This is a genomic window from Psychrobacter sp. TAE2020 (genome assembly GCF_018919485.1).
In the GTDB taxonomy this organism is placed as follows: Bacteria; Pseudomonadota; Gammaproteobacteria; order Pseudomonadales; family Moraxellaceae; genus Psychrobacter.
Genome location: NZ_JAHLMU010000001.1, coordinates 38655 through 96325, shown reverse-complemented (window position 1 = coordinate 96325; position 57671 = coordinate 38655). Strand labels below are relative to the sequence as shown.

Sequence of the window (57671 nt, the reverse complement as noted above, 5' to 3'; positions counted from 1 at the left end):
TAAAAGAAGGCGAAAAAGAGCAGCAAATTATCAGAGCGCAATTATTGGAAGATGGCTATACCGCTCATGACTTAACCGATGATGATATCGCTAAATCTCATATTCGCCATCTGATTGGTGGCCATGCTCATGTAGAGAATGAACAACTATTAAAGATTTCTTTCCCTGAGCGTCCGGGCGCTTTGCTTAGCTTTTTAGAAAAGCTGGGCAATGATTTTAATATTACTTTATTCCACTATCGCAATCATGGGGCTGCCGAAGGTCGAGTGTTAGTAGGCTTGCAAGCTTCAGAGAGTAACTCACGCCAGCTACAAGATGCCCTTCTTGATATCGGCTATGACTGTACTTTACTTAATGATAACATTGGCTATCGATTATTCTTGAAATAGTCTTTGAAAACAGCTATTTATATAAATATTTTAGGTTTGAATAAGTCTAGTGGATATAATTTTTATAAATTCGCTAGGCTTATTTTTAAGTTATTAATGCTAAGAGTTTAGATTAGTAATAATTCATCATTATTTTTAATAAAATGGATTTTTGAAAAGCAGCCCCTCTTTTAATTGCTAAATAAAACACCATTATGAATATAGTTTATTGATATCAGTGAGGTTTTGATGAAAAAACATAATAAAAATCATGATCAGCCTAGTCATAGTCAACCTAATGAAGTACGCATGCGTATCGATAAGTGGCTATGGGCAGCGCGTTTTTATCGTACTCGTAACCTTGCTAAAGAAGCTATCGAAAGCGGGCGCGTACATTATGCAGGCAGCCGAGTCAAAACCAGTAAAGAGATTGCTGTTGGTGATGAGCTGCAGATTCGTCAAGGCTCTGCGACAGCTATGACTGAGAAGACGATAATAGTCGAAGCCTTAACTGTGCAACGTGGCAATGCAACTGCGGCGCAAGTGTTATATTCAGAAACTGAAGAGAGTGAAGAACGCCGAGCCTACTATGCCGAACAGCGTAAGCTTGCTAACCTTGCTCGCCCTGACAATAAGCCCAACAAAAAGCAACGTCGTGATTTGCAGCGCTTCAGAAATGATCAAGACTAGCTTAATGTCTGTTATTGGCAATTTGTCTAGTTAATCCTCTATATTTTTAATACCCTGTCTATTAGAACCAACTGTTTTAATGGACATCATTTTTTAACCGATAGACTTTTTTAATTAACAATATTAACTATCTAAGTAGTTTAGGCCGTTCATCATTCAATACTATGGACTATTAAACCGGTAATTTTGCGCTCTCAACAAGCGCTATAAGTGACGCAATTGATTGCTAGCTATCCTTGCCATTGTTAGTATTAACCGTTACGCTAGGCATTCAATTTTAGGCTGGCAAGCCGCCTTATAGAACTCGGTTATTTGCCGTCTATTTTTTATAATGATTAGGGCTTGTTAAACATGCCTAAGTCTCAATAGGTTACTTTATGCTGATTAAAGCTTCTGCCCCCTCTTCTGTACTATTGGTTTGTTTAGGGAACATTTGCCGCTCGCCTACCGCCGAAGAGATATTTCGTCAGCAGACGGCGATTGCTGGACTGGATATGAAAGTTGATTCTGCTGGTACAGGCGATTGGCATATAGGTCACTCACCTGACATACGTGCGCAGCGTCATGCTAAGTCTAATGGCTATAACATTAGCAAGCTAATAGCACGTCAAGTGACTAATGATGACTTTACTAACTTTGATCTTATCTTAGCTATGGATGCGCAAAACTTAACAGATTTGCAGCTGATAAAAGATAGCATTGAAGCCAGTAATGGCGCATTAAAAAAACCACTGGCACGGCTAGCCTTATTCAGTGAAGAAGACCCTACTTATAGTGGCGATGATGTCCCAGATCCCTATCAAGGTAACGCCGATGACTTTGAAGAAGTTATCAGACGTATTGAGTCGAGTTCTCAAGCTTGGATTGAGAGTTGGAAAACCAGTTAAATTCAATCCTGTTCAGCACTTCTGCATTGATCCTTACTGAGTCAGCGCTTATTGTCATCACTGCATTTAATACTAGAGTGCTATAGTTGTTCTATCAGCGCTCTATTTTTTGCAGGGTATATACGCCACAATAAGCTGCAAAACTCACCTCGATAGCGCAGAGTTATGAAGGGCGCTATTTTATTTTACACCGTCTATATAACAATCGACGTTAGCATTTTTACTTATCGAACAGGTCGCCTTATGATCACTGCTTTGTGCTCTGACTCTACTGCTCAAAACATCAGCACTGATGCTGATTTGTCACAGCTCAATACTATGGCATTAGCTTGTGTGGCTGATACTGCAGTGCTTCTCCATACTGAAACTCAACTCGACGAATTTATGGCCAGCTATGCTATAGGTAACCAGGCGGCGCAGTCGTTATTAGTGTTGTCTGGTGGCAGCAACGTGCTGTTGCCTGATCGACTAAAAGCTATTGTATTACGGCCTTTAATGACTGGTATTACTGTACTACATAGTAGCGCAGAATATGTCGATATCGAAGTAATGGCTGGTGAGAACTGGCATGACTTAGTCGTTTATACTGTCAATAAAGGCTGGTATGGACTGGAGAATTTAGCCTTAATACCAGGCTTAACTGGTGCAGCCCCAGTACAGAATATTGGCGCTTATGGCGTACAGCTAGAAGACTGTATGCTGTCTGTACGCGCGTATCATCTACCCACTCACACTTGGCATGACTTGTCAGCGGCTGACTGCCAGTTTGGCTATCGCGACAGCATATTTAAACGCACTCCCAACACTTGGCTTATCAGTCGGGTAAGCTTTCGACTGCATACTGATGCCACTAAGGTTTCTGCTAGCTATGGCGATGTAAAAACCGTCGCACAAGATTATGCTCAGCAGCAAGGACGCCTGCATCCTTCGCCACTAGATGTTATGAAGGCTATCATTGATATTCGTCAGTTAAAACTTCCAGACCCTAAACAGCTACCCAATTGTGGTAGCTTTTTTCAGAATCCAGTCATTGGGCAAGCACAATTTACTGAGCTAAAAGCTAGCTATCCTACTATCATCGGCTACTTATTACCTGATAACAAAGTTAAAGTAGCTGCCGGTTGGTTGATTGAGCAAGCAGGACTGAAAGGTGGCGGTATCGAGCCTATCCTTACTCATCAGAAGCAAGCCTTAGTGCTAACCAATCACCGCCCCTATCTAGCTACTCAAACTGAGGTAGCTCGAGCTCAGGCCTATATTGCCGACTCTATTTATCAGAAATTTGCCATAACTTTAGCGCGTGAGCCTGTATGGGTTGATGCCGATGGGTCAATTGGATCCAGCGACCATGAAGTCTAAATCCCTTTGGTCGCTGCGTTTATGGCGCTATTATCTGCGTTCAGCTGAGCGTACCATCAAGATATTTCGTATTATTAATATTACCTTTGTGCTCGGCTCTACTATTATTATCATTGTCCTAATCAGCTTATTTACTCCTTTGTTCTCAAGAGCAGTGGTTTATCTATTGCAGCATTTGCCGCTGCCTACTATGAGGGGGGCAGCGATGAGCTCACCTCCGACTGCCTATGTAATACTTGGTGGTGGCCTGACCAACGATGCTGATAACGACATTATATTGAATCGTTATAGTCTTAGTCGGGTACGTACATTAGCTAGCGCTTATCATGACTTGCCTCTGCCTGTGGTGCTTAGTGGTGCTGAATCACCTTGGATGGGACAGTGGCTTATGGAACATGGTATAGATGGTTTAATCAGTGAAAATGCTAGTATGAATACTTGCGAAAATGCCCGATTTACCGCCAAACGCATCCCGCTACATCATATTTATTTGATCACCGATAGCTATCATATGGCACGTGCACGACGTCAGTTTGCGCTCAACAATATAAATAGCACGCCGATCAATGCGCCCCTACCTTTGCCTCGTGATTGGATGCAACCGGCACAGAACTTAAGTCATTCAAGACGTGCTGTTTATGAAATTGCCGCTTATTTACGTGATGTATTACGTCCACAGTCTAACTGCCGTAGCGCTGAAGAAGTCAGTATTCAGCAGCTACTAACCCCTAGAGGCAAGGCTGCCAAACCTCTGTCTGAAACTCTACTCTAGGCAAGAGACTTCTTTTACTTAGCTCATTTCATCAATCAGTAGATAATAGGCGTATAATACAGATTATCACTTATAGCTGAACGGCTATCCAAAAGGACTACTATGCTCAGTATATTCTTGTTAATACCTTTGAGCTTGATGCTATTTGTAGTGGCTATTTGGGCGGTGCGCTATGCGGTCAAATCCAATCAGTTCGAGGATTTAGACAATGCCTCGCAGCGTATTATCCTAGATGATCGCCAAGAGCGTCGCCAGACTATGCAAATGCATACAGCAGCTACTGATAAAGATGTTGACTCTAATACTCAACAATCCACTTTGCAAAACAACGCTATTCAGCCAAAAAAAGCTGATACTGATAACGATTAGCTGCAATATTGCTCCTACCACACTAGTTTATGATAAGAGATATGCTCTATGACTACTGCTTTACTGATCGCGGCATTATTTATGGGGTTTTTTGGTTCGCCCCATTGTTTAGGTATGTGCGGCGGACTAGTAGCTGCTTTTAGTTTATCCATGAAAGACGTCAGCCCTGCCAAGCGCCGAGCTTTGATTGCCACTTATCATATTGGTCGTCTGCTCAGTTATGCCTCTTTAGGATTGATTGCTGGTCTTCTAGGTACTGCCGTATTAGCGCCGTTAATGGTAGGTAATAATATTCCACGGATTCTACTAGGGTTAGTCTTAGTTTTCGTTGGCATGACTATGCTTGGCTTGCCCTTCTTGACTAAGCTTGAACGCTTTGGCATGCGCTTTTGGCAGGCGCTAGCCCCTCTACGCAAAAAGGTCTTCCCTCTGACTACTTTCCCACGAGCTTTGACTGCTGGTCTATTGTGGGGGTTCTTACCTTGTGGTTTAGTATATGGTGCCCTACTCATCGCGGTTGTCGGTCATGATCCCTTGACTGGTGCTGTATTGATGTTTGTCTTTGGTTTAGGTACCGTCCCTATGTTGGTGGCTACTCACAAAACTGTAGGCTGGATGCGCAACCAAATTGGTCGTTTGCGCTTGCGTCAGTTGAATGGTGCTATCATGGTAATATCAGGATTGGCAGTCGTCGTCGTACCTTTGGCTATGACTACTATGCATGGAGGCCATGATATGTCTTCTATGTCTGACTCACAAATGGCAGATATGCCTATGCATCAGGGCATGGATGCAACTATGGATCATAGTAACCATAATATGCCAGCCGCTGCTGATGCTAAGCAAGATATGGACCCGAATATGGATCACAGCATGCACGATATGACTGATGGCAGTATGACTAAAGACCATATAAATAATGAAAAATAAATACTTTAACTTCTATTACTCCTCTCATAAACAATAGCTGCAAAAAGTAATATCTCGCAAAACAACAAATTTAAAAAATAATTTTAAAAAGCCCTCAACGTCATCAGCAACGTTGAGGGCTTTTTATTAGGTTAGCGACTGGATTTAGTTTTCAATACCCATAGATTACTATTCTTGCCACTGCTCAAGAGTGAACTTAGTATCCAAGTGCTTCTCAAGGGCTGGTATATTAAAGGCATCATCCTCACTAACGAAACTAATACTAATACCTGTCTGCCCAGCTCGACCAGTACGACCAATACGATGGACATAATCGTCTGGCTGATCAGGTAAAGTATAGTTCACTACATGACTAACATCATCAACGTGGATACCACGTCCAGCTACGTCGGTAGCTACTAAGACTGTGGCGTGACCATCCTTAAAACGCTGTAAATATTTTTCACGTTTTTGTTGGATCACATCCCCTGATAACATGACTATATTATACGCTTGACGTAGCTTGTGATATAAGCGCTTAACTTGATCCTTACGATTGGCAAAAACGATTACTTTTTCTACATCCTTGTCATTAATAATACGTTCCAAGGCGGCCAATTTCTGACTCTCTGTTAGTAAATAAAAGCGCTGATCGACTAGCTCGCTAGTCTTATGCTCAGGCTCAATCTCCACGAACTGGGGTTCGTGTAACCAGCGATAAGCCAAGTTCATAACATCTTGATTAAAAGTGGCAGAAAACAATAAGCTTTGACGCTCAGTATTGGCAGGCATACGCCCTACTAAACGCTTGATATCAGGAATAAAGCCCATATCGAGCATACGATCTGCTTCATCAAGCACTAGAACTTCGACTCGATCAAGGTAGACCATACCTTTATTCATAAGATCAATTAGGCGTCCAGGAGTGGCGATTAAGATATCAACATAGTGACGCTCTAGCTCGTGCTGTTGAGTCTCATAGTTAGTGCCACCCATAATACAAACACTGTGTAGAGAGGTATATTTGGTTAGCTGCACACAGTCATCAAAGATTTGCTGAGCCAGCTCACGCGTAGGAGCCATAACTACAGCACGCGGCTCGCCTAGATAGCGTTGCTCATCACTAGTAAATGGGCGATTAAGCAGCGCTTCCATGATAGTAATCAAGAACGTGGCTGTCTTACCAGTACCTGTTTGCGCTTGTCCAATGGCATCTTGATGAGCCAGTGTGTGTGGCAATATTTGCGCTTGAATAGACGTCAGTTCAGTAAAGCCCAAATCACTAACAGCACGTAATGTTGCATTTGAGAGTGGCAAATCGGTGAATGTGGTAAAATTACTCAAAAGTTTTCCTTATTTATTCAATAGGCTCGTTAAGCCCTCGTAGCACTTATCTAACGTAGCGCTTACTTAAAACCAAAAAAAGCCGAGCCCAACTGTCTGTAGATCATTAAAAAGGCAGCAATCATTGCTACCTTTCTAAACTAAGACAGGCTCGACACAGTAGTATAGCAGTAGTTTAGGCCAATATTAGGGCAAAACGGCTATAACCACTAAATAGATTATTCTTCTACTTTTCTAACTTCTTCAGCTTGTAAGCCTTTTTGACCTTCGACTACATTGAACTCAACTTTTTCGCCATCTTTTAAAGAGCGATAACCATCACCTTGAATAGCGCGGAAATGGACAAAGATATCTTCACCGCTATTGCGCTGAATGAAACCAAAACCTTTTGAATCATTAAACCACTTGACGATACCTTGTTCGCGATCTGACATAATATTACTTCCTAAAACAGTGCTTAGCCCCAAATTCCTTTGCAACATTGCATATAAACGGGGTCCAAGATCATAAAATAAAAACTTAGTAATGCTTACTTAAAAATAACTGACTTTAAATAAACACCTCAAAAGTTATAGTGACATCTGCTTTTATCATTAATAAATTAATATAAACAGCTTCTCAATAATGAGACGATATGTCCTACCGCATTTATTATTGACCGCTTGGCCCTTTAAATACTGGCCCACATCTTGTCAGTAACAAACTTGCAATATTTATCGCATAAAAAATATCATAGCACGGGTTTTTAGTAACATAAAGCCTTTTAACATGATTTAAGATGAGTTAGTAAATTTTCCTGTAATTTTTTTATGCTTGGCTAATTGAGCTGTTATCATAAGCAGTCACAAAGGCAAATGGCCCTTACACTGCTCTCTGGCCCGTTTATTTATTTAATGACTGATAATAATAACAATTATCCCTTACTGCTCTGTTTTGAGACTCTAATGATCGTCTTTAACGCAACTGAAGCATTAATAGACGCTTTCAAATAGCAAACTTACTTATAACCCACTCGATAGCACTGTATGGATACTGATATGCCCAAACTAAACCAAAAATTACTGTTAATCAACGGCGTCAACCTCAACCTATTGGGCAAACGTGAGCCTGAAATTTATGGTCATACTACTTTGACGCAGATTGAGACCGGTTTAACGACTCTTGCCGCGGAGCATAATATTGAGCTGATTTGTATTCAGTCTAATCATGAAGGCAAGCTAGTCGATGATATCCAGAATTATGGCTTACTTACTGGTGCTAAGATGCAAGTGGATGCCATTATTATCAATCCTGCTGCCTTTACTCATACTTCAGTTGCTATACGAGATGCGTTATTGGCAACTCAGAAGCCATTTATTGAAGTGCACTTATCTAACGTCCATGCTCGTGAGAGTTTTCGCCAACATTCTTATTTGAGTGATGTGGCTGTGGGAGTTATCAGCGGTCTCGGCTCACTAGGTTATCAGATGGCCTTAGAGTACTGGCTAACTAACTTATACCAGCTAAACTTAAAGCCCTAATTAACTTGATAACTTACTACTGTACTGATGCTGCATTGGTCCTGTACTAGTTCCGCAGTGAACTTGCACTGAACTCTACTAGTCAATTGGCTAAAGGCTGACTAAACTAGCTGAGCAATTGAATAATGGCTAACTAAAAAATATCTTAGTTTGTCCTTGCAATGATCTTGCTAGGTCTGCACTTATATAAAGCGCAACCCTTAAAACCAATGGCTTAAAATTAGCTCTATCAAACCTAGGTATTGCAATGAGTTTAGCGCTACTAAATAAACGGTATGCTGCAAGCTAGCAACTCTATAATTAACAAACCTCTATATGGTGATATGAATGGCAAAGTCGTCTGGAAAACGCTTTATGAAACTCGCTGGTATGACTGCAAGTATCGCAGGTAAAGCGGCGAAAAACTCATTAAAGCACCTCTCTAGTGACGAAGAGAAGCGCTTGCAAGCACGCTCAGAATTGATGCAGGATGTAGGTATTCAGATCGCTGAAACCCTCGGCGAGATGAAAGGTGCGGTAATGAAAGTGGGTCAAATCGCATCGCAGTATAAAGATGTGTTTCCACCTGAAGTGGCAACAGCACTGGAAAAACTGCAAAAAGATGCGCCCCCTATGCCTTATTCACAGATCAAAGCACAAGTTGAGCGTGAGCTAAAAGCACCTATCAGTGATCTATTTATCAATTTTGAACAGCAGCCTTTTGCCGCAGCTTCCATTGGCCAAGTGCATAAAGCCACCTTACCTTCTGGTCAAAAGGTAGTCGTAAAGGTTCAATACCCTGATGTCGATGAAAACTGTGATAGTGATCTAAAACAAGTACGTATGGCGTTAAAGATAGCCGGCGTCCTTAATATGAGTCGTGAATTACAAGATAAGCTGTTCAATGAAATTCGACAAAGTCTACATGATGAGCTTGACTACACTAAAGAAGCTCATAACCTACAAGTATTTGGGGCTTTTCATGCCAATGATGATGGTCTTATTATTCCTAAAGTGATCGATAGCCATTCAGCTAGACGCGTGCTAACTTTGACTGAAGAAATGGGCGAATCTCTTAGCGTAGCGGCAACTTGGGATAATAATATCAAGCAAAAAATTGCCACACGCTTATTTCATTTTAGCGCCGGTCAGTTGTTTGGCTTATATCGAATGCACTGTGATCCGCATCCTGGCAACTTTGCTTTTCGAGAGGATGGTAGTGTGATTGCTTATGATTTTGGCGGTATTCGTAGCTATAGCGACAGTGAAGTAAAGCTATTTCGCCGCTTTGCTCAACATGCTGTGTCGAGCGATGTTACGGCTCTTGAGCAAGACTTAATCGCACTTGGTGTTCGCCGTGATGACGACAAAGACGTTCCCGGTGAGTTTTACCAGACTTGGTTAAGTATCGGCCTTAAACCGTTATCTGTCCCCCCTTACCAAGAAGGGCCGTTTGACTTCGCTCATAGCCAAGTACACCATGAAGCTATTACCCAAATGCGCAGCTCATTAAAGTACTTCGGTCAGTTCCAGCCTTCAGCGACTACTATGATGCTCGATCGCACGGTATCAGGACAGTATTGGAATTTAGTCAACTTAGGAGTAGAGATTGATCTGTCATCATTGGTTGTCGAATATCTTGATAACCCTTGATAACCCTATGTATCGATGATAATCATCGCAACTGAGCTAGCCACAACTCTATAGTGATGAGAGTATCGTTCTATTAGTGATGCTTTATTGATGTGATAAAAAACATTAATAAGCATTAATAACTAGCATGACTATTATCTATAATTGTTGATAATGGCCTATATATGCAACGCATGACCACAGCGATCACAAAACTCGGCATTTATTGCATGACCAAATTTACCACAGTTAGGACAAGCAATAGGATTTAGCTGTGGGCGCATATTACGTGCCAGCTCAGCAGTAAAAATACCTGTCGGTACGGCAATGATTGAATAACCCGTTATCATTACCATAGATGCAATCGCTTGCCCGATTGGGGTTTTAGGTGACATATCACCATAGCCGGTGGTAGTTACTGTCACTACTGCCCAGTAAATAGATACAGGTATACTAGTAAAGCCATTTTCCGGCCCTTCTACTACATAGATAATAGAACCAAAAATAGTCACTAACAGGACCAAAGATAAGAAAAACACGGTGATTTTTTGTTGGCTAGTTTTCAGTGCAGAGGCCAAAAATCCGGCTTGTTGCATGTAGGCTTTAAGCTTAAGTACTCGAAATACCCGTAGAATGCGCAATATTCGAATGACTAATAGATACTGTACGCCTACGAATAGCAGACTTAAATAGCTCGGTAATACTGATAGTAAATCCACTACCCCAAAGAAGCTAAACATATAACGAAAACGATTGGGGGCAGAAAATAGTCTCAACCCATATTCAATAGTAAATAGAATAGTAAAGAACCATTCTGCATAAAAGAATATAGTGCCGAATTGCAAGCGCATATATAATACGCTGTCAAGCATTACCACCGACACACTAGCTAAAATGGCAATTAATAATACAATATCGAAAAACTTACCCGAATGAGTATCAGTTCCTTCAATAGTAATATGAATGCGATTGCGCAAATGGGTGATGGCTTCAGTAGTCGGCTGCTTCATAGAATAGTCAGTAATCTCATAATATCAGAGTCTTGATGATATTGAATGATGTGAGTGGTCATCGATAGTCATGACCCATTTCAATAGGTCATAGTGGTCAAAACACCCAAAAGTGGTTTATAATATTGAGCACTTTTATTGATAACGGCAATTGTATTGTGAGCTCATTTGCCACAGTGTAACAAAAAACCGCTTGCAACAATATACAAATCGTTAACTCAAGCGTAAGCTTGTGAAAGCAATAAGCACCACCATTGCCCTTAGATTAAAAATATAACTAATGCCTCAACACTTATAAGGCTATCTAAGCGTCTATTATTATTTGTATAAGTATTTTTATAAGTATAAATATAAACGTCACTATAAATATAAAACCTCGATACTGTTGAGCTTTTATAATTAACTATTATCGCAAATGAATTAGTCGCCTCTCCTGACCTCGCATTGAGTAAGGCAGACGTCTTCTAAATAAAGTAAGGATATCGTATGGCAGGTCATTCAAAATGGGCAAACATTAAGCACCGTAAAGCCCGTCAGGACGCGGTAAAAGGTAAAGTGTTTACTAAGATTATACGTGAAATCGTCTCAGCAGCTAAGCAAGGCGACCCTGATCCTGATAAAAACCCACGTCTGCGAGCGGTCATCGAAAAAGCGCTGTCAGTCAACATGACTAGAGATACCATCAATCGAGCAGTTGATCGTGGTACGGGTGGTGGTGACAATGAAAATATGGAAGAAGTTAACTATGAAGGCTACGGAATCGGTGGCGTGGCCGTATTAGTGGAAACCTTGACCGATAATCTCAATCGCACTGTTAGTGAAATACGCCATGCTTTTACTAAGCATGACGGCAATCTAGGGACTTCAGGCTCAGTGGCTTACTTGTTTAACAAGCGCGGCGAGATTAGCTTTGATGACGTTAGCTTAGAGGATGAAGTCATGCTAGTGGCTCTCGATGCTGGTGCAGTAGATATTGAGAACGATGGTGAAAGTCTGTTGGTTATTACTGAAGTAGAGAGCTTTGGCTCAGTAAAAGATGCCCTCAATGCAGCGGGTCTTATCTCTAATAATGCTGAAGTAACTATGTCACCAGCAACTACTGCGGAGATTGATAACCTTGATGATGCCGAAAAAGTGATGAAAATGATTGATATGTTAGAGGACATTGATGACGTGCAAAACGTCTATACTAATGTGAATTTCTCTGATGCTATCATGGCAGAGCTTGAAGAGTAATCGTTGCCCTGCAACAAAAAAAGCCAAACGTCTATAAACGTTTGGCTTTTTTTATAATCATCTTTAGTCAATAGTCATTTTACAGCCTACAACTAACCCCTTCCAGAGCTAGCAAATACTGTTTTTTATCTAAGCCACCGGTATAGCCACCAAGCTTACCGTCACTGGCGATAACTCGGTGACAAGGAATGATAATGCTTAGCGGATTTTTGCCATTAGCATTAGCAACCGCCCGAAACCCTTTAGGATTATCGACATTTTGTGCAAGCATGGCATAACTAATGGTTTCGCCATACTTGATATCAAGCAAAGCTTGCCAAACTTTTTGTTGGAATGGAGTACCTAGGCTAGTATCAAGCGGCAAATCAAAGGCTTGACGCTCTCCTTGTAAATACTGCTGCATTTGAGCAATAGCCGTCAACAATAATTGCTGCTCTAGATTACTAGGATCTAACTGTTGCACCGATATAAATTCAACCTTCAAGCCAGCGAGATTATAGCGCTTTGTCAAAGTACTCAATTTTATACTGTCCTGCCAGCTCTCATCTGCTAGTAGCCAAGTACAGCAGATAAGCTTTGCCGTACCGTCTATTGTATGACTGGCCATCAATAAAGAAGACTGAGGGAAAGCTACTTGAGCTTGACCTTTGCCCGCTAACACTATGCTGGTTATGATCATAATCTTCATCCCTATTGATGATAAATGAACAGCTTGTTAAACGTTGACTAGGCTACTAAAATTAGACATCATCAGTTTCAAACAACGCAGCCACAAACTGTTTAGGACTAAAGGCGCGTAGATCATCGATTGACTCACCAACCCCGATATAACGAATAGGCACATCCGTGGTTTCAGCGATATTGAATACTACGCCTCCTTTAGCCGTCCCATCTAATTTAGTAATAGTAATCCCTGTTAGAGGAACCACTTTATTAAACAGCTCCACTTGATTAATAGCGTTTTGACCAGTGCCTGCATCGAGGACGATCATGCCTTCGTGTGGCGCAGTAGGATCAGCTTTACGCATGACACGCACTACTTTTTCTAATTCATTCATAAGATAAGTTTTATTCTGCAAACGCCCAGCAGTATCAGCAATCAACACATCGATATTTTTTGCTTTGGCTGATTGCATAGCATCAAAAATAACTGAGGCACTATCAGAGCCGTGACCTTGTGCCACCACCGGAATATTATTGCGATCTCCCCAAATCTGTAACTGCTCAGTAGCAGCGGCTCGGAAAGTATCACCAGCGGCTAGCATCACTGACTTGCCCTCACCTTGCAGACGTTTGGCAAGCTTACCGATAGTAGTCGTTTTACCTACCCCATTGACTCCAACTACCAAAATAACAAAAGGCTGTTTGCTGCTGTCTATCACTAGCGGAGCTACTTTAGGAGTGAGAATATCAACTAGCTCATTTTGTAACGCTTTATATAATGAGTGGGCATAGATCAAATCACCACGATTGGTTTGTTCAGTCAAATTTTTAATAATACGATTAGTCGCATTGACCCCAATATCAGCAACCAATAACTGATCTTCGACTTCTTCTAACAGCTCATCATCGATTTCTTTACCACCGATAAGTATATTGACCATCCCACCGGCTAAGTTTTTACGTGATTTGGACAGTCCCGACTTCATGCGATTGAACCAGCTGCCTTTTTGTCGACCTTGGGGTTCATCGCTCTGTGCTGCCTCACTCTGCGTTTCTGGTGCTGTGGTTGAGCTTATAGCGCTATTACTGTCAGTAATGCTATCAGTAACGCTGTTAATAGTACTGCTACTGCTACTGCTACTGCTACTGCTACTGCTACTAAGATTGTCACCTAGCTGCGCTTGCAGAGGCATCTTCGGTATAGCCGCTTGTGCAACAGCCGACTGTACAACATTATGATCGCTAATCGCTGTATCTTCAGGCTTACTATCGAATTCAGGAGCTATTAGTGGCGCGCCTAAAGCTATGTTACCTACCGCCGTAGCACTAGATAGCCCTCTATCAACAAGTGCTTGATTGTCAGTAGGCTTGCTATCACTAAGGCCTGTATCAATAGCAGCGGTGCTAGTAACACTAGTGTCTGATACAGATGGTAAGTCCGGTTCACTCAGCGCTTCATCGACAATAGCTACTGATTGAGTGGGCAAACTGGGTAAGGTGATGTCATCGTCATCTAAATCATCAAGACTACCATCGAGATTGATGACCACACGATTGCTGTTGTTCGGATTATTCATAAATTTGCCCTACAAGTTAGCATTATTATTAATGGGTTTATTCTAAAGTGATTTTCTAAGCTATCGGATCTATAGCTAATAATTTTGCCTAGTTTAGCATAATTCAGTTGGCGCTCATTTTTGACAATGCTAATCTCATAGGTATTTTATAAGCTGCATTTCGCATTCTTAGCTATATTATTGACCTTAGCTTGGTTTGCTGACCAGTGAGTAAACCGCAGCCAGCTAATTAGCTAACTATTGAGTATGCGCTGGGTAATCAAGATAGTTTCTCTTAAGATTCAGACACAAAACTAAGACCTTGAACGTGCTAAACTTCGCCTATGCTAGTTAAGCCCTTATTCTATTGAGAAAACTTATGTTATTGACTGCTAATTTTTATAAAAAACTTAATTATCTAGGTTTGGCGTTTTTGCTAACAGCAACCGTCCTATCCGCCACGGGCTGTAGTACTACTCATGAATTTAAGCCAACTGCTAGTGTCATGGTCGGCGCACATAAGTCGTTATAAGCTGCCTTATAAACTTAGTTACAGAGTCTACCTTTAGCGCTTTAAAACACTATTTTATATAAACAGGATTGGTCATGTCATTTACGCCACAACGCTCTTTATTAAGGCCCCAGTCAAACTATGCTAGTGATAAAGTATTTAGGCGGCAACTAACCAGGCATGACCAAACTCAGTACAGCAAATCTAGTAAGCTAATATCCAGCTTTATTATTGTAGCTTTGTCTGCTTTAACTGTAGGTTGTAACACTCTGCAAGCGCTTGAACCAACAGCTATTTTGATTTCTGACATCAAAAACTCTCTATGATATTGTATTGAGCTGATCGTCGTACTTAGCTAGATTTATTTTAATCGTCATTTTATAAGTAGAAAATACTATGTCATCTTCTCTAACTTTACGTATTGCTTGTGCTCTAGCGCTTGCTACTAGTCTTGCGGCTTGCCAAACCAGTCAACTTAATGCAAATCATCCCGACTATCAAACTATTCAGCAAAAAGTAGCACCACCAGATGTTGGGTCATCTGCCTTAGCTATAGACTTATCAGGACGCCACGAATATCAGCTGGATAATGGTCTAAAAATCATTGTAAAAGAAGATCACCGTGCGCCCGTAGTTATGACTCAGATCTGGTACAAGGTGGGCTCTACTGATGAGCCGTTAAATAAAGGCGGCATCTCACACTTACTTGAACACATGATGTTTAAAGGCACAGCTAAGGTTTCAAGCGATGACTATGAACGCCTGATCGCAAAATTTGGTGGGGTGAATAATGCTTTTACTAGCTACGATTATACTGGCTATTATGAGCTATTTCCGGCTAATCGTTTGCCATTAGCGCTAGAATTAGAAGCCGATCGGATGCTGAATTTGCGTTTTGATGAGGACGCTTTTACCAAAGAGCATCAAGTGGTTATGGAAGAACGTCGTCAACGTACTGATGACAATCCGCTAGCCAAAGCTTACGAATCATTTCGCCTGCTAGCCTTACCTGATAGCCCAAAAGGGGAGTCTGTGATTGGGCCGATGAACGAGCTGCAATCTATTAAGCTTGATGAGTTAAAAGACTGGTATAAGACTTGGTATACGCCTAATAATGCCACTTTAGTAATCGTTGGCGATGTCGAACCAACGGAAGTCTTGGCTCAAGCAAAACGCTACTTTGGTGAGCTTAAAGCCAGTAAGTTACCGCAGCGCCCAGCAGTCCGTCAAAAAGGCTTTCGTGGTTACCAGCAGGTAGAGTCAGAGCAAGCGGTGCAAGTACCAGTATTATTGATGGGCTATAATGTACCAAGCTTATTAACTGTTGGAGCGGCTAATGAAAAGCAAGCCTACGCCCTATCATTGGCACAAGACGTGTTAGATGGTGGTCTGTCTGCGCGACTAGAGAGTCGACTAATACGTGAGCAAGGCTTATTAACTTCTATTGGTACTTCTTATGACTTACTAGATCGCGGTGATGGACTGTTCTTGATCCAAGCGACACCGCGCGAAGGAGTCAGTTTGGATCAAGCACAACAAGCTATCACTGCTGAAATTGACAAACTAGCCACAGACCCAATAGCCCCTGACGAAATTAGCCGTGCCAAGACTAATACGGTTACTAGCTTAGTTTATGCCCAAGATAGCATGGAAGGACAAGCACGGATGATAGGCTCGCTGCAAACTATTGGCTTAGATGATCGATTACTGGCAAGTTTGCCTGCTAAACTTGATAGCGTATCGGTTACCGATATTAAAGCAGTGAGCAAACAATATCTAGTCAAGAATAACTTGACGGTTATGTATATTATACCCCCCAAAAAAGCCGCTGATAAAGCGGGCTTGGCGGATAATACTAATAACTAACCAAACTAGGTAAACTAGGTAAACTAGGTAAACTAAATAACATTTTGCTTTACTTTAATGTAGAAACCAAAGCAAAGCTTATGCTCGTTAAAAGCTATGAGGCGACCCATATAATGACAGTAATGAAAAATAAAAAAATGACCACAGCATCCACTGTTAGTATGGCAGTGCTAGTAGGACTTACAACTTTGGCCACGCCAGCGCAAGCAGAAGAGGCTACAGACTATCGAGCGCCAGCTATGATTGATAACAGTGCGCCTATTGCGGCCTTATCTACGCTCACTAGCATCAATAATGCCAAACCGCTAAAAGTTACTGTACCAAGTATTGTGCACTTCAACACCCAATCTGGCGTTCCCGTCTCTTTCGTACGGGCAGCTGCTCTACCGATTGTCGATATTGATTTACGTTTTAATGCAGGTAGTGCGCGGGATGGTAGTCTACGTATAGATGGTTTTGGTATTGCTAGTATGACCGCTACTATGTTGACGCAAGGCTCCAAAAAGTTAGCTGAAAATGACTTTACTCGGGCGGTCGAGACTTTAGGTATCGATCTAAACAGTAGCGCTTATAAAGATATGTTTATTATCTCCCTTCGCAGTCTCTCTGATGATGAACATTTATTGCCAGCTGTTGATTTGATGACTCAGATGCTCACTGAGCCTAGCTTTGATAAAGCTACTTTAGCGCGTAATAAAGCGCGACTGTTAGTCGGCCTTCAGCAACAAAAACAAGATCCCGGCAGTCTTGCCAGCTTAGCTTTTAACGAGGCATTATATGGTAATCACCCTTATGCTCACCCCTCCTCTGGCACCCTTGCCAGTGTACCTAGTATCGAACAACAAGACTTAATCGCTTTTAAAGATCGTTATTTAGTAGCCGCTAATGCTTCATTGGCCATAACTGGTAATTTGAGCGTAAATCAAGCCAAAAAGCTCGCTGAAGATATTACCGCAAACTTATCTAAAGGCCAAGCAGCCAGCGTGTTAGCTGAACCTAGGGCTTTGACTAAAGGTCAGCATATTCATATTGACTTTCCTAGTAGTCAAACTACCGTCCTAATGGGACAGCTAGGCAGTAAGCGCGCTACTGATCCTAAAGAACAACAGCAACAAACTAACTTTGCCGTCGGTAATGAAGTACTAGCAGGGGGTGATTTCAATGCTCGATTGATGACTGAAATTAGACAGAACCTTGGCTATACTTATGGGATATCTGGCTCGATGAACCCTATGCTCACTCGTGGACCTTATCAAATAAGCTTTTCGACACGTAATGATAAAGCTCGTATGGCTATAGATGCTAGTTTGAAGGTGATTAATGAGACTTTAGCGCAAGGTATAACGGCTAGTGAGATGCAGCTGACCACAGACAATTTAAAGAATAGCTTTCCGATGAGCTTTGCTAGTAATAGCGGTATCAATGGTTTGCTAGGGACAATGAACTTCTATAAGCTGCCTGATGATTATTTAACCAACTATGTGAGTCGGATCAATAATGTACAGCTCGCTGAAGTGAATAAGACCTTGCGTGATACTTTAGATCCTAATAACTTCTTAATCGTCACCGTAGGACAAGACAATCCTTGGAACAAGACTAGCGCTAAACATCAATAGGGGTTTAACGCTGTAAGGTTGAGTAGTCATTTAGTCTATAAGCTCAATCACTACGTCATAAATAAAACGCTCAGGCTTATAGGTAGCTCCGTTATAGGCTAAACGGATCACATGCTTATCATAAGAGAGTACTTTGTAATCGCCATCAGCGAAATTATATAATTTTGGTACTACCAATAAAGCTTCGATTTTATCATCGCTAAGCTTGACAGTTATACGTTGATCGATTTTTGGATATAGATAATATTCACAGTAGTCATCTACCATGACTTCCTGCACTCGCTCTATGACATTGGTATCAATATCCTTTTGCAGCAATTTGGGGCAGATATCAGCACTTCTAGCAGCTAAAAGTGCATAAGAGTTATTAATGCTGTTTTTTATCTCCTCCATATTTTGCTTTCTTTGTTGTCCGAGTGCAGCTTCATTATCGACAACTTTGTCACTATCCTTTGGTAAACAACCAGAAGTTGCCACTAGCGCTGATACTATAATAAGCTGTAAACTTAAACGCAGTGCTTTGGCCTTTAATAGATAATAGTTTTGTTGCTGATGCACGGTCTTATCAGCCAGCCCTAAGCTTAATACATTCATGGATATCACTTATTATAATTGTAATCAAGTTACTGTGAGTTCAACAACTCTATTGAGAAAAAGTACTTATTGCAAAACTATAGTTATAAATAAAACTTAAAAAAATAGCCCATTATTATGGGCTATTTAAACACATTTGTTTGAAATATTTATAGTTATATATGACTTATACGTCAATGTGACCCTCTAATCATATAGAAAACGACTTCTTGATATGAGGTAATAATAGTCAATACAGACTGCTTAGCACTGAATATTGATTAATAAATAGCTAATACTTTTAAATTAACAAACCAACTTAAGTCTATGATTTATATTGTTTATCTTAGTAATATCGGTATCCGAATAGCGGTACTCAAATAGACAGCTACTATCCTATAGCCATGACTACAGTTAGTCGCTCTTACTAATTAGTAACGACAGGCTGAAGCGCTGTTGGCATGCTGAAAACCCCACTTTCGATAGCCTTCAGTATCTAAATGAATAGCCCCTGTTGAATATAATCCTAAACCAAAGTTATAAGCGCTGCCTTGATACTGCCAAAACTGACACAAACTGTCCTGCATATTACTAACACGCCATGGACTACTCTCATACTCAGGCACCCAAATATCCATGGCACCTGCGGTCATGTGTTTGCTGCCGTCAGCACCACCAGCACAAGCATTAAGGCTTGGACTACGATATACCGAACGTATTTCAGTGCTAGCTGGTAAGATACCTTGAGCTTTTAGGTCACTATACAGCCGTAACGTCGGTACTATGTTTGACCACAACTCTTGCGGTGGTAGCTGATAAGGCTCATAGCCACATTTGTCCCAGCTACGAGCTGTTGTTAATAGCTGCTCAAGTGGCGGAACATTCTGCGCTCCAAGTCTTGAGGTGAGATAACTTTTATAGCTGGCTACTTGTTGAGCACGCCAGCGGTTGCTATTTAGCCAGCTATTGAAATCCATGCTACTAAAGTCGTCATAGTTGTTATAGCTCGTATTATAACTATTATTACTAGTACTATAGCTAGTGTTGTAACTAGGGGTACGCGGCTTAATATTTACCCGCTTACTTTCTTCTATTGATACCTTGGCATCGAATTCATATTGGCGCTGTTTTTGTTCGATAAGGCCTTGCATATTATCACCAGTTATCTGCTGGCGATATGGTGCAGGGGTTATATAGGCATTGCTATTATCATTATTACCCTGACGAACTTGTATCCGGCGTTCGTTATCGACACTCAAGACCGCTGCATAACTACTGATGCTGGTGGTACAGACTAAAAATGCTAACGCAGCACGCGCAGCTAATCCTGTTGGCACTTGCCAAACCACCGATACATTAACACCACTTTTTACATTTTTCATTGACGGTAACTACCACTAAAAACATCTAATCGATATTATCAAATTTTTCACAGGCAAGCGAAACTATCGCCTGCCAATTAGCCTTAGAGGGTTTGTTATTAACACTAATGCTAATAGTTTTTATAATGACGTTACTTTATTACGCTAAAGTTACTTTTTAGGAGGATTTAAGCGCAACTGTAGATAGCTTTTTTTACGGTTTACCTTATTTTACTGTTATGCTCTTAATTGACTACATTTTGGTTAATAGGCTCGTTCTATTGACTTTACTTTTTTTATAACCATATTTTAAGCTAAATTTTGCCTATGTCTTCTAACCTGCAATACAGATTTTCTCGTCAAAGCCACCATCTTGGTCAACATTCGGAGCCGACTTTGTGGCAAAGGATTCACATAGATCCTTGGTTGACGTTATTGTTGTTGTCCATCTGCTGTATTGGTTTGACGATTTTATATAGCGCCTCTATTCAAGACAACGCTATGGTCTTGCGCCAGATCGTTAGTTATGGTGTAGCCTTCATAGTTATGTTTGTTATGGCACAAATTCCACCTAGCGTCTATCGTACTTTAACCCCTATCTTTTATGTTTTGGGTTTACTACTGCTAGTACTCGTAGATATCATCGGTGAAGTTCGCATGGGCGCGCAGCGATGGATAAACTTGCCAGGATTCGGCAGTGTTCAGCCTTCAGAGTTTATGAAACTGGGTATGCCAATGATGTGTGCTTGGTTTTTATCCAAACGCGATCTACCACCAACATTTTCAAGTGTGGGGATTGTTCTAGTACTTATTGTCATACCAGTCTTACTAATCGCCAAAGAGCCCGATTTAGGTACTTCACTGTTAGTAGCAGCAAGCGGACTGTTTGTATTATTTCTGGCAGGTTTATCTTGGTGGATGATCGCTGGTGCCTTGGCCTTGTCTGTACCTATAGTCACTATCGCTTGGCAGTTTTTATTACATGACTATCAGCGCACTCGGGTATTAACACTCTTTAACCCCGAGGGTGATGCTCAAGGTGCTGGCTGGAATATCATCCAATCCAAAACCGCTATAGGGTCAGGAGGTCTCACTGGTAAAGGTTATCTGGACGGTACTCAATCGCATTTGCACTTTTTACCTGAAGGTCATACTGACTTTATTATAGCGGCATTTTCTGAAGAATTCGGACTATTGGGTGTGATATTACTAATGTTTTTTTATGCCTGTTTATTAGGGCGCTCGCTATATATCGCCTTTACTCATCCTGATACTTATAGCCGATTATTAGCAGGAGCTGTCGCTATGTCATTCTTCGTTTATGTGTTTGTAAATGTTGGTATGGTTGGCGGTATTTTACCAGTAGTAGGCGTTCCACTGCCCTTCATAAGCTATGGCGGTACTGCCATTGTCACCTTAATGGCAGGCTTCGGATTGTTAATGTCTATCCATACTCATAGGCCCAAGTAGCTATACTCATCCCCCTAAATAGCTGCTAGTTTTGACTCTTTCCCTAGTAATTAAACTACCACTTAAACAGGGACTTTTTGAACATTCAAAGGTTGAGAAATCAACTATAGCTCTATTTAAAACTACTCTTTATACCTTAAAAAATGTTAACAAAAGGCTTTCTTATTAATTTTCCAGGTCCTTAGTACTAAATATACTAGGGGCTTTTTGTTGTAAATATATATACATATTGCCAAAAAAACTCTGATTAATTTGGTTGTAGTTAGGACCAGTTTAGAGTTATAGTTGAATAAATTCAATTACTTAAGCATAAAAATCATTGACCTATAGCAAGATAAATTATCTTAGTAGCTTTATATTAATATTAGTCGTATCATGATCCTTGGTCAGCGCATCAGCATAACTAATAAAACTCTTTAAACCTTTATTGGTATGAATATTTACTGGATTTGTCAGCGCTTTCTCACTGTGTCTTTCCGGTTATTTCTTTAGCTAAGTCTTTGTTATTACAAACTTTAGATAATACTTACTCCTACTACAAGTCATCAGTTTGGTATTTGTGATTGATTTATGCATACAGATTCTAGCGCTTGTTTTTTACAAAAAATTGCGTTAACCTCTGTTAGAGTGTTCAGCTACAGAACCTATACAGATTTACTAATCAAGTTAGCAATTAATTATATTCAAGTCAGAGCTCATCAGTATAGTTAGCTTTTGAAATTTCAAAGAGCTTAACTAATCAAGCGCCTATAACTACAGTAATAAAAGTAGCAATACTGGTTTTTATACGATTGATAATTTAACAACATCGATGAGCGAATTATAAAACTTACCTAAAAGTCAAAACTAATTATATTTTGTACTATCTATCTATAAACTTAATCAGTGATGATTAAAATAAAAGTGCAGAATAGCTCAACTTGTCCTACCAAATAAGGCATAGCTGATCATTGATTAGGATTTACAATCTAGGTTACAGAGGTATATATATGAATAAGCGTTTATCTGGTCTTCTTACCGCGTCAGTATTTTTGTTCGCTGGCTCAACAATAGCGTCTAGCGCTAATGCCGCCGAAGCAAAAACTACGCTTGCCAACTTTTCTCAAGATAACGCCTCGCATATTGATCGTGTACTCGGTGAACTTACTCGCCAGCATGACAATGCATCAAGTTTAGTAAAATCTGCACGTCAGCCAAGCTCTTTGGCTCTCAATAGCTCGTTATTGGCCAGCAACTCTACTGGACTCAGCAATGATGAAGATGTGTTGGAACGTCTGACAGCAGTTGCGTCTAATTCAGTGAGTAAATTTAAGCAGACTGGTCTCGCTTCTTGGTATGGTCGTAAATTCCATGGTCGTAAAACCGCCAGTGGTGATACTTTTGATATGAATGGTTTGACGGCGGCGCATCGTTCATTACCTTTGAACTGTTATGTCAAAGTCACTAACAAAACCAATGGTAAGACTGTAGTAGTAAAAGTTAATGACCGTGGTCCATTTAGTGGTAACCGTGTGTTAGATTTATCTTATGGTGCTGCTAAACAGTTAGGTATCACTAGTAAAGGGGTTGGTAACGTTTCTATTGAGCGTGTTTCAGGACCCTAGTCTTTAGACTATTTATATTATTAATATTTTTAGACTGTTAATAAGTCCTAATAGCAAAGTAATACTTAAAGAAAAACCGCCAAGCTTAGAGAAAAGTTTGGCGGTTTTTCTGTTTTAAGGACTTATCCAACAGTAGTAGCTATCGGACAAGTATTCAAGCATTACTTATAAAAGCTAGCAACAGTAGAACTATAATCACTACAGCTCAAAGGCCTTTTCTATAGCATCATCCAAGCGCTCTACGGCGATAATAGTGATACCTTTAAATTGGGCTGAATTAGCAGCTGGTGCATTAGATTTGGGCACGATGGCATGAGTAAAGCCATGTTTCATAGCTTCTTTTAAACGCTCTTGACCATTAGGTACTGGCCGTATCTCGCCAGACAACCCTACTTCACCGAATACTGCTAGTGAAGAAGGCAGCGCTCGCTCTTTGATGCTAGAAGCGCAAGCTAGTAACACTGCCAAATCAGAGCCTGTTTCTATAACCTTTACCCCACCTACTACGTTCACATAGACATCTTGCCCGCTAGTATGGATACCGCCGTGACGGTGCATAACCGCTAACAACATCGACATGCGCTGAAAATCAAGCCCCAAAGCCATACGTCGTGGCTGTCCTTGTGAGTCATCAACCAAGGCTTGTACTTCTACTAGTAGTGGACGCGTGCCTTCACGACTGACCATCACCACTGAGCCTGCAACTGGCTTGTCATAGCGGCTTAAAAATATCGCTGAAGGATTAGCGACTTCTTTAAGACCCATATCAGTCATGCCAAAGATACCCAGCTCATTGACCGCACCGAAACGGTTTTTTACCGCCCGAATCATCCGAAAGCGTGAATCAGACTGACCTTCAAAGTACAGTACAGTATCAACCATGTGCTCAAGTACTCTAGGTCCTGCCAGCGTACCTTCTTTGGTCACATGGCCTACCAAGAATAATGCTGTGCCAGTTTGCTTGGCATAGCGAGTTAAGATAGCTGCAGACTCACGAATTTGACTCACCCCACCTGGCGCTGAATTGATGGCATCAGTATAGATAGTTTGAATGGAGTCAATTATAGCGATAGCTGGTTGCTCTTGCGTCAGAGCAGCACAGATAGTCTCTACATTAGTCTCTGCTAATACTCGCAGTCTGTCCGCTGGTAGATCCAAGCGCTTAGCACGCATAGCTACTTGCGCTAATGATTCCTCACCAGTGACATACAGGGCGCTACCAGCCAACGAATCAGCCTTTGCCATATTGGTTGCTGTTTGTAGCAAGATAGTTGATTTACCGATACCTGGATCACCGCCTATCAATACTACGGAGCCGGCGACCAAGCCACCGCCTAGTACTCGATCGAACTCACTGATACCCGTCGACATACGCGAATCTAAAGTGACACTAACCGCATTCAGAGGCATAACCGCACTATGATTGCCTGAATAGTTGCCAGTCGTTGAGCTACTGGCATCAGCATTACGAGGCGCCGCACGAGCTGCTGGTCTGGGGGTTTTTTTATTATGGTGCGGCATACTGACATTGGGTGCTTCGACTAAGCTATTCCATTCACCACAATCAGAGCACTGTCCTGCCCATTTGCCAAAATGAGCACCGCAATGCTGGCAAACATAGCTACTAGTGTTTTTTGCCATAGTCGTTAAGCCTTATACAAATTATAAAAAATTAAGAAGGTGAAAATTAAGTAAAGCCACCCATCAAGCTATCCAGTCAATAGAATAATTAATAAGTATTGTGAGAGCAGCAATCAAGATATGACGCTAATAAAAACAGAAGAGTCAAGTTTTATGCGATGCTCAGCCTTTATAGCCAGACTGAAGCATCGTTTAGGTTACTATTAATAAACCATCATAAAACTAGAGTTTGATGCAGAATAAAATAAACCCAGTAAATAAATTTAGGCCTGAAAGTCTTTGCCCAAGTAGACACTTTTTACTAACTCATTATCCAAGATATCTTTTGGTTTACCTTCAGCAATGATCGCTCCTTCTGAAACTATATAAGCTTTCTCACAAATAGCGAGAGTATCACGGACGTTATGATCAGTAATAAGTACCCCGATACCGCGGTTTTTCAGCGCTAAGATCACATCTTTTATATCGCCTACTGAAATAGGATCAACCCCAGCAAACGGCTCATCCAATAGAATAAATTTAGGATCGGCAGCTAAGGCACGAGCAATTTCACAACGACGACGCTCGCCTCCTGATACGCTCATCCCTAACGATTTACGTACATGCTGTAGATTGAACTCGTTGATCAGTTTTTCAAGCTCTTCACGCTGAGCACTAGCGGAGAGCTCTTTACGGGTCTGTAGTATAGCTAAAATATTATCTTCGATAGAAAGCTTACGAAAGATAGAAGCCTCTTGTGGTAAGTAACCAATACCAGCACGTGCGCGCTCATGCATAGCATATTTCGACAAATCCATCTTGCCCAAAGTGACACGACCTTTATCCATATTGACTAAGCCTACTACCATGTAAAAGCTAGTAGTCTTGCCAGCACCGTTCGGCCCTAATAATCCTACTACTTGGCCTTGCTCCACAGAAAAAGAAACGTCTTTGACCACCCAGCGCTTGCTGTAGCGCTTGCCTAAGTTTTGCATGACTAAACGTATGCGTGGCTCGCTATTACCATCGGCTAAAAGCTTATTACTATCCAATTGCTGTGTGCCCAGTTCGGATACTAAAGAATCAGGGTGGCTAGAGAGGTTGTGGTCATCATTCATACTTATACTCATACTCATACTGGTATTTATAATAGGACGTAAAACAGGACAAGATTAGCAGTGCTACTGGCTATAGCCTAATAGCAAAAATCAAGTTTCAAGTTAACGATGATTAACGTAAGCTGCTCTGACTAGTATTAGCGTTAGGTGGGAATACCAACTCAACACGTTGATTACCGCCAGCCGTTGCTTCTACGTCACCCGCTTTGAGACTATAACGAATGACATTACCAGCAAAGCTAGCGCCGTTTTGTACTAGCTTTGCATTGCCTGTCAAAGTAACAATGCCATTGACCGCATTGTAGTCAATGTTATTGGCTTGGCCTTTAGCCAAACCTTTTTCTTGAGTGACGACTTGTTGCATAGTCGCTGGACGCCCCGTAGCTACTGCTGAGTTGATGCTTCGCCCTTGCGATAAGTTTACGGTGATATTATCCGCCGTCATCTTAAAGGTCCCTTGAGTAATAACCACTGTACCTGAATAGCTAGTAATACCTGTACGCTCACTATAAGTCGCTTTGTCTGCTAATAGCTTAATGGGCTGATTAGCATCTGAAGGCAAGGCATGGCTATACAAAGGTAGTGTTAATAGCATGACTATTGACAGCGGGCGTGTAGCAGACAGCATTGTTGATTTCATAAATGGTTACTCTTTATGTAATTGATTCTGTAATGGATTCTATAATTAGTAATGGGGTCTGCTAAGGTGATGCCAATAGCTATTTTTAGGCTGAGCTTTTATTAGACTAAGGGCTACTTACTTTGAGGACATTAACTATTAAAATAGCGCTTTGTCTTGACGTTTAGCTGGAGTGAATGTCACCGCCACTTGTCCAAATTCGTATTCGCCCGTCTCTAAATTAGCGGTCATACTAGAGGCTTCAAAACGATTCAATCCTTGTTCTACTTTCACGGGTTGATCGCTATAAACTTGTCTTGATTTAGTATTGCCTTTTAGCGCTTGTCCTGTCACTTTAATTGGTTCGATATCAGTAGCGGCAGTCTTATCTTCGCTAACTAAGCTAAAACCATCATATAAATGCAAATCACCAGATTCTTGACTGATAGTCGCTGTACCCGATTGGATAATATAGCGCTGCTCATCTGATGGCTTCCAGTTCATAGTAATTCCGGACATCACATCTTCATTGGTTTTGGGGTTATGAGTGAGTGAAGTAGCCTTCAGCTCATACTCTGTTTCCCCTTGTTCATTAGTCTGCACCGCTTTTATATCTGTAGCCTCATAGTCAACTTCTGGAGCTTCTATATTTATCGGCGGTGAGATCTTGCCTTGCTGTTGGAAGAACCAACCAGCGATACCGGCGATGATCAGAGCTAAAACTATTAACACACGAGTATTCAAAACGGCTTATCCTGTATGCAGGCTTGGGTAATACTGTAGCCCATCCAAGTTGAAAAATGTATCTTATTAAGCGACGGCTAATACTAATGTTAAGTACAAATAGCTAGTACTAACAACCTTGTAGTATCTACCACAACTGATTAGTTGTTAATAACGTTGCCGTGGTTATCTACAGACGATTAGCGATCATCTAAGGTAAACTGACCGATAAAGTCTTGGTAGTGACCATGCCCTTTTAATATTAGGTCACAGACTTCACGTACTGCGCCGTAACCACCAGCGCGGGTGGTCACCATATCGCTACGATTGATCACCTCAGAGTGCGCATTAGGTACCGTCGCTGCAAAACCAACCGTTTGCATCACTTTTATATCTGGCAAATCATCCCCCATATAAGCACAGTCGGCTGCACTAATATTAAGCTGTTGATCTAAGCTTGCTAATAATTCAGTGAGCGCAACAAGCTTATCATCACGGCCTTGCACCACATAATTAATGCCTATTTCGGTAGCCCGTTTATCGACCATCTGGCTATTACGTCCAGTGATGATCGCAGTCAAAATACCATAGCGTGCGAGCGACTTAATGCCAACACCATCTTGTACTGAAAACGCTTTAGTCTCGACACCATTAGTGTCATAGATAATTTGGCCATTTGACAGTATACCATCGACATCTAGTACCAACAGCTTTACCTGACCAGCTTTTTTGATTAAATCCTGCATAATACGTCTCTTATAATTGTAATTATAGTTAGCACAATAAGCTATTAACAGTAGTAGTTACTATCACCTTAATGGCTGCCAGCATAAATGCCTGTCTAGACACTGGAGCCCTATTTAACGCCCGCTTGTAGCAAATCATGTACAGTAATAATCGCCTCTAAATGATTCTGCTCATCCATCACTAGCAGCTGACTAATAGCATTCTCATTCATTAAGCTCAAAGCATCAGAGGCACGCATAGTTTTATTGACTTGGCGTGGCTGAGTAGTCATCACTGTACTCACTGGGGTATTTAGAGTAATACCTTTTTCGAGACCACGGCGCAGATCCCCATCAGTAAATACTCCGACGACCTTGTTGTCATCATCTGTCACTACCGTCATGCCCAAACGACCATTACTCATAGTAAATAACGCCTCTTGTAGTACCGCGCGCTGATTAACTAAAGGTAAGTTCTCGGAGCTAGGATGCATCAAGTCTTCAACTCTAGTCAACAGCTGACGACCTAGCGCTCCTGCCGGATGCGATAAGGCAAAATCCTCTGAGGTAAAATCACGAGCATGGACTAAGGCTACTGCCAAAGCATCACCTAATGCCAAAGTCGCCGTAGTACTCGAAGTCGGGGCCAAATTGAGCGGACAGGCTTCTTGCGAATTACCTAGAGTAAGCATAATATCAGCAGCACTAGGTAACATCCCGCGCTGATCTCGACTAATGCTAATTAGCGGAATACCTAAATGTTTGACCACCGGTAATAAAGTTTTTATCTCATCAGACTCACCGGAATTAGAAATGGCTAAAAGCACATCCCCTTTGACTAGCATGCCTAAATCACCATGACCAGCTTCACCAGGATGCATAAAAAATGCTGGGGTACCTGTAGAAGCAAAGGTTGCCGCTATTTTGCGACCGATCAATCCTGATTTACCCATACCAGTGACTACTACTCGGCCAGTGCAGTCCAAGATGACATCGCAGGCTTGAGCAAAACGCTCATCTATCTGCTCAGTCAAAATGGTTAGCGCTGCACGCTCAGTATTGATAGCTTCAATGGCAGTAGTAATATATTGTTCGTGGCTTAAAGATCGATTCGGATGGCTCATAAATTAACTCAATATTTATTAGTGATCGATAGGGTATTTTACTATAATCAGGCTAATATGAATAGCTACGGATATTAGAGTAACTATATGTAGATACTGTGAATGTTCAACACGCCCTAATCAAAGCACAAAAAAACCTACTATTACAATAGTAGGTTCAATGCGTACAATTATTAGTTTAACCGCTATACATTTTTGAAAGCTACTAACTATTATCTGATCCTTGAGAATTATTATCAGAGCTGTCATTAGGCTTATCTTCAAATCCTAAATCATCTGCAGGACCTTCAAAACCGCGCTCTTGTCCGAAACCGCCACGCTCAAAACTACGCTCTTGCCCAAAACCGCCACGCTCAAAACCGCGATCTTGTCCTTGGTTAAAGCCACCGCGATTAAAGCCACTACGGTTAGAGCCAAAGCCACGCTCTTCAAAACCACTACCGCTGCTACTTGCAGGAGTGCTAGGACTACTACCACGTTCAAAACCACTACTAGGATTACTACCTTGATAGCTACTAGGAGTGCTTGATGGTGGCACACTGCCAGTAGTTGTGGTGGTAGTAGTAGAAGTACTAGTACGTGGATTGCGTGCTGGCACTACTGTAGAAATAGCGTGCTTATACACCATCTGACTCACCGTATTCTTCAATAAAACTACATATTGATCAAACGACTCGATTTGACCTTGTAACTTAATACCATTAACCAAAAAAATAGAAACAGGAATGCGGTCTTTGCGCAGTGAGTTCAAGAACGGATCTTGTAAAGTTTGTCCTTTTGACATGAAATCTCTCCTAATTATTATATAATTATATTGTGAATACTCAGTTTCGAATGCTAATCATTAAGTGCCAAAGCTAAACAATGCTTCTGATATCATATTTAGAGAATAATCACTAAATAACAATAATTGATATTAATATTAATATTAAATAGGGTTAAATATCAGTTATCTTGAATATTCTATAGCGCTGCACTAGTAATTATAATGGTTATAGGCATCTAACAAAATATTTTTTATAGGTAAAACGTATCTAAATAAGCAAGTGCTTTTTAGAGCCTGTTGAACCTTGAATCATAGCAGTGACTATTTTGAGGAGCTACTAAAACTAACCGCCCCTATTCTTAAGTACGGTGTAACAAATCCAGCTACTCATACTAAACAGACCGTTAGCTTATTTGCACTTTTTCTGCAATATAGCTTTGCTAAAATAGTCACTATCAATAGCCGATATTTTTAAGTACCCATTTCTAAACGCTTATTTTCCAATGCTCAATAGGCCTTGAACAAGGCTACTCTATCGTTAATATAATACTATTGTAAGGATATTAAGTAACCACTTGTTTCCAGCTGCTATTGTGCTCTAGCAGTTGGTAGTATTTATTAGCTTATATAATAAGCGGATAGCAAAATTTTGCTAATTGAGCCATTAAACGCTGATAATTATAACAGCTGTTAACGCTCTTATTTGCAACTTCTTGTCCGCTTACTATCACTATTAAAAACTTGCCTCATCAGCGCCAACGTATAAACAAGCGTTACTCTTACACTTTATGCAAGCTAGCGGCAGCTTCTGCCATGTTACTAAAAACTTGTATCTTTGTTTTTAGCTCACTATCGCTAGTAGTTGACCGTAACTGAGTCAATTTACGTAGCCAAGTGTACTGGCGTTTTGCTAATTGCCTTGTGGAATATAATGCCTTATTTTGCATTTCTTGACAAGCAAGTGCCTCAGCCGTAGCCTCTGAGACCTTGGTATTAGTCTCAGATTCAGGTAATAGACCTGCTGTTATTGATAGCTCATTTGCCTCGTTTTGCTCAAAGACCTGATAAAACTGATTTCGATCCAAATGTGCTTGAGCCAAGACTGGATGGTCGATACGTACCAAATATTCGAGCACTTGCCGATAGCCAACACAACGCATAGCAGGCATGCTTGGGGTTAACGGATAACGCTCAAGTAAAGCAATCACTTCAGCGACTAGTCCGTCATCCCACATGATATCGAGGCGTTGACCAATACGTTGATGCAACCACGGACGATCAGGCATCACTGCTAGTACTTGCCACTGTTGATTGGGATTGTCTGCCAACGCTTGCTTGGGCTGTTGTTGCCATTCACTAATCGGTATATTAGTCTGTTGATAAACTTCAAGCGCCCGAGTAATACGTTGAGTATCGCTAGGCTTTAAACGGGCGTGCGTCACAGCATCTACCTCGCCTAAGTAGGCATACAACGCCTCAATCCCTGCCTCCTGTCGCCATTTCTCGACTTGCTGACGTACTTTATCGTCGCTATCAGGTACAGGAGACAATCCTTCAAGTAACGCCATGTAATACATCATAGTGCCGCCAACCAATAACGGTATCTTCCCTGCTTGATGACAAGTATCGATGAGTCTAGCGACGTCGCTGACAAATTCAGCCACGCTATAACTTTGGGTGGGATCAATGATATCAACTAAGTGGTGCGGATAGCGCTTTAGCTCAGTCACTGTAGGTTTGGCGGTACCGATATTCATATCTCGATATACTAGTGCTGAGTCCACTGAAATCAGTTCATAGCGCCCACTATCATAGAGTTCATACGCCAACGCTGTCTTACCACTCGCCGTCGGCGCCATCAAACAAACGACGCTGTTATGAGGCAGCGCCGTCAAGGCGGTATTAGCAGCTGTACTAAAACTGGTGTGGGATGAATTGGCAGATAAAGGATGCATAAGCTTGCCTTTGCAGGTCATAGAAATCGATTAACAGGAAGGGGATGATAGCATCAATGCTACTAATTGCGAGCGCTCTATAGATTTTAGCGCTTGTAAAGTAACTATCTGCTCAATATCGACTTTAAATGCTAGCACATCTGCCTGCGACATTTGCTCAATATAATGAGCTAGTTGCTGATTAACACTAGCAGCGTCCGCTAATAGAGGATAGCTTGTAGGCGTGTGTGAGTTAAACAATAAAGCTAAACTAGCTTGCCATTGCTGCTGACTAACCAAGGTCAATTTACCTTTCGTATAAAATAACAGCCAAGGTTGTCTACTTAGGCTATTTTTTTCATTTAGGGCTAGTTGTTGCTCCACGTTATCGATTACGTCCAAGCACTGGGGTAACTCTACAAGCTTGCTTATAGTAGCCGCGGTAGTGATAGATAAATCAGTAGCTACCGTCGCTGCTGATAACGGTGTCGCTACCAAGTGCTGATAATGCGCTATCGGCTCTTGCACAAGCTGGGCTGATGGTTGTTGGATCAATAACGGCCCTATCGAACTATCACTTTTAGCGGGATACTCCACAGTATCTCTATCTGCGGGGTTTGTTAAATAGCCAGTTAAAGACTTCGACTGAGTGGCTAGTTGCTTAGTGGCTAGTTGATTGCTAGCTAGTTGATTAATAGCTATAGAGTCATTATTACTGGAACTGAGGCCTTTGAGCCTTAGGCTTATAGCATGACTCAGATGCGCCATGATGTTATTCAAGGAGCTAATCTTAATACGCTGTTTAGTAGGATGAACATTAAGGTTGAGCCAATGCAGCGGCAGCTCAAAGTACAGCGCATAACCAATATGATTAAACTGAGCGCTTTGCGCTAGTTGACGCAACTGATTACTAATCAGCTGCTCCTTGACTAAACGACCATTGATATACAGCAGCTTTGGCAAGGAGTTATTAAGAGCATTACTCTCGCTAATTGGCCATAACCAACCGCTAATACTTGCTGACTGCTGCTGCGTAGATGTTGAGGTCTGTTGAACGAGCGCGGTTAAATCGACATTAACTTGCAACGCATTATCAGTCAAAGCTATACCGAGCGCTTGCTCAAGCCTCGCTAAATGTAGGCGGCTATGAATACTGCTAATGGAGCTTAAGCTAGAGACTGGACTAGGGCTTATATTGTTACTAGTATTAGCCGATAGCGACAAGCGTTTTTTTTGGTCATGAAACAGATTGAGCGTAACATCAGCATAAGCTAAAGCCACCTCACGGACGCTAGTTTCGATATGGGTAAACTCAGTAGCGATAGACTTAAGATTGCCACGCCGCGCTGGCACGTTAAAGTATAGATCCTTGACTGTAATAGTAGTACCGCGATTGTGCACTACCGGTAATAGCTTAGGTACTTCCGCTAATACACCAGTGACTTGTAACTGGCGACCTACTCCGCTGTCATCGTGACTACTAATCAAGGTTAAGCGCGAAACTGCAGCTGTTGCCGCCAATGCCTCGCCACGAAACCCAAGGGTACTAATACCTTGCAGATTAGCAATATCAGCGACTTTGCTAGTGGCATGACGGGTGATCGCCATCACCATATCATCAGGATGGATGCCAACGCCGTTGTCCACGACTTCGATCATACCCATACCACCTTGAGTAATACGCACCTCAATATGAGTGGCCTTCGCATCAATGGCATTCTCTAACAGCTCTTTGACTACTGCCGCTGGACGGGTAACTACTTCACCAGCTGATAGTTGATTAATCAACAGCGGTGATAGCTTTTTGATGCGCGCACTTGAGATAGTCATATTTAACGGATTATCTAACATATTTATCCAATAGCGTAGTGACCTAATAGCTAGATCTTTAACAGCGATAAATCCAGCCCTTGCGTCTGCCCTATTTTTGATAAGCGTAGCTCAACTTGACGTGCTTCTTTAGTGTCCTGCGTAGCGCCACCTTGTACTATATTTATAAACAAGCTTGGCGCTGGCAAATAACTGTCCGCACGACTTGCCCACTCAATAATGACTAGCGCATTTGGCTCATCTAAATACTCATCAAAGCCAATAAAAGACAGCTCCTCTGGATCTTGTAAACGGTATAGATCCGCATGATAAACTGGCTTAATAACCCCATCACTTTGGCTAATATGATAAGGCTCGACTAAAGTATAAGTGGGACTTTTTACTGGCCCTTGATGACCTAGGGCTTGTAGCCAATAACGAGTTAGAGTGGTTTTACCAGCCCCTAAATCACCAGCCAGCCAAACGCTACCTACTAAAGGTAACTTAGCTAATTTCGCCGCTAACTCTTTAGTATCGGCTTCTGAATGCAACGTTACCGATATTGAGTTTTTATTCTCTGTGAACTTAGGATTAGACATCAGACTCATCCAACTGTACTTGCATAGTGACTTGTGGGTTGATAAAGCGTTCCCCGCTAATGAGCTTGGCATATAGCTGTGGATCATGCCATTCACTACTGACTTGCTCGCTAAACTCAAAGTCACTCAATACTAATTTACCCATCTGATCGTTAGCGACATCAGCAGCGAAACACTGCGCATAGCCAGTCGCCGTTTCATGAGCAATGACCGAATAGACACTGACATCAGCTTCGCCGTTTTGCATTTGGGTTTGTTGTAATATTTGCTGCGCCCAAAAGAATATCACTCGGGAGAATTGCTCAGCAGAAGGGGATACTGGTAGACTTATCCAACGGGCGCTGAACTTCTTACAAGCTTCAATATACTCAGGATCATCTTTACTCCAAAAGCAAATAGCGTGGTCAAAGCTGTCGATAATATCTTTGATTGACGACTTTAATAGGCCAAAGTCATAAACCATTTGCCCATGATCTAGACGCTGCGCCTCAAGGATTAATTCAATCTGATAGCTGTGACCATGAATAGAATGTTTACAACGCTCTGAGCTACAATTACGGACGATATGAGCATTTTCAAATTTAAACAGTTTACGAATACGCATAATAATTAATTAACCAAAATAGTGAGAAGTATTAGCGGTTAGTGCAGATAACAACCAATACATTAGTGAGCACCGAAACCAATAGCCGGCTTACCGCGCCTATTATAGCAAATCGCTAGGTATCCGTAAGTAAGCGCTTACTTACGCTATCGTCAGTTTAGGATAACTTGATGATTGGCCTAGCAATAAAAATATTAATAAAAGCCGTATCCGTTGATAAAGATATAACTATCTAATCCTTACCCTTAAGGCTACACTGTAATACTTAATAATACCTAGTTATCACTAGCTTAATTAAGCTTAAACCCTCGCTACTTGGCTACAAGCCATTCCGATAGTTTGAGCGTTCAACTTTATCCAATAGGACTAAATCATGAGTAAAACACAAGACAGTAAAAAGAATGTCAAAAAGAAGCCGTTACTGACTGCAAAAGAGAAAAAAGCGGCTAAGCAAGCCAAGAAAGAGGATAGCGGTAGCATTCTAGGCAAACATTAATCAAAGCTGTGCTAAAGCGCTAGCTTAGCTGCTTTAGCCCAACTCAGCTGTCATTACTGGTTTTCATTAAAAGCACTTATCAGTGATAAACGTTAGCTTTAATAACTTATAGCTAAGCGCTATTAGCTAAGAGCCACGTGGTGCAAACATAATGATAGCCATGCCTAATAGAGCAACAGCAGATCCAACGATATCCCACATCGATGGTCGAATACCATTAACCGCCCATAACCACATAATAGCTGTAGCAATATATACCCCACCGTAAGCCGCATAAACTCTGCCAACAGCTGTTGGATGCAAAGTCAGCAACCAAACAAAAGCCATCAAACTTAGCACGCCAGGAATAAGCAGCCACATGCTTTTACCCTCGCGCAGCCAAAGATAAGGCAAGTAGCAGCCAACAATTTCTGCTAGTGCCGTCAAAAAGAAAAGACTAAGGGTTTTTAACTCAGGCACTATACCTTCCTTTTAAACGCTAATGATACCAGTCATATATTGAACCGCATTACCAGAGATAAGCACTCTATCTCCTACTACTACACAGTCTAAAACCCCACCTCGACTTGAGGCTTGATAAGCCATCAGCTCGTTTTTGCCTAAGCGCTCTGCCCAAAGTGGGGCTAACCCCGTATGAATTGATCCCGTCACTGGGTCTTCACTACCCGTAGATAACACAAAATATCTAGAGATAAAATCGTATTTATCAAAAATCTTGGAGTCCGCCAGACAAGTCACAACTAACTTTAATGGTGCGAGCTGCTTTAAGGACTGATTATCAAGAACTACAGACAATACATCAGACTCAGCGTTGTAAATAATAAAATAGGCTTGCGAGTTACGATAGACTTCAACAGGAGCAATCGATAGACCCGCTAATAAACTCTCAGGAGCATCTCTAATCCTTTCAGGTTTAGTATTTGGAAAATCCATTTGTATTTTGCCAGTTGCTGTCTGGACGATAGTCAACACTCCAACCGCTTTAGCTGACAGACTGATGCTGATTAAACTAGGATGTTTACTAAACAATACAAAAGCTGATGCTAAGGTCGCATGACCACAAAAATCAACCTCAGTCAGGGGTGAGAACCAGCGAATATCATAAGCAGCCCTGTCTTCAGAGCTTAAATCTTCTGAATGACTCGCTACTAAAAAGGCGGTTTCAGCTAAGTTATTCTCCATAGCTATAGACTGCATTAGCTCAGCGCTTAGCCAACTGTTAGTAATAATCACTGCCGCAGAATTACCTTTAAAAACACTATCAGTGAAGGCGTCAATGACGTTGATTTCGAGTTGCATATTGATGATTTCCATTATTTTTATACAGTACTTTTCTTCGGCTTAGTAAACATCGCTTATTTTAACTAATGCTGTCTAACCAGCAGCAGACTCTTAAACCTTCCAATAGTTATTAATCAACAATAAATAGCTTAGCGCCATCTTTAGTTGAAGAACGATGCGCTATAGTATTATCTGCCACTTGATAAGTCATGCCGGTAGTTAAAGTAAAGGTACGACCATCTTTTAATTCTGTATTTAGCTCGCCTTCGATACACAACAATATATGACCTTTATCACACCAGTGATCGGCAAGATAACCGGCTGAATACTCAACCATATGTACATTAATAGTGTCAAACTCAAGAGTTTTCCAGTAGCCTGCACCTGTTTCACCTTTGACTTCGACAGCTGGTACTTGGGTCCAATCGGTAGTAGCAAAAGGTATGTTTTTCATATCCATGACATTATCTCCTAATTTGATTATTTAATGAATTTGCTAGTAAGCAGGGTAGTTTTTAGACACCCCTTATCTTTAACCAATAGCTACTGTCTGTATTAAACCAATTCATCATCAAGCAGCCAACCTGCTTGCACCGCTGAATTAATATTAGCAAACATCCACGAGTGAATCTCAGGAAAATCCTCAGCTATAAAGGCATGAGCTTGTAGTACTTGTGATTTCTTCACCCCTTGCTCACGCCAAGTCTTGCCTTCGCTATTGATATTATGTAAAAAAGGCAATAACCTATCAACTACTTTTAGCAGTTTAGTCTCTAAGCTATCACCAGTCTCTTGCTCTTCCCATAACTCACAAAGATCACCAACCCCATTGCCTAGATGGCTCTGAAGACGTTTAACCCCTTCTCGTTCAGCATTATGAGCTATGCTTCTATTAGTGTCGTAGAGAAACGTATCACCCGCATCAATCTCACCTAAATCATGGATGAGTGCCAGCTTTAGGAGCTTTTCTTCTGATACCTCAAGCTTAAAACTTCTAGATATCGACCAACAAGCCATCGCTAAATGCCATGAGTGCTCAGCTGAGTTTTCAACACGCAATCCACCATCAATATAAGTACGGCGATTGATAAGCTTTAGTGCATCCAGCTCAAGTAAGTATTCAGTGATTGCGGTTAAATCGCTTGGCAATGTAAGCTCCTTAGTTTATTGGTTTGTTGTAGTTATCTATTATGGCATGCTACTGTTTTCTTGATAGCACCTATAGATTATCTTTTAGCCTGCAAGGCTAGTCACCCATCAAAGCTAATCGCTCTCTATCGTCGTCTTGTTGAAATTTATTACGGATATGCATAGTTGTTCTTTGAGGGCTGATGCTTATCTGATCGGTCAAGGGTATCAGCTTAGAATAATCGGCAACTTAAAGTTTTTGCTATAAGCCTATCGCTATTATCACTGGACAAATCATCATAGGGCTAATGGTCGATCATTTTGGTTGGTTTGGCAATACGCAGGTAATGCTGGACTATAAACGCTTGGCGGCTATCGCCCTACTCGCTGGCGCGCTTTATTTGATTTATTTGAGTGATTTGCGTAGGAAGGCTGAACATTATGCACAGCCTATTAACTATCTTTTCTTATTAACCTTCTACAATAGTAGTGAGATCACTTATCAAATTTGACGTTTTGAAGAACAGTTTCACCGCGACTATTAGTGACAAACTTCTCAATGATAACGACACACTTTCGACCGAACACACCTGTTAAACGATAGTTGCTGTTCGCTTCAGGGTTAAACGTGCCCTCTACACTACATGTACTAAAACTGTCTCTACCTCTAAATCTAATAGCAAAGGGCTGATTGGGAGCAATGTACCTTTCTGTCACTGTAAAATTCGGAGAAGTGCTAGCAGTCAGACTATAAAGACGTTTTTCTTCGACTGTAGGCTTAGGCATATTTAAATTATTTTCATAGATAAATAATTTCTCTTTATCGGTATAAGGGAGAACTGATAATTTTGCTAATCCTTTAGGATTTAAAGATCCATTTATTGCTAACACTCCGCCTGGACCTGATTTTTTCGAGCTACGGTATTCTTTAGAGTTTGGTGTAACACTAAACTCACCACCCCAATCCGTAACTATCTGAAGCTTAGTTGATGAGCTCTCAGGTAACTGAGCAACATACATATTATCTGTTATAAGATTTACGGATTTTTGCATGGTTTGACAACCAGACAAGGCTGCACTCATTACTCCTACTGAAGCTATACCAATCAATACATTTTTCATATGTTTCCTTAAAATAATAATCTCAATTAATCGCTAAGTATTTACAAAATACTAACTTTAGTTTGATATTGTATATTGTACTAATTATTAAGCAAATACCATATATTTGAGATACTTAGTGAGCTAAATATGAGTATAGAAACCTTGAGGTGAGTAAAAATCATAAATGATGTACTTTAACCAATAGCTCGCTTAGTTTTGTATGAGAATACAATCACGATAGATATCAATAAATGCGCGATGTCACTGCTAGCCCCGACAGTAGCGGCTATCTTACTCATTATCTAGTTACCCCTATTACTCCTTACCCACTATAGGCGTTGCCGTCGTCGATCCTTCATCGCTCTCCACAGGAGCATTCAAAAAATTCAGATAAGCTTGGTATTGCTCAAGCACATCATCAATGACTTGCTGCTTATTTAATCCGGTCAAATCATAGCCGCCCGAACCTGTTTGGGTGGTGACCTCAAGTCGATAGTAGACATCGCTATCAGCGGCCATTTTGCCACTAAAAGTAGGCGCTGGAGTCTTAACCATAGACACTTGATAATAAAAGTCGTTCATAGCAGCCGTCGATAACCGTAGTAACGGCCCCGAGGCGGCAATAATATTAGTATTACCAACAAAAGCCGTTGCGCTTGCCGCATTCTTATCATGATCGGCATTGATACGCTCCACATCATAGCCTTGACGGCGGAACTCATTGGCGACATCATCGAGCGCTGGGCGTACAGTACGCTCTAGAAACTTGATCGACTCACGTTTGGATGGATAAGTCAGCATCTGCCCCAAACGCTGCGTCCATGAGCGCTCTGGTATATGACCACCACTAGGTGCAATCGAAGGACGGCGTAACACCTTACCCTCGCTCTCGGCTTGCTCTATTTTTAGCGCTTTGTAGAAAGAGAACATCACTAGGTAAACGATGATAGTCACCGGCAGCGCAAAGATAAGCGTCGCATACTCCATAGTGATAACGCCACCAGCTAACAGCATTGAGATAGTCAAAACCGCTGTCAGTACTGCCCAAAATATACGCAGCCATTTCGGGCCATCTTCGCTTGGGTCTGGAATAGAGGCAGAGAAATTCGACATCACCATTGCCCCTGAGTTGGCGCTAGTAATATAAAATAGCAATCCTGAAAAGGTCGCTAACATAACTAAGAACTTCGCGCCGGGGAACATCTCAAGCAAGGCATACCAGCCACGCTCAGGGCTTTGAATAGCCAGTTCGGCAAAGGCAGTATTACCTTGTAATACTTCATAAAGGGCTGAGTTACCGAAGAAGGACACAATAATAAAATCACATAATACTGGCACAGTAATCGCAGCGATGACGAACTCACGTAAAGTACGGCCACGGGAAATACGGGCCAAAAACACGCCAACAAACGGCCCCCAAGCCAACCAAAACGCCCAAAAGAATAAAGTCCAACTGCCCATCCATTCGCTACTACCAGGCACGTAAGCAAAGGTTTTAAACATCCGAGCAGGCAAAGTGACAAAGAATTGACCTAAGTTTTCAACCAGCGCATTCAATAAGAAAGCGGTCTGGCCAGCGATGAGAATAAAAGCCATCATCGCCACTGCGCTCCATAGATTCAGCTCAGATATCCAGCGAATACCACGATCTACGCCTGAAGTAGTCGCCAAGATAGTCAAGACCACCGCCCCGATAACTAAAGCAATCTGTAAGGTGAGACCTTCCTCTAGCCCAAAGATCTTTGAGAAGCCGACGTTTAGTAAGACTACCCCGATACCCATAGTAGTGGCGACGCCAAACACGGTACCGACTAAGGCTAAAATACTAATGCCGTGACCGATTGGGCCATTGACACGTTTGCCAAACAGCGGATAGAGCGCCGCTCGAATCGATAACGGCATATCCCAGCGATAGGCAAAGTAGCCCATTGCCATGCCGAGTAATGCATATACCGCCCAGCCAGCGATACCGTAATGGAACATGGTCCAAACTACAGCGTTTTGCATAGCATCAGCGCTGGCGCTATCCCCTGCTGGCGGCGTTAAATACTGCACTACAGGACCAGTTACTGAGAAGAACAGCAAATCAATGCCCACCCCAGCAGCGAATAGCATAGCCACCCAAGTCCCTAGCTTATATTGTGGACGTGAATCATCAGGCCCCAGGCGTACGCTACCGGCTTTGGATAAAGCTACCCAAAGTACAAAGCCAGTGACTAATACCATAGTAATCACATAGTACCAACCGAGGTTAGTTGCAATCCAATCCACTACTATTTGCATAGTAGTATGTGCCCCTTCAGGTATAATGATTGCCCAAATTGAGAAAGCAACAATAACTAGCGAAGAGAGGATTAACACGCTCCAGTTAATATGAGCAACCGCATTTTTGGATAACTGTTGCGCCCCTTTTTTTAAATCACTGCGCGAGATGGGTCTTTCATCATGAAGACTTTTAGGTTGACGTTGCGAGCCCCCAAACTGACTGCGCTCAAATGGGGTTTGTGCGCTTTTACTGAGCTCATTTGGTAATGGCTCGTTTAGTGAATGCTCGTTTGCTAGGTCATCTTTGGAAGAGTTATCGTGGTTTACTTCGTTGTTCATGTCTGTACATTCCTTACACTTGACTTATAGGGCATAAGTGAGTGCAGTTTTAGAGGGCAGGATATTTTGGGAGAAAATGATGAGCGCATAGTATCATAGTCTAGCGCACGAACATTCTTGGCAAGGATAAGCCGCTCATCAGCGCACCGCTATGGATAAGGCTTGAAGATAATGATAATAAGTTAGGTAATAGCTAGAGTTTAGAGCAGTAGAGATACTTTTTATTAAGCGTTTATTTTAAGAGAAACTGACTACAGCCATCAGGGCTCACATTTGACTTTGTTAAATTGCCAAGTCATAGCCCCTGTCTTTTTAGCTACTAAGATATCGCTCGCCGATAAGAACAAAACCCCTTCGATATTTTCAAAATCCTTACCTGTGCAAGTATGATAGCTGTAGAAATCAATGTTTACCGCAAAGGCTTGAATCATAACGTCGCTATACTTAGATATTCGTCCTACGGCTAACAAACACAGCATCACAGTAAGCGCAAAGAGTACGCCTGATAATAACTTGCTAGTTAATTTTTTAGTCGATTGATTAGTAGCGCTTGTAGCATCAACATTGCTCTTACCAGCGTTGCCATTGCTAACATCACTATTATCTACGTTGTTAGCAGCTTGGTTATCAGAATCTCGGTATAAAAAGTACAAGCCTATAGCGATAAAGTAACTGCTTAATAAAATGATAATACAGTATTTAAAAAACTCGATAGCGGTCAGTAGCGTTGAGGTCAAGGCTAAATTGCTAGGATTGACTTGGAATATCCTGTTAATCTCACCTGTTGCCCACAAATAGGACGATACGCTCATCAAAGCCACTAATAAATAGATAATAATTTGGCCACAAACGCTGTTTTTTAGGTATCGATAGACGATGTTTTCGATAGCAATCATGATTAGCATGATAAACAGTACTGCGGCGATCATACCAACGATTAAATAGCTGATATAAAGTGGCCGATTAAGAGCATTGGCTAACAACAAGGCTAAAGCCAAAGCTATCAAGATGATTGCAAATTTGGCAAAAATCTGTGTAGTGCGAATCAGCCAGTCTCTAATACTGTTCAGATTAACTTCTCGGTTATCCGCAGCTTTATTATCAGATTTTGTCATAGATAGGGAGTTCCAAATAGGCTGTTGATTGTCAGGCACTGATGATAAGGACTAAGGGCATCAACCACTAGTCAGATCATCACAAGGATAAAATGCCTTATTTATTGGCAAAGGGTCACCATTAAAAATAGCGAATGGCTTATAGCGCAGAGCTCTGATATAAAAGTAGAGTCTTTACCTCTATTTATCGATGCATGGTTATTTATTAATGGCTAATTATTTATCGATATAGTTATTTGCAGACACATTAGCTTTTTGTGAAACGCTTGATTGAATTTACAATCATTATCAAGCTATTGGAATTTTTAGGATAATGCCTGTCATAAAAAAGCATCCTATCAAGCCGAAACTTAATAGGATGCTGTTATTTGCTTATCAATAGAAATCCAGCAAAATGCTCTAGATATCGAACTCTAGTGCTCTATCGCCATCAGCATCTTGAATACGCGTTGGCAAGCCAATTTTATTTAGCAAATTAATAAATGGCTTAGCATCGAGCTCTTCGACGTTGACCATCTTGCCTGCATCCCACTCACCAGTAGCAACCAACATAGCCGCAGCGACTGGTGGCACGCCAGCAGTATAAGAGATGCCTTGACTGCCCATAGCCTCAAACGCTTGTTTATGATCAGAGATATTATAGATAAATACCTCGCTATCGACGCCGTCTTTTTTGCCCTTAACTTTATCACCAATACAAGTCTTACCCGTATAGTTTGCAGCTAATGAGCTTGGGTCTGGTAGCACCGCTTTGACGACTTTTAACGGAATAACTTCTAAGCCTTCAGCGGTAGTCACTGGCTGCTCAGATAATAAGCCTAAGCTTTGTAGCACAGTGAAAACATTGATGTAATGCTCACCAAAGCCCATCCAAAAGCGAATGTTTGGCACATCTAAATTAGTCGATAACGAATGGATCTCATCATGGCCGCTAAGGTAACTGTTCTGTATGCCGACTACCGGTAGGTCGTCGGTACGCTTGACTTCGAACATCTTATTCGACTGCCACTTACTATCCTGCCATGAATAAACCGTACCAGTGAACTCCCGGAAATTGATTTCAGGATCGAAGTTAGTAGCGAAGTATTTACCATGGCTGCCAGCATTAATATCGATAATATCAATATCAGTTACTGACCCTGCATCCATCATGTCATAGCCAAGACGAGCATAAGCATTGACCATACCGGGATCAAAACCTGCGCCTAAGATGGCAGTAATATTATTATCCGCACAACGCTGTTTACGCTGCCACTCGTAGTTGTTGTACCAAGGCGGCGTCTCGCAAATCTTACGGGGGTCTTCGTGAATAGCGGTATCGATATAAGCCACGCCAGTCTCAATACAAGCTTCTAGTACGCTCATATTCAAAAATGGTGAGCCGACATTGATGACGATTTGGATATTAATATCTTTTATCAGAGCTATTAATGCTTGGGTATTAAGCGCATCGATTTGATGGGTGTGCAAAGTTGCAGGCTGCTTAAAGCTGTCTTTGTCCTGTACGCTTTGGGCGATAGCAGTACACTTATCTAAAGTACGTGATGCGATATGAATCGCACCGAGCACATCGTTATGCATCGCACATTTATGAGCGACTACTTGAGCGACGCCGCCAGCACCGATGATAAGAACATCTTTTTTGGCTTGCTTAGTGTTTTTGTTATGTTGAGTTGTGTTCAAGGCAACAATCCTCCTTTGTGTCCCTGCCGTCGTCATTGTTATTGATCAATCGAAACAGAAACTAGTGAATGATATGCGTGAATTAAAAAGGAAGACCGAGGAAAACCCACGCACCCGATGAACAAAAACCACTGTTTTTGCCCGAGCCGATTATAACAATTTTTACTACCCTATCGGCAATAATTAATAGCTAAATTAAAACAGTGCCATTAACCATAAATGGCATGCGAACGTCTTACAATCAAGAATTAAGACAAACTTGCTTTATATTCCTGATAATCAAACTCACGCTGCACATCAATAGTGCCATCAAGACGACGTATCACAATCGCTGGCATATTGACCCCATTAAACCAGTTCTTTTTGACCATAGTATAACCAGCAGCATTAGCAAAGGCTAACTGATCGCCTATCTGCAAAACAGCTGGCAGCTGATACTCACCAAAAATATCTCCTGCTAAACAAGAGCGACCATAAATGATAGTGTTGTCAGCTGCCGCTTGCTCCATTGTCTGAGCGTTATCAGTAGGATCAATATCGAGAGCTGCGATGTGGATTAGCTGATTATTAATAGCCGCTATTGGTGCTGACTCACGGTAAATCAGCAAATCAAGCATATGCGCTTCAATAGAGGAGTCTACTATCGCTAAGTTTTTTTGGTTATACATAGTATCTAATACGCTAGTCACCAAAGTTCCAGCGCCATGAATACTAGCTTCACCTGGCTCTAAATAGACTTGTAAGCCGTATTTTTCACTAAAGCCTTTTAGACGTTGAGCCAATTGCTCAAGAGGATAATCAGGAGCGATAAAGTGAATTCCGCCTCCTAAACTTACCCATTCTAACTGTTGGAAAATATCACCGAACTTAGCTTCGATATCAGCCAAACTGTCACTAAAAGCCTGATAGCTGTCATTTTCACAGTTATTATGAATCATCACTCCAGTGATATCTTTTAGCACCGCAACGATACTGTCTTTATCATGCTCCCCAAGGCGACTAAACGGACGAGCTGGGTCAGCGATAATAAACGAGGAATTACTGGTTTTAGGGTTTAAGCGCAGCCCTACAGGTATGTTTTTAGCAGCCGCTTGCTCTTTAAAAGCAGTTAATTGCGAGATAGAGTTAAATATAATCTTATCAGCATATTGTAAAACTTCAGGGATTTCATCGGCACTATAAGCCACGCTATAAGCATGCATCTCTTTTTTATCAGCACTTTTAAGGGGTTCAATACCATCAAGGGTTTCAGTGGTGTCAATATTATTGTGTTGAGAGTTATGGCCAAAAGTCTCATAGCCCAAGCGCAATTCGTTCAATGACGATGACGTTGTGCCGTGTAAATAAGGTTGCATGACTTCAAACACCCCCCAAGTAGCAAAGCATTTTAGTGCCAATAGTGCCTTAGCACCCGACAACTCACATAGTCGAGCAATAATCTGCATATTGGCAACAATGGCCGCTTCGTCGAGTAAATAATAAGGGGTTGGCACGGATATAGATTGATGAGCAAGTGAGGTAGTCATGTTTATTCACCTAATAGCATACGATAATAGTAGTTAGTGATATTTTTCGCTATAGTAGACTAAACCTATACTAAATAGAATAGCTTATGTCACTATCAACCGATTATTCGCGCTCTTCAAATCCACCTGATTTTACCCAGCTTAATTTGCCTCAGCTCGATGTCAATGCTCGTGAAGTATTAGAATTTTGGTTCGATGAGGATAATAAACAGTACTGGTTTATACAGGACAGCAGCTTTGACAAGCTGATTGCTGATAAATTTGGCAAGCTCTGGCAACAGGCAAAACAAGGTGAATGTGCTCCCTGGCGCTATGTCGAAGAACACAGGTATTTGAACAACTCCAATGCTGAACTGGCTGGACGTTTGGCTGAGATTATTGTCTTAGATCAATTCTCACGTAACTTGTGCCGCAATCAGGCGGCGGCTTTTGCGCAAGACGCTATGGCTTTAGTGCTAGCCCAAGAAGCTATTCGCCAATTTCATTTTAATAAGCTCCCTTGGCAATGGCGACAGTTTATGATCATGCCTTTTATGCATTCTGAATCCTTAGTTATTCATCAACGCTATCTCCCCTTGTTTGAGGAGCTCAATAATGCCAACACTTTGAGTTTTGAGCATCGGCATCAAGATATTATCCAACGATTTGGACGCTATCCGCATCGTAATAAAGCTTTGAATAGACCATCTACTGTCGAAGAAAGAAAGTTTTTACAACAACCTAATTCGTCGTTTTAACTTTATCTCAATGCTAATGTGAGCCGTCAGAACTAACACCAGTATTGATTTAATGGTTAACGTCAATGCGGCTATTAATATCGTTTGCCAGTTTCCAAATGTAGTAATAAAAAATAGAGCAAGCAAAGCAGCAGGGTTTACTTATGAAGGTTCAGTAGGCACTAATAACTTACCTCACCAGTACTAAAGGTAAAGTCTTTAGTTATTAAGGTCTTATTATCGACTAATACATCAAAGCTCACTTGATAGTTACTATTACCATATAGGCCACAGTTGCCGCCCTTATTACTACCCTGCTCACAGCTTTTTAGATTATCAGTGAGCGGTAAAATAAAAGCTTCAGTGGCTGCTAGCTGATAATTAGTGCCTTTATACGGGTCTTGATAAAAATCAAGCAAAGCAACTTCTACCTTTGTTTTGCGCTGTACATTATAGAACTTAACGTTACTAACTTTGATCGTCTGAGCTGATGGCATGTTGATATAGATAGGTTGTCCTATAGGATCTGTTCGCAAATCACGACCCGTACCTTTAACTGGATTCGGTGATTCATTATATAGTGCGGTCACTGTAGCGCTGACATCTTGACAAGGATAAGTAAAGATACCTTTAACGCTATTATTTTTGGCTGCTGGCGTCGCTGCGGCATGGGTAACCAGGACATAGCCTTGATACTTACTTGCCTCCCTATTAAATGGCTTATAAGCACTGATCCCTGTACCGATCAAATTTGAATTCGGTAGCATCAATGCGCGTAAATGATAAGGCGCAGCAAGCAAGGATTTAGTCATTGCCATCGCGGCAATATCCGGTGCCACTAAGTTACCTAACGAGCTAAAGTATAAAGTCAAAGCAATGTTTTCGGCCACGCCATTGTTGGCATTGGCATAATTTGCCTTAGCCAAGCGCTTAGTAAAACTATCACCGCTAAAAAACGAGTTGCTCTTACCTGTGACATCAGCAATATCACTGATCTCGTTTTCCACATACGGATTAAAGCCAGTCGGGGTACTATTAGCAAACACATAATTAATGTAATTGGCATGTTGGATAGCAATTTTTGCAAGTTCTGGATCAGCAGATACCTCACTGAGACCACAGCTAGACCGGGCAAGGCTAATTTCATTATCTACGTTTACAACTGCTAGTGCATTATCATCGGCTATAGCGTTATTTACTTCTTCATCCTCAGCTCGCTATTCATTGCTAGCCTTAGACTTAGAAACGACTGGATTTGAGGCTGTTGTAGCAGAGTTTGCAGATTCTGACTCTGACTCTGACTCTATGGATTTAGGTGCTTTATTCGCTGTCGAGGTACTATCTGCATCGCCTGCATCACCACAAGCGCTTAGAACCATAATCGAAAAAATGATAGGGACTAAGCTGTTTATAGAGGTATTGAGAGTCATTTTCTATCCTATAAAGCAATAAATTAGCTAACTGAAGTTCAGCAATAACTATGCCAACTTATTGGCGCTAATTTATTAATAGCAACTAGTTATTGCTATAAAAAATTCTAGCTACTAATGAATAGAATATAAGACCTGCAAGTAGTGCTCGCTGAGGCGGGATCACTATATAAAATAATTCATAAATCAAAATAATTCATAAATCAAAATAACTTATAAATTAAAATCGATACTACTTAGGCTATTTTTCTGAAAGTGCTCGTTTTATTGGTGCGAAGCTACGTCTATGCTCAGGTAGCACCCCATAGTCTAGAATAGCTTGCATATGCGCTGCAGTGGGATAGCCTTTGTGCTTGCCGATGCTATAGTCAGGATATTGAGCATCCAATTGATACATTCTATGATCACGGCTAACTTTTGCTAAAATACTAGCGGCTGCAATACTAGTATGACGAGCATCACCTTTGACCCATGCTTGGCAGTCAATAGTCGCTTGTTCTATACCTAACTTAGCGAGTGTTGGGTAGTCCAATTCTGGACAGCGATTACCATCATATAGTACTTGGGTTTGGACATGACTAGAAAGGTTAGCAAAATCAATGGTTAGCTGCTGATATATCGCTATTAATAGCTGCTCAGTACATAGACGCATGCCAAGCATAGTTGCCTGTAGGATATTGAGCTGATCGATCACCGCCGCTGGGATATCGGCAATAATATAGCCCACGGCATATTGCTGGACTAAGGGATAGAGAGTATCTCGCTTCTTTTCACTGAGCTGCTTGGAGTCAGTTAGGATAGCTAAAGGAGTCGTTAATAAGGGCTGATCCTCAATCAAACCTGACCACTTACTTGGCAAAATGGCAGCCGCTACGTTGACACTACCCAGCAACGGCCCCCGACCTGCCTCATCGACTCCTATCTGTAACGGTACTGATGATAGATCTTGCAGGGAATGGCTGTGCCGCTCAGCTAATAACTCAGCAACCTTTAGCTCGCCTGTCAGCTCAATAGGCGCGGCCAAATTAATGTACTGACCTTTTATATCAATAGACTCAATAGTAATTTTCATAGGGTTTATATACTTGTTTAGACAAGAGTATTAATAGCTTTTACGCTGGTTTCTGACTTTGGCTATTTACTGTAGGCTGTTCATTATTGGCTATTATTGTTTATGTACCATTGCTCAATCACACTACTAGCTGGGTCATGATTGCTTTGTTGTTGCAGAGTTTGCTTAGTATCAATCAGCGCATTTAGCTGCTCCTGATAGGCGCGCGGCTGTAGCAACTGCATCACTGTCCGGCAAATATTGTCACCACTAGCCTGCTCTTGGATGAGCTCTGGCACTATGGCATGATCGGCTAAAATATTAGGCAATGCCACATAAGATACTTTTACAAGACGTTTAACGATGCGATAAGTTAGCTGATTGAGCTGATAAACTACTACCATAGGACGCTCGAGTAACATCGCTTCAAGGGTGGCAGTACCTGAGGCTAGTATGATGATATCTGAGGCCGCCATTGCTTGTTGGCTAAAGCCAGGTTGGCTTTCATCATAGACGACTACAATAGCTGCCCTTAGCTGCTCAGAGCACTTATCTATCACTTCCTGTACGATATACTGATGGTTTTGATCGACAGTCGGAATGATAAAACATAGATCAGGGTCTAGCAGCACTAACTTTTGAATACCATCAAGCATCAACGGCAAAATGGCCGTGATTTCTCCACGCCGTGAGCCTGGCATCACACAAACTAGCTGACTAACCGCAGCAAAGCGCTCGATAAAAAACTGTTGCAGTCCATCATTATGCCAGACTAGTTCACTACGTAATTGAGTGATAGGAGTGTTTTCTAGGCGATGCTCTATAGTGCGTAACAACGGATGTCCAACACAGATAGCCGGATGATTGTGCCGCTCATATACCGGCAGCTCAAATGGGAATAAGCATAGCACTAAGTCAGTCGCTGCCTTTATACCATGAATGCGCGACTCACGCCAAGCCCAAATCGAAGGGCTGACATATTGAACACAGAACACCCCTTTTGGCTTAAGTTTTTTAGCGACCCGTAAATTGAAGTCAGGGGCATCGATCCCGATGAACCAATCAATGTTGGCATTTTTAAAGGCAGTAAGTAACTCACGCCGTGCCTTGAATAGATCAGACAATTGGGCTAATACTTCGACTAAGCCCATCACCGCTAGACGTGATAACGGAAAGATACTTTGCAGACCTTGTGCTTGCATCTTAATGCCACCGACGCCAACCCAGACAATATCCTCACGCAGATTATTCATCTGCTGCATAAAGTCAGCCCCTAAGCTATCACCGGATACTTCACCGGCTACTATCCCTATCACCAATGGCCTAGCTGCCGTTACTGGCCCTGCTAGGTGTTGATCAGTTACTTGGTGAATCAACTCAGTGTCTTTAGCATACGAGATAGAATCAGTCATAAAAAACTCTTAATAGTAATGATTTACTATGAATGGTATAACCATAAAAAGGCAAGTATAACAAAATTTTGGTTTTGACATTCCAGTTATGAGTCAATAAAGTCGCCGACTGCCCTTGTCAACTCAAGGTTTTCAAAGCATAATGAATATCCCTATAAATTAGTTAAACGACGTATAATCATGACAACACCAGCTACTCATAACGCAGATATTGATGACGTGAATATTGAAAAGTTCATCCCCCTGATCACTCCCGCTGAGCTAAAAACTGAGCTTCCTCTTTCAAATGATGCTTATAAAACAGTGCTGAAAGGTCGCCATACCATTCAAGATATCCTAGATGGTAAAGACAAACGCTTGTTTGTGGTTATTGGTCCTTGCTCTATCCATGATATCAAAGCCGCTCACGAATATGCTGATCGCTTAGCTATATTGGCCAAAGAGATTGAAGACAGTATCTTTGTAGTGATGCGCGTTTATTTTGAAAAGCCACGTACCACTGTGGGCTGGAAAGGCATGATTAACGATCCTGACATGAATGATAGCTTCGATATCGAAAAGGGTCTACGTATCGCTCGTAAATTACTATTGGAGTTAAATGAAAAAGGGCTGCCTTGTGCTACTGAAGCCCTCGATCCTAATACCCCCCAATACATGCAAGACTTGATCAGCTGGTCAGCGATTGGTGCTCGCACTACTGAGAGCCAAACCCATCGCGAGATGAGCTCAGGATTATCCTGTCCAGTAGGTTTCAAAAACGGTACTGATGGCGGCATGACTGTAGCCGTTAATGCTATGCAAGCGGTCAAAGAAGGCCATAGCTTCTTGGGCTTATCATCAGACGGTAAAGTATCAATTATCAAATCTAAAGGTAACCCATACGCACACGTGGTGTTGCGTGGCGGTAATGGCAAACCTAACTATGATGAAACTGCTGTTGCCCAAGTAGAGAACGCTTTAGCTGAAGGCAAAACCAGCGGCAAGATTATGATCGACTCAAGCCATGCCAACTCAGGCAAAGATCCGTATTTGCAGCCAATGGTTATCAATAATGTCGCTGAACAAATCCAAAATGGCAATCAGTCAATCATTGGTATGATGATTGAGAGTCATCTTAAAGGCGGCAGTCAAAAACTAACCGCTGATTTGGACGCACTAGAGTATGGTGTCTCAATTACGGATGGTTGTCTCGATTGGGAAAGTACGGTCACTGCGCTACATAACTTACGTGATATGGTAAAAGACGTATTGCCTAACCGTTAGACTTAGCAAGCATTAAACTAAAACCCCCTCTAGTAATTATTAATAGAGGGGGTTTTTTAACGTTTAGAATTTTATATCGTAATAAATTTTATAGCCTAATAAATTATTTATCGGCGGCGCCAAGGACGCTGTCCAAGCTCTCCAATACGTGTTTGGAAGTCGCTTGCTGCTGCAATTCGCTGAGTTTGTCATGGGCTAGTTGACGACGTGGCTCTACCAAAGTATACCAACGGGCTAATACTTGTAATAGTCTAGAAGCCATTACTGGGTTAGCATCATCAAGCTTTTTGATCACGCCAATATAGATATCTAAGCCTTCAGCGCTCCATAATACTGCAGGCTGCGCAGTAAAAGCACTGATTACAGAGCGTATACGGTTCGGGGTGTTCCAGTCAAAGTCAGCATGCGCCAACAAAGTGTTGATGGTATCAGTGCTCACATGACTACTAGAGGCTTGGACACTGAACCAAAGATCTATCACTAAATCATCATCTACAAAGCGCTGATAAAAATCGGCCAAATACTTATCGGCCGTGGCTAGCTGATGGTTGACCATGGCCCTTAATGCCCCTAAGCGCTCAGTCATACAGCTGGCATTATCATACTGCTGCTGCGCCCATTGCTCGGCCCCAGATACTTGTGCGGTCAAGGCCATATCAAGCACTACATTACGTAATGCTCGTGCGCCTAAATCTGCTGGCTTGTCTGAATAAGGTTGCAGAGGTAATTGCCCATATAATAGCACCCACTGATCTTTTAGCGAGTCAGCCACCTGACGATATAAGTCTTCACGTTGCTGCTTGACTACTACTGGGTCATAGTTAGCATTAATGGCTGCTGCTAGCTCTTGCGCTGAAGGTATATCGAGTAAACGCGCGGCCAGCATCGCATCAGTTGCAGCTAGTACTGGTAAAGTTTTTGCTAAAGCCTGCAAATAAACTTCTGGGCTACTCTTGGCACTACTGCCTTGTAATAAGATACGGTTGACTAGCATTTGCGTTACTTGCCAGCGATTGAAGCCATTAGTCTCATGAGTCAATAAAAATGCTAAGTCTTCGTCTTGATAATCATAGTTAAGCTGTACTGGCGCACTGAAATCACGTAATAACGAAACTATCGGTTCGCTGCTAATATTATCGAAGCTAAAGGTTTGCTCTGCTTGATCAAGCAGTAACATACGCTCACTGACAATCTCCCCTGTCACTCTGTCAAACAAAGCAGTCGCCACCGGTATAGGTAACGGCTTTGGCGCTGCAAAGCTTGGTACCTGACGAGTCTGCTGGCTCAAGCTGATAGTCAGCGTTTGCGTCTCGCTATCATAATGCTGATGCCCTGACAACATCGGTGTTCCAGGCTGACGATACCAATCGATAAAGTCTTCAACTTTGCTGTCGGTAATACTAAGTGCCGATAAGAAGTCTTCAACCGTTACCGCTTGTCCATCATAACGACGGAAGTACTCGTCAGTGCCTTTACGAAAGTTCTCAGGCCCTAAAGTATTGGCCAACATACGAACGATTTCAGCGCCTTTTTCATAGACCGTAGTAGTATAAAAGTTATTGATCTCAACGAAGCTTTCAGGACGTACTGGATGCGCTAATGGCCCAGCATCCTCGGCGAATTGGTGTGCACGTAGAGTGGCCACATCATCGATGCGTTGTACCGCGCTGGACTGTTGATCCGCTGAAAAAGATTGATCACGAAATACGGTAAAGCCTTCTTTTAGGCACAGTTGAAACCAATCACGGCAAGTTATGCGGTTACCCGTCCAGTTATGGAAGTATTCATGGGCAATAACCGCTTTTACGTTAAAACTGCGGGCATCAGTAGTAGTCTCAGGGCTGGATAATACACAAGCCGTATTAAAGATATTTAAACCCTTATTCTCCATAGCCCCCATGTTGAACTGGCTGACCGCAACGATCATATAGCGGTCTAAGTCGTAGGCACGGCCATAATTGACTTCATCCCAGACCATTGAGTCTTTTAGAGCTTGCATGCCGACATGACACTTATCAATGTCACTGGCTTTGGCAAATAGCTCAAGCGTAACCTCACGACCTTCGCTAGTCGTATGATGGTCAGTTAGCACGGCCAAGTCAGCGAAGACGCAAGCGAACAAGTAGCTTGGCTTATTAGTAGGATCATGCCAGATTGCATAGTGACGATCAGGGGTGTCAGCCACCTCACCTTGCTCAACCAAGTTACCATTGCCTAGTAAGGTGGGATAACGCTTATCCGCCTCAAGACGAGTGGTAAATATCGCTAGCACATCAGGGCGATCAGGATAAAAAGTAATCTTGCGGAAGCCCTCAGGCTCACACTGCGTGACAAACATAGTTTCGCTGCCACTACCCGCTATATACAAGCCTTCAAGCGCCGTATTAGTCTGTGGGCTGAGGCGTACTTGCAACTCTAGTGTCAACTGCTCAGGTGCATCGGCTATGATCAGTTGACCATCCTGCTGCTGATACTGTCCTTCATCGAGCGCTTGGCCGTTAACGTTAATGGCTAATAGCTCAATGTCTTCACCGAATAATATTAAGTCTCCTGCTGTCTGACGTGTCATTACTAGCTTACTATCAACAGTAGCGTGATCAGCAAATATCTTGATATCTAAATCAACAGTTTCAACGGCAAAACTCGGTGGCTGATAGTCTTTTAGATTAATTTTATGACTACTTTCATTAGGCTCATGCGCTGGAACATCAGGCATTTCAACGTTAATAATGTTAGCATCGTTCTCAGCAGTAGACATGGTGTTTCCTATTTAAGTTAATATAGTTATAAGGTATTAATGGCGTTAACGAAATTAATAGTATGATTTTATATCCAATCCATACAGCCTGTAGATAAGGTCTAGCTGTTATAAGGACTAAAATGGTAAAGTTCACATCTTAGCTTTACTAGAGCTTTATAATAGTCTTTTTGTAATAATAGTCTTATTGCTTAATTGGTTTAAACATTCTCATTTCAAGCGCACTGATATAAACTTTCATCACTACTGCGTAACTAGGCTATTATTTATCCTACTAAAAGAGGATAGTTATAAAAAATGACGCTGGTAAAAAATAATAGTTATGAACAATGACACGATAAATAGTATTACCGATAAAAAAAATTTCAAAAACTTATCATTATAAAATATGAAAAATTATCACCATAAAGTTTTATACCTTACTGTATCAGTACTTAGCATTTAGCATTTAGCATTTAGCATTTAGCAGGCAAAACCTTATCTTATTATTATCCTCTAAACCCATAAAAAAAATGGTCTATTCTTATGACAAATCGCTCTATGCAAACTACTGTTACGCTGCCGCTATTAAAAACTTATGTCAACGCCCTATCCGCTACCTTAGCGGCTGAGGCTGCTACATCAATAGCTAACGATAGCAATACTAGCACTAACGCTGAGCTATTATGGATAGTGGAAGATCAAGCTGCTTTGGGCCAGCTAGAGTCTAAGTCATTATTTGAGACTGATGCCAATATTAAACCCAGTAAGCAGCAACAGCCATTAGTAGAATACAGCGCAACCACCTTACCACTGCTGGCTAAACAAAATATGCTCGGCCGTTATCAATTGGCTTGTTTTTGGCTACCTAACTTGACAGCAGAGTTGCTACCAGCCTATATTCCACTGCTAATGCGCTACCGAGATCTGTATGCCGCTCATGTGATTATTGCCGTACAGCAGAGTATTAACCTACGTACTTATGGCTTTATTCCCTTTGATATCGTTGCTGATGTAGTTACGGATACGGATGTAGTTACTGATAGCCAAATATCGTCTTCTGATATCGTCCTCTGGCAATTCAATCTCTATGACTATAAACGCTTACCTAATTGGTTAAACAGTGACTATTGGGCCAATCCTGAAAACTGGGATAAACGTCGCTGGTAACAAACAAGCTACTAGACCGTTTCAAAGAGTGTTATTAACCATTTTGCTAGAAACTATCTATAATTAACAGCGCAGAATAAAACTCTGATACCATCCCATTATTCTACTGCTATTAGTAATAGTAACAGTAGCTATAACTATCTTGCCTTGGCCTACAAATATCTCATCCTATGTCTAAGCTATTAATAGTAGACTTTGCGGGCATTTACAGTAATACTACTTACATAACGTAACATCGACTCTACTATGAGCAGCGATTGTATAGGTTTTATTATAAGCGGTTTTTAACAATAACAAATTCAATTCAGAATTTAGGAGCTAAGCATGTCAACTTATTCTATCCAAACTGGTACTACTAATAATCGTTTTGCTAAAATTGCTGCTCTAGCAGTATTATCAACAGCCGTAGCATTGACTACTGGTTGTGCGACTAAACGTGCCACTTCAGAAGTTGTGATTGCGCCTTTAGGTATTCCAGGTGGACAAGTAGGCTATAACAACGGTGCCTTAGTTAATAACTCAGACGCCGTCATCAGTGCTGCTAGTAATCTACAAGCGGTAGTTTATTTCGGTTTTGATAGCAGTGAGATTACTCCTCAAGCTGCTGCCATCTTAAATCAACACGCCAACTTACTAAGTTCAAACCCATCGGCTAGCGTCCTTATCGCTGGTAACACTGATGAGCGTGGCAGCCGCGAGTATAACATCGCGTTGGGTGAGCGCCGTGCACAATCAGCAAGTGCTTATTTAGCTAGTCAAGGTGTCTCTGCTAACAATATCCGAGTGATCAGCTATGGCGAAGAACGTCCTGCCGCTGCTGGTAACACTGAAGAAGCCTACGCCTTAAATCGTCGTGCTGAGCTGTCTTATTAATAATTACTAGTCAATCAATCATTGATAAAATTGATAAAAGTGCAGCAATAAAAATCTAGTAATAAAAGTCCAGTAAGATAATTACTGGGCTTTTTTTAATACTGGCTCATTAAAGAGCGACCCTAAGGCATTTAACAATATGTAGTTATAAAGGGGTCAACATTCCCTATCTACTTACCCTTTACTGATAGACATTAACCATGCTAACCCTTGAAGCCATCACCCTAGATAATATTCGCTATGAGCCACTAGCGGCTACGAGCTGGTGCGCTACAGCTACTATCAGTACTGCTTTAATGGCACCCGTTATACTGTGGCCGCAGTTGCGCAGTCACCTCTGCAGCCAGCTAGCACCCTATCCAGACCCCTGCTCTGACTGCCCAAATACTAGGGATATACCCTTATTATACTGGAACAAGGTCAGCCAACAGCAGCCATTGTCTATCCTTGCAGTTGCTCATCATAAGCGCCAACAGCAGCGTAAAGGCGTACGTCTTTTATTAAAAGACTTACTTAAAAAGCTAAATATTACCGACCATTTAGATGACTCAGCATTCCCTTATCGTCTTAGTAATAGCGGCTATTATGTTTGCTTTAGTCACTCCGATGATCATACTCAACGTTTTTCAAAGCAGGTGAATAGCAGTCCACGCTTTCAGTATAATTTACAAAGCAAAGTTGCCGTAGCTATCAGCTTGCGTTGTGCAATTGGTATCGATATCGAAACCCAACTTGTTGCTTGGCCGACTGTTCAGCGTTATTATCACGCTAATGAGCTGCTAATACTAGCCACTCTGCCCCAGTCACAACGCGATATCACGGCCAAATATCTATGGCAGCTAAAAGAAAGTATGATAAAAATCCACAATGCTAAATTGGCTCAAGGATTGGGGATAGACTACAGTGCTATTATCCCAGTTCTAAAAAGCAAGCTTAGTGCTACAGGCCTTGCTAGTCATCCTATAAAAAGCACTTTAACAGCTACTCATTCAACTTCAATCATCAATGAGATAGAGGTAGGGAAAACTAGCTATCAGCTAGCCATACTAGCAGAACAACAGACTTTGGTTGTTTTTTAGAGTCTATTACTCTCACACTGCTAACTGTTTCACTACTGATGGGCATTGCTAGAATAAAAAATTATAT

The 57671-nt window shown here is 41.6% G+C and carries 53 protein-coding genes (1 of these 53 only partly in view); 21 read left to right on the top strand and 32 right to left on the bottom strand.

Annotated features, from left to right (window positions below; genetic code table 11):
- The 7 genes from ilvA to KPY62_RS00385 form a co-directional block, all read left to right on the top strand.
- Positions 1–389, top strand: partial view of a threonine ammonia-lyase, biosynthetic gene (ilvA, locus tag KPY62_RS00415; protein ID WP_216580329.1) — the 3' portion only. It extends 1165 nt beyond the left edge of the window; 389 of the gene's 1554 nt are visible here — the last part of the coding sequence; its start codon lies off the left edge, out of view; it ends in the stop codon at positions 387–389.
- 228 nt (positions 390–617) lie between these two features.
- Positions 618–1058, top strand: a complete 441-nt coding sequence (locus KPY62_RS00410; protein WP_216580328.1) for an RNA-binding S4 domain-containing protein — start codon at positions 618–620, stop codon at positions 1056–1058.
- Between the two features lie 377 nt (positions 1059–1435).
- Positions 1436–1945: a low molecular weight protein-tyrosine-phosphatase gene (locus KPY62_RS00405; RefSeq protein ID WP_216580327.1), complete on the top strand. Its 510-nt coding sequence runs from the start codon at positions 1436–1438 to the stop codon at positions 1943–1945.
- 243 nt (positions 1946–2188) lie between these two features.
- A complete protein-coding gene (gene murB, locus KPY62_RS00400; protein ID WP_216580326.1) occupies positions 2189–3304 on the top strand; it encodes a UDP-N-acetylmuramate dehydrogenase in 1116 nt (371 codons plus the stop codon).
- Positions 3294–4076, top strand: coding sequence for a YdcF family protein (locus KPY62_RS00395; RefSeq protein WP_216580325.1), 783 nt, complete (start codon positions 3294–3296; stop codon positions 4074–4076). The genes murB and KPY62_RS00395 overlap by 11 nt, the downstream gene beginning before the upstream one ends.
- A 102-nt stretch (positions 4077–4178) precedes the next feature.
- Positions 4179–4445, top strand: a complete 267-nt coding sequence (ccoS, locus tag KPY62_RS00390; RefSeq protein WP_216580324.1) for a cbb3-type cytochrome oxidase assembly protein CcoS — start codon at positions 4179–4181, stop codon at positions 4443–4445.
- Positions 4446–4493: 48 nt separating this feature from the next.
- Positions 4494–5375, top strand: coding sequence for a sulfite exporter TauE/SafE family protein (locus KPY62_RS00385; RefSeq protein WP_216580323.1), 882 nt, complete (start codon positions 4494–4496; stop codon positions 5373–5375).
- Between the two features lie 168 nt (positions 5376–5543).
- On the opposite strand, the gene KPY62_RS00380 is transcribed toward KPY62_RS00385, so the two are convergent.
- Together KPY62_RS00380 and KPY62_RS00375 are read right to left on the bottom strand one after the other, a co-directional pair.
- Entirely contained in the window at positions 5544–6698 is a 1155-nt protein-coding gene (locus KPY62_RS00380; protein WP_216580322.1) for a DEAD/DEAH box helicase, read from the bottom strand.
- A gap of 218 nt (positions 6699–6916) precedes the next feature.
- Positions 6917–7132, bottom strand: coding sequence for a cold-shock protein (locus KPY62_RS00375; protein WP_201622061.1), 216 nt, complete (start codon positions 7130–7132; stop codon positions 6917–6919).
- Between the two features lie 603 nt (positions 7133–7735).
- On the opposite strand from KPY62_RS00375, the gene aroQ reads away from it, so the two are divergent.
- Complete coding sequence (gene aroQ / locus KPY62_RS00370) at positions 7736–8218, top strand: type II 3-dehydroquinate dehydratase (RefSeq protein ID WP_216580321.1); 483 nt, start codon at positions 7736–7738, stop codon at positions 8216–8218.
- Positions 8219–8545: 327 nt separating this feature from the next.
- Positions 8546–9850, top strand: coding sequence for an ABC1 kinase family protein (locus KPY62_RS00365; RefSeq protein WP_216580320.1), 1305 nt, complete (start codon positions 8546–8548; stop codon positions 9848–9850).
- Positions 9851–10008: 158 nt separating this feature from the next.
- Here KPY62_RS00365 and KPY62_RS00360 read toward each other — a convergent pair whose 3' ends face one another.
- On the bottom strand, positions 10009–10839 hold the full coding sequence (locus KPY62_RS00360; RefSeq protein ID WP_216580319.1) for an ion transporter: 831 nt from the start codon (positions 10837–10839) through the stop codon (positions 10009–10011).
- 486 nt (positions 10840–11325) lie between these two features.
- Between KPY62_RS00360 and KPY62_RS00355 the strand changes: the two genes are divergently transcribed.
- Positions 11326–12075, top strand: a complete 750-nt coding sequence (locus KPY62_RS00355) for a YebC/PmpR family DNA-binding transcriptional regulator (protein WP_216580318.1) — start codon at positions 11326–11328, stop codon at positions 12073–12075.
- Positions 12076–12154: 79 nt separating this feature from the next.
- Here KPY62_RS00355 and KPY62_RS00350 read toward each other — a convergent pair whose 3' ends face one another.
- Both KPY62_RS00350 and ftsY read right to left on the bottom strand, forming a co-directional pair.
- Positions 12155–12754, bottom strand: coding sequence for a methylated-DNA--[protein]-cysteine S-methyltransferase (locus KPY62_RS00350; protein WP_416384019.1), 600 nt, complete (start codon positions 12752–12754; stop codon positions 12155–12157).
- Between the two features lie 61 nt (positions 12755–12815).
- Positions 12816–13724: a signal recognition particle-docking protein FtsY gene (gene ftsY / locus KPY62_RS00345; RefSeq protein WP_216582967.1), complete on the bottom strand. Its 909-nt coding sequence runs from the start codon at positions 13722–13724 to the stop codon at positions 12816–12818.
- Positions 13725–15201: 1477 nt separating this feature from the next.
- Here ftsY and KPY62_RS00340 point away from each other — a divergent pair.
- Entirely contained in the window at positions 15202–16671 is a 1470-nt protein-coding gene (locus tag KPY62_RS00340) for a M16 family metallopeptidase (protein ID WP_216580317.1), read from the top strand.
- Between the two features lie 122 nt (positions 16672–16793).
- Entirely contained in the window at positions 16794–18287 is a 1494-nt protein-coding gene (locus tag KPY62_RS00335; RefSeq protein ID WP_228730505.1) for a M16 family metallopeptidase, read from the top strand.
- Between the two features lie 30 nt (positions 18288–18317).
- Here the strand turns inward: KPY62_RS00335 and KPY62_RS00330 are convergent, their stop codons facing one another.
- Together KPY62_RS00330 and KPY62_RS00325 are read right to left on the bottom strand one after the other, a co-directional pair.
- Positions 18318–18881 carry a hypothetical protein gene (locus tag KPY62_RS00330; protein ID WP_216580316.1) on the bottom strand — a complete coding sequence of 188 codons (564 nt, stop codon included), beginning with the start codon at positions 18879–18881 and terminating at the stop codon, positions 18318–18320.
- Positions 18882–19291: 410 nt separating this feature from the next.
- On the bottom strand, positions 19292–20242 hold the full coding sequence (locus tag KPY62_RS00325) for a D-Ala-D-Ala carboxypeptidase family metallohydrolase (RefSeq protein ID WP_216580315.1): 951 nt from the start codon (positions 20240–20242) through the stop codon (positions 19292–19294).
- Between the two features lie 306 nt (positions 20243–20548).
- Between KPY62_RS00325 and rodA the strand changes: the two genes are divergently transcribed.
- Both rodA and KPY62_RS00315 read left to right on the top strand, forming a co-directional pair.
- On the top strand, positions 20549–21691 hold the full coding sequence (rodA, locus tag KPY62_RS00320; protein WP_216580314.1) for a rod shape-determining protein RodA: 1143 nt from the start codon (positions 20549–20551) through the stop codon (positions 21689–21691).
- A gap of 989 nt (positions 21692–22680) precedes the next feature.
- Positions 22681–23295 carry a septal ring lytic transglycosylase RlpA family protein gene (locus tag KPY62_RS00315; RefSeq protein WP_216580313.1) on the top strand — a complete coding sequence of 205 codons (615 nt, stop codon included), beginning with the start codon at positions 22681–22683 and terminating at the stop codon, positions 23293–23295.
- A gap of 198 nt (positions 23296–23493) precedes the next feature.
- On the opposite strand, the gene radA is transcribed toward KPY62_RS00315, so the two are convergent.
- The 11 genes from radA to KPY62_RS00260 form a co-directional block, all read right to left on the bottom strand.
- Positions 23494–24936 carry a DNA repair protein RadA gene (gene radA / locus KPY62_RS00310; protein WP_216580312.1) on the bottom strand — a complete coding sequence of 481 codons (1443 nt, stop codon included), beginning with the start codon at positions 24934–24936 and terminating at the stop codon, positions 23494–23496.
- A 263-nt stretch (positions 24937–25199) separates the two neighbouring features.
- A complete protein-coding gene (gene lptB, locus KPY62_RS00305; RefSeq protein WP_216582962.1) occupies positions 25200–25910 on the bottom strand; it encodes an LPS export ABC transporter ATP-binding protein in 711 nt (236 codons plus the stop codon).
- 235 nt (positions 25911–26145) lie between these two features.
- Positions 26146–26673: a lipopolysaccharide transport periplasmic protein LptA gene (gene lptA / locus KPY62_RS00300; protein ID WP_216580311.1), complete on the bottom strand. Its 528-nt coding sequence runs from the start codon at positions 26671–26673 to the stop codon at positions 26146–26148.
- Between the two features lie 138 nt (positions 26674–26811).
- Positions 26812–27396 carry an LPS export ABC transporter periplasmic protein LptC gene (gene lptC, locus KPY62_RS00295; protein WP_216580310.1) on the bottom strand — a complete coding sequence of 195 codons (585 nt, stop codon included), beginning with the start codon at positions 27394–27396 and terminating at the stop codon, positions 26812–26814.
- Between the two features lie 179 nt (positions 27397–27575).
- Positions 27576–28121, bottom strand: a complete 546-nt coding sequence (locus KPY62_RS00290; protein ID WP_216580309.1) for a KdsC family phosphatase — start codon at positions 28119–28121, stop codon at positions 27576–27578.
- A 110-nt stretch (positions 28122–28231) separates the two neighbouring features.
- Entirely contained in the window at positions 28232–29224 is a 993-nt protein-coding gene (locus KPY62_RS00285) for a KpsF/GutQ family sugar-phosphate isomerase (RefSeq protein WP_216580308.1), read from the bottom strand.
- Between the two features lie 205 nt (positions 29225–29429).
- Positions 29430–30008 carry an RNA chaperone Hfq gene (gene hfq / locus KPY62_RS00280; RefSeq protein WP_216580307.1) on the bottom strand — a complete coding sequence of 193 codons (579 nt, stop codon included), beginning with the start codon at positions 30006–30008 and terminating at the stop codon, positions 29430–29432.
- Between the two features lie 761 nt (positions 30009–30769).
- Positions 30770–31849 (bottom strand): tRNA (adenosine(37)-N6)-dimethylallyltransferase MiaA, encoded by a 1080-nt coding sequence (gene miaA / locus KPY62_RS00275; RefSeq protein ID WP_416384043.1) that lies wholly within the window; start codon positions 31847–31849, stop codon positions 30770–30772.
- A 126-nt stretch (positions 31850–31975) separates the two neighbouring features.
- Complete coding sequence (mutL, locus tag KPY62_RS00270; RefSeq protein WP_216580305.1) at positions 31976–33775, bottom strand: DNA mismatch repair endonuclease MutL; 1800 nt, start codon at positions 33773–33775, stop codon at positions 31976–31978.
- Between the two features lie 29 nt (positions 33776–33804).
- On the bottom strand, positions 33805–34332 hold the full coding sequence (gene tsaE, locus KPY62_RS00265; protein ID WP_216580304.1) for a tRNA (adenosine(37)-N6)-threonylcarbamoyltransferase complex ATPase subunit type 1 TsaE: 528 nt from the start codon (positions 34330–34332) through the stop codon (positions 33805–33807).
- On the bottom strand, positions 34325–34936 hold the full coding sequence (locus KPY62_RS00260; RefSeq protein WP_216580303.1) for a 6-pyruvoyl trahydropterin synthase family protein: 612 nt from the start codon (positions 34934–34936) through the stop codon (positions 34325–34327). The genes tsaE and KPY62_RS00260 overlap by 8 nt, the downstream gene beginning before the upstream one ends.
- Before the next feature lie 373 nt (positions 34937–35309).
- On the opposite strand from KPY62_RS00260, the gene KPY62_RS13855 reads away from it, so the two are divergent.
- Positions 35310–35432: a hypothetical protein gene (locus KPY62_RS13855; protein ID WP_256932863.1), complete on the top strand. Its 123-nt coding sequence runs from the start codon at positions 35310–35312 to the stop codon at positions 35430–35432.
- A 126-nt stretch (positions 35433–35558) separates the two neighbouring features.
- Here the strand turns inward: KPY62_RS13855 and KPY62_RS00255 are convergent, their stop codons facing one another.
- The 4 genes from KPY62_RS00255 to KPY62_RS00240 all read right to left on the bottom strand — a co-directional run bounded on the left by KPY62_RS00255 (position 35559) and on the right by KPY62_RS00240 (position 37862).
- On the bottom strand, positions 35559–35891 hold the full coding sequence (locus KPY62_RS00255) for a YnfA family protein (RefSeq protein ID WP_216580302.1): 333 nt from the start codon (positions 35889–35891) through the stop codon (positions 35559–35561).
- A gap of 12 nt (positions 35892–35903) precedes the next feature.
- Positions 35904–36731, bottom strand: coding sequence for a PhzF family phenazine biosynthesis protein (locus KPY62_RS00250; protein WP_216580301.1), 828 nt, complete (start codon positions 36729–36731; stop codon positions 35904–35906).
- 112 nt (positions 36732–36843) lie between these two features.
- Positions 36844–37173, bottom strand: a complete 330-nt coding sequence (locus KPY62_RS00245) for a DHCW motif cupin fold protein (protein WP_216580300.1) — start codon at positions 37171–37173, stop codon at positions 36844–36846.
- Positions 37174–37268: 95 nt separating this feature from the next.
- Positions 37269–37862: an HD domain-containing protein gene (locus tag KPY62_RS00240; RefSeq protein ID WP_216580299.1), complete on the bottom strand. Its 594-nt coding sequence runs from the start codon at positions 37860–37862 to the stop codon at positions 37269–37271.
- Between the two features lie 251 nt (positions 37863–38113).
- On the opposite strand from KPY62_RS00240, the gene KPY62_RS13990 reads away from it, so the two are divergent.
- A complete protein-coding gene (locus KPY62_RS13990; protein ID WP_416384042.1) occupies positions 38114–38353 on the top strand; it encodes a DMT family transporter in 240 nt (79 codons plus the stop codon).
- Here the strand turns inward: KPY62_RS13990 and KPY62_RS00230 are convergent.
- The 5 genes from KPY62_RS00230 to KPY62_RS00210 form a co-directional block, all read right to left on the bottom strand.
- Positions 38337–38963, bottom strand: coding sequence for a hypothetical protein (locus tag KPY62_RS00230; protein WP_216580297.1), 627 nt, complete (start codon positions 38961–38963; stop codon positions 38337–38339). The genes KPY62_RS13990 and KPY62_RS00230 overlap by 17 nt on opposite strands.
- A gap of 297 nt (positions 38964–39260) precedes the next feature.
- Positions 39261–41549, bottom strand: coding sequence for a choline BCCT transporter BetT (betT, locus tag KPY62_RS00225; protein ID WP_216580296.1), 2289 nt, complete (start codon positions 41547–41549; stop codon positions 39261–39263).
- A gap of 260 nt (positions 41550–41809) precedes the next feature.
- Positions 41810–42664, bottom strand: a complete 855-nt coding sequence (locus tag KPY62_RS00220) for a hypothetical protein (protein ID WP_216580295.1) — start codon at positions 42662–42664, stop codon at positions 41810–41812.
- A gap of 399 nt (positions 42665–43063) precedes the next feature.
- Complete coding sequence (locus tag KPY62_RS00215; protein ID WP_228730503.1) at positions 43064–44347, bottom strand: saccharopine dehydrogenase family protein; 1284 nt, start codon at positions 44345–44347, stop codon at positions 43064–43066.
- A gap of 248 nt (positions 44348–44595) precedes the next feature.
- Positions 44596–45873 carry a carboxynorspermidine decarboxylase gene (locus KPY62_RS00210; protein ID WP_216580293.1) on the bottom strand — a complete coding sequence of 426 codons (1278 nt, stop codon included), beginning with the start codon at positions 45871–45873 and terminating at the stop codon, positions 44596–44598.
- 86 nt (positions 45874–45959) lie between these two features.
- On the opposite strand from KPY62_RS00210, the gene KPY62_RS00205 reads away from it, so the two are divergent.
- Entirely contained in the window at positions 45960–46610 is a 651-nt protein-coding gene (locus KPY62_RS00205) for a DUF924 family protein (protein ID WP_216580292.1), read from the top strand.
- Positions 46611–46771: 161 nt separating this feature from the next.
- Here KPY62_RS00205 and KPY62_RS00200 read toward each other — a convergent pair whose 3' ends face one another.
- The 4 genes from KPY62_RS00200 to lpxB all read right to left on the bottom strand — a co-directional run bounded on the left by KPY62_RS00200 (position 46772) and on the right by lpxB (position 50482).
- The gene (locus KPY62_RS00200; protein WP_324033928.1) at positions 46772–47731 is read right to left on the bottom strand and encodes a CAP domain-containing protein; all 960 of its coding nucleotides are present in this window, start codon (positions 47729–47731) and stop codon (positions 46772–46774) included.
- Between the two features lie 75 nt (positions 47732–47806).
- Positions 47807–48019, bottom strand: a complete 213-nt coding sequence (locus tag KPY62_RS00195; protein ID WP_216580291.1) for a hypothetical protein — start codon at positions 48017–48019, stop codon at positions 47807–47809.
- Between the two features lie 241 nt (positions 48020–48260).
- Entirely contained in the window at positions 48261–49091 is an 831-nt protein-coding gene (locus KPY62_RS00190; protein WP_216580290.1) for a ribonuclease HII, read from the bottom strand.
- An 83-nt stretch (positions 49092–49174) separates the two neighbouring features.
- On the bottom strand, positions 49175–50482 hold the full coding sequence (gene lpxB, locus KPY62_RS00185; RefSeq protein WP_216580289.1) for a lipid-A-disaccharide synthase: 1308 nt from the start codon (positions 50480–50482) through the stop codon (positions 49175–49177).
- A gap of 180 nt (positions 50483–50662) precedes the next feature.
- Here lpxB and KPY62_RS00180 point away from each other — a divergent pair, with 180 nt between their 5' ends.
- On the top strand, positions 50663–51745 hold the full coding sequence (locus KPY62_RS00180) for a 3-deoxy-7-phosphoheptulonate synthase (protein WP_216580288.1): 1083 nt from the start codon (positions 50663–50665) through the stop codon (positions 51743–51745).
- A 103-nt stretch (positions 51746–51848) separates the two neighbouring features.
- On the opposite strand, the gene pepN is transcribed toward KPY62_RS00180, so the two are convergent.
- Positions 51849–54503, bottom strand: a complete 2655-nt coding sequence (gene pepN / locus KPY62_RS00175; protein ID WP_216580287.1) for an aminopeptidase N — start codon at positions 54501–54503, stop codon at positions 51849–51851.
- A 525-nt stretch (positions 54504–55028) separates the two neighbouring features.
- Here pepN and KPY62_RS00170 point away from each other — a divergent pair.
- The 3 genes from KPY62_RS00170 to KPY62_RS00160 all read left to right on the top strand — a co-directional run bounded on the left by KPY62_RS00170 (position 55029) and on the right by KPY62_RS00160 (position 57604).
- On the top strand, positions 55029–55652 hold the full coding sequence (locus KPY62_RS00170; RefSeq protein WP_216580286.1) for a DUF6231 family protein: 624 nt from the start codon (positions 55029–55031) through the stop codon (positions 55650–55652).
- A gap of 324 nt (positions 55653–55976) precedes the next feature.
- Entirely contained in the window at positions 55977–56525 is a 549-nt protein-coding gene (pal, locus tag KPY62_RS00165; RefSeq protein WP_216580285.1) for a peptidoglycan-associated lipoprotein Pal, read from the top strand.
- 200 nt (positions 56526–56725) lie between these two features.
- Entirely contained in the window at positions 56726–57604 is an 879-nt protein-coding gene (locus KPY62_RS00160; protein ID WP_216580284.1) for a 4'-phosphopantetheinyl transferase family protein, read from the top strand.
- Positions 57605–57671: the final 67 nt, after the last annotated feature.

What these genes read in the sequence shown, in the direction of transcription:
- KPY62_RS00205 (WP_216580292.1), top strand. Translation starts at nt 45,960, where the DNA reads ATGTCACTATCAACCGATTATTCGCGCTCTTCAAATCCACCTGATTTT.
- KPY62_RS00395 (WP_216580325.1), top strand. Translation starts at nt 3,294, where the DNA reads ATGAAGTCTAAATCCCTTTGGTCGCTGCGTTTATGGCGCTATTATCTG.
- KPY62_RS13855 (WP_256932863.1), top strand. Translation starts at nt 35,310, where the DNA reads ATGAGTAAAACACAAGACAGTAAAAAGAATGTCAAAAAGAAGCCGTTA.
- KPY62_RS00160 (WP_216580284.1), top strand. Translation starts at nt 56,726, where the DNA reads ATGCTAACCCTTGAAGCCATCACCCTAGATAATATTCGCTATGAGCCA.
- lptB (WP_216582962.1), bottom strand. Translation starts at nt 25,910, where the DNA reads ATGCAAAACTTAGGCAAGCGCTACAGCAAGCGCTGGGTGGTCAAAGAC.
- KPY62_RS00210 (WP_216580293.1), bottom strand. Translation starts at nt 45,873, where the DNA reads ATGACTACCTCACTTGCTCATCAATCTATATCCGTGCCAACCCCTTAT.
- mutL (WP_216580305.1), bottom strand. Translation starts at nt 33,775, where the DNA reads ATGTTAGATAATCCGTTAAATATGACTATCTCAAGTGCGCGCATCAAA.
- KPY62_RS00340 (WP_216580317.1), top strand. Translation starts at nt 15,202, where the DNA reads ATGTCATCTTCTCTAACTTTACGTATTGCTTGTGCTCTAGCGCTTGCT.
- KPY62_RS00190 (WP_216580290.1), bottom strand. Translation starts at nt 49,091, where the DNA reads ATGAAAATTACTATTGAGTCTATTGATATAAAAGGTCAGTACATTAAT.
- lptA (WP_216580311.1), bottom strand. Translation starts at nt 26,673, where the DNA reads ATGAAATCAACAATGCTGTCTGCTACACGCCCGCTGTCAATAGTCATG.
- KPY62_RS00355 (WP_216580318.1), top strand. Translation starts at nt 11,326, where the DNA reads ATGGCAGGTCATTCAAAATGGGCAAACATTAAGCACCGTAAAGCCCGT.
- KPY62_RS00245 (WP_216580300.1), bottom strand. Translation starts at nt 37,173, where the DNA reads ATGGATATGAAAAACATACCTTTTGCTACTACCGATTGGACCCAAGTA.
- aroQ (WP_216580321.1), top strand. Translation starts at nt 7,736, where the DNA reads ATGCCCAAACTAAACCAAAAATTACTGTTAATCAACGGCGTCAACCTC.
- KPY62_RS00290 (WP_216580309.1), bottom strand. Translation starts at nt 28,121, where the DNA reads ATGCAGGATTTAATCAAAAAAGCTGGTCAGGTAAAGCTGTTGGTACTA.
- KPY62_RS00330 (WP_216580316.1), bottom strand. Translation starts at nt 18,881, where the DNA reads ATGAATGTATTAAGCTTAGGGCTGGCTGATAAGACCGTGCATCAGCAA.
- tsaE (WP_216580304.1), bottom strand. Translation starts at nt 34,332, where the DNA reads ATGTCTAATCCTAAGTTCACAGAGAATAAAAACTCAATATCGGTAACG.
- KPY62_RS00325 (WP_216580315.1), bottom strand. Translation starts at nt 20,242, where the DNA reads ATGAAAAATGTAAAAAGTGGTGTTAATGTATCGGTGGTTTGGCAAGTG.
- KPY62_RS00220 (WP_216580295.1), bottom strand. Translation starts at nt 42,664, where the DNA reads ATGACAAAATCTGATAATAAAGCTGCGGATAACCGAGAAGTTAATCTG.
- KPY62_RS00285 (WP_216580308.1), bottom strand. Translation starts at nt 29,224, where the DNA reads ATGAGCCATCCGAATCGATCTTTAAGCCACGAACAATATATTACTACT.
- radA (WP_216580312.1), bottom strand. Translation starts at nt 24,936, where the DNA reads ATGGCAAAAAACACTAGTAGCTATGTTTGCCAGCATTGCGGTGCTCAT.
- KPY62_RS00260 (WP_216580303.1), bottom strand. Translation starts at nt 34,936, where the DNA reads ATGCGTATTCGTAAACTGTTTAAATTTGAAAATGCTCATATCGTCCGT.
- KPY62_RS00335 (WP_228730505.1), top strand. Translation starts at nt 16,794, where the DNA reads ATGAAAAATAAAAAAATGACCACAGCATCCACTGTTAGTATGGCAGTG.
- KPY62_RS00170 (WP_216580286.1), top strand. Translation starts at nt 55,029, where the DNA reads ATGACAAATCGCTCTATGCAAACTACTGTTACGCTGCCGCTATTAAAA.
- KPY62_RS00195 (WP_216580291.1), bottom strand. Translation starts at nt 48,019, where the DNA reads ATGACTCTCAATACCTCTATAAACAGCTTAGTCCCTATCATTTTTTCG.
- betT (WP_216580296.1), bottom strand. Translation starts at nt 41,549, where the DNA reads ATGAACAACGAAGTAAACCACGATAACTCTTCCAAAGATGACCTAGCA.
- KPY62_RS00385 (WP_216580323.1), top strand. Translation starts at nt 4,494, where the DNA reads ATGACTACTGCTTTACTGATCGCGGCATTATTTATGGGGTTTTTTGGT.
- KPY62_RS00350 (WP_416384019.1), bottom strand. Translation starts at nt 12,754, where the DNA reads ATGATCATAACCAGCATAGTGTTAGCGGGCAAAGGTCAAGCTCAAGTA.
- KPY62_RS00315 (WP_216580313.1), top strand. Translation starts at nt 22,681, where the DNA reads ATGAATAAGCGTTTATCTGGTCTTCTTACCGCGTCAGTATTTTTGTTC.
- KPY62_RS00180 (WP_216580288.1), top strand. Translation starts at nt 50,663, where the DNA reads ATGACAACACCAGCTACTCATAACGCAGATATTGATGACGTGAATATT.
- KPY62_RS00360 (WP_216580319.1), bottom strand. Translation starts at nt 10,839, where the DNA reads ATGAAGCAGCCGACTACTGAAGCCATCACCCATTTGCGCAATCGCATT.
- KPY62_RS00230 (WP_216580297.1), bottom strand. Translation starts at nt 38,963, where the DNA reads ATGAAAAATGTATTGATTGGTATAGCTTCAGTAGGAGTAATGAGTGCA.
- KPY62_RS00365 (WP_216580320.1), top strand. Translation starts at nt 8,546, where the DNA reads ATGGCAAAGTCGTCTGGAAAACGCTTTATGAAACTCGCTGGTATGACT.
- KPY62_RS00410 (WP_216580328.1), top strand. Translation starts at nt 618, where the DNA reads ATGAAAAAACATAATAAAAATCATGATCAGCCTAGTCATAGTCAACCT.
- lpxB (WP_216580289.1), bottom strand. Translation starts at nt 50,482, where the DNA reads ATGACTGATTCTATCTCGTATGCTAAAGACACTGAGTTGATTCACCAA.
- ftsY (WP_216582967.1), bottom strand. Translation starts at nt 13,724, where the DNA reads ATGAAGTCGGGACTGTCCAAATCACGTAAAAACTTAGCCGGTGGGATG.
- murB (WP_216580326.1), top strand. Translation starts at nt 2,189, where the DNA reads ATGATCACTGCTTTGTGCTCTGACTCTACTGCTCAAAACATCAGCACT.
- KPY62_RS00250 (WP_216580301.1), bottom strand. Translation starts at nt 36,731, where the DNA reads ATGCAACTCGAAATCAACGTCATTGACGCCTTCACTGATAGTGTTTTT.
- pepN (WP_216580287.1), bottom strand. Translation starts at nt 54,503, where the DNA reads ATGTCTACTGCTGAGAACGATGCTAACATTATTAACGTTGAAATGCCT.
- rodA (WP_216580314.1), top strand. Translation starts at nt 20,549, where the DNA reads ATGTCTTCTAACCTGCAATACAGATTTTCTCGTCAAAGCCACCATCTT.
- hfq (WP_216580307.1), bottom strand. Translation starts at nt 30,008, where the DNA reads ATGTCAAAAGGACAAACTTTACAAGATCCGTTCTTGAACTCACTGCGC.
- miaA (WP_416384043.1), bottom strand. Translation starts at nt 31,849, where the DNA reads ATGGCGCCGACGGCGAGTGGTAAGACAGCGTTGGCGTATGAACTCTAT.
- pal (WP_216580285.1), top strand. Translation starts at nt 55,977, where the DNA reads ATGTCAACTTATTCTATCCAAACTGGTACTACTAATAATCGTTTTGCT.
- KPY62_RS00375 (WP_201622061.1), bottom strand. Translation starts at nt 7,132, where the DNA reads ATGTCAGATCGCGAACAAGGTATCGTCAAGTGGTTTAATGATTCAAAA.
- ccoS (WP_216580324.1), top strand. Translation starts at nt 4,179, where the DNA reads ATGCTCAGTATATTCTTGTTAATACCTTTGAGCTTGATGCTATTTGTA.
- KPY62_RS00405 (WP_216580327.1), top strand. Translation starts at nt 1,436, where the DNA reads ATGCTGATTAAAGCTTCTGCCCCCTCTTCTGTACTATTGGTTTGTTTA.